General features: G+C 64.7%; 54 protein-coding genes, 1 tRNA gene and 3 pseudogenes. 33 read left to right on the top strand and 25 right to left on the bottom strand.

The annotated features are described in order from the left end of the window. Positions 1-109: 109 nt before the first annotated feature. Both HAP41_RS21740 and HAP41_RS21745 read right to left on the bottom strand, forming a co-directional pair. Positions 110-571: a zinc-binding metallopeptidase family protein gene (locus tag HAP41_RS21740; RefSeq protein WP_224580778.1), complete on the bottom strand. Its 462-nt coding sequence runs from the start codon at positions 569-571 to the stop codon at positions 110-112. Next, positions 568-1,446 carry an amidohydrolase gene (locus HAP41_RS21745; RefSeq protein WP_224580777.1) on the bottom strand — a complete coding sequence of 293 codons (879 nt, stop codon included), beginning with the start codon at positions 1,444-1,446 and terminating at the stop codon, positions 568-570. Before HAP41_RS21745 ends, HAP41_RS21740 begins: the two co-directional genes overlap by 4 nt. A 161-nt stretch (positions 1,447-1,607) precedes the next feature. Between HAP41_RS21745 and HAP41_RS21750 the strand changes: the two genes are divergently transcribed. Together HAP41_RS21750 and HAP41_RS21755 are read left to right on the top strand one after the other, a co-directional pair. Continuing rightward, positions 1,608-2,150 (top strand): hypothetical protein, encoded by a 543-nt coding sequence (locus HAP41_RS21750; protein WP_166097103.1) that lies wholly within the window; start codon positions 1,608-1,610, stop codon positions 2,148-2,150. A gap of 77 nt (positions 2,151-2,227) precedes the next feature. Then, positions 2,228-3,178 carry a metallophosphoesterase family protein gene (locus HAP41_RS21755; protein ID WP_224580776.1) on the top strand — a complete coding sequence of 317 codons (951 nt, stop codon included), beginning with the start codon at positions 2,228-2,230 and terminating at the stop codon, positions 3,176-3,178. A gap of 434 nt (positions 3,179-3,612) precedes the next feature. Here the strand turns inward: HAP41_RS21755 and HAP41_RS21760 are convergent, their stop codons facing one another. From HAP41_RS21760 to topA, 4 genes are read right to left on the bottom strand one after another with little or no spacing between them, the layout of a single operon-like run. Continuing rightward, positions 3,613-4,362 carry an NUDIX hydrolase gene (locus tag HAP41_RS21760; RefSeq protein ID WP_166097102.1) on the bottom strand — a complete coding sequence of 250 codons (750 nt, stop codon included), beginning with the start codon at positions 4,360-4,362 and terminating at the stop codon, positions 3,613-3,615. 32 nt (positions 4,363-4,394) lie between these two features. Next, complete coding sequence (locus tag HAP41_RS21765) at positions 4,395-4,835, bottom strand: DUF983 domain-containing protein (RefSeq protein ID WP_166097101.1); 441 nt, start codon at positions 4,833-4,835, stop codon at positions 4,395-4,397. Beyond that, entirely contained in the window at positions 4,829-7,177 is a 2,349-nt protein-coding gene (gene rnr, locus HAP41_RS21770) for a ribonuclease R (protein WP_166097100.1), read from the bottom strand. Before rnr ends, HAP41_RS21765 begins: the two co-directional genes overlap by 7 nt. A gap of 19 nt (positions 7,178-7,196) precedes the next feature. Beyond that, positions 7,197-9,944: a type I DNA topoisomerase gene (gene topA / locus HAP41_RS21775; RefSeq protein ID WP_166097099.1), complete on the bottom strand. Its 2,748-nt coding sequence runs from the start codon at positions 9,942-9,944 to the stop codon at positions 7,197-7,199. A 226-nt stretch (positions 9,945-10,170) separates the two neighbouring features. On the opposite strand from topA, the gene HAP41_RS21780 reads away from it, so the two are divergent. After that, positions 10,171-10,410, top strand: a complete 240-nt coding sequence (locus tag HAP41_RS21780) for a hypothetical protein (RefSeq protein ID WP_071913093.1) — start codon at positions 10,171-10,173, stop codon at positions 10,408-10,410. 263 nt (positions 10,411-10,673) lie between these two features. Here the strand turns inward: HAP41_RS21780 and HAP41_RS21785 are convergent, their stop codons facing one another. After that, positions 10,674-11,141 carry a winged helix-turn-helix transcriptional regulator gene (locus HAP41_RS21785; RefSeq protein WP_085398829.1) on the bottom strand — a complete coding sequence of 156 codons (468 nt, stop codon included), beginning with the start codon at positions 11,139-11,141 and terminating at the stop codon, positions 10,674-10,676. Positions 11,142-11,241: 100 nt separating this feature from the next. Here HAP41_RS21785 and HAP41_RS21790 point away from each other — a divergent pair, with 100 nt between their 5' ends. Continuing rightward, positions 11,242-12,036, top strand: coding sequence for an SDR family oxidoreductase (locus tag HAP41_RS21790; RefSeq protein WP_166097098.1), 795 nt, complete (start codon positions 11,242-11,244; stop codon positions 12,034-12,036). A 174-nt stretch (positions 12,037-12,210) separates the two neighbouring features. Further along, positions 12,211-12,392 (top strand): annotated as a pseudogene (locus HAP41_RS21795) (hypothetical protein). 58 nt (positions 12,393-12,450) lie between these two features. Here the strand turns inward: HAP41_RS21795 and HAP41_RS21800 are convergent. Then, positions 12,451-13,059, bottom strand: coding sequence for an FMN-dependent NADH-azoreductase (locus HAP41_RS21800; protein WP_014494708.1), 609 nt, complete (start codon positions 13,057-13,059; stop codon positions 12,451-12,453). An 84-nt stretch (positions 13,060-13,143) separates the two neighbouring features. Between HAP41_RS21800 and HAP41_RS21805 the strand changes: the two genes are divergently transcribed. Then, the gene (locus tag HAP41_RS21805) at positions 13,144-13,554 is read left to right on the top strand and encodes a winged helix-turn-helix transcriptional regulator (protein ID WP_028152772.1); all 411 of its coding nucleotides are present in this window, start codon (positions 13,144-13,146) and stop codon (positions 13,552-13,554) included. Here HAP41_RS21805 and dprA read toward each other — a convergent pair. The 6 genes and pseudogenes from dprA to HAP41_RS21830 all read right to left on the bottom strand — a co-directional run bounded on the left by dprA (position 13,551) and on the right by HAP41_RS21830 (position 17,569). After that, entirely contained in the window at positions 13,551-14,693 is a 1,143-nt protein-coding gene (gene dprA / locus HAP41_RS21810; RefSeq protein WP_166097097.1) for a DNA-processing protein DprA, read from the bottom strand. The genes HAP41_RS21805 and dprA overlap by 4 nt on opposite strands. 109 nt (positions 14,694-14,802) lie before the next feature. Further along, positions 14,803-15,459: an ABC transporter substrate-binding protein gene (locus HAP41_RS21815; protein ID WP_248577237.1), complete on the bottom strand. Its 657-nt coding sequence runs from the start codon at positions 15,457-15,459 to the stop codon at positions 14,803-14,805. Continuing rightward, a pseudogene (locus HAP41_RS21820) lies at positions 15,371-16,206 on the bottom strand (IS5 family transposase). Before HAP41_RS21820 ends, HAP41_RS21815 begins: the two are co-directional and overlap by 89 nt. Positions 16,207-16,266: 60 nt before the next feature. Next, on the bottom strand, positions 16,267-16,764 hold the full coding sequence (locus HAP41_RS21825) for an ABC transporter substrate binding protein (protein ID WP_224580775.1): 498 nt from the start codon (positions 16,762-16,764) through the stop codon (positions 16,267-16,269). 159 nt (positions 16,765-16,923) lie between these two features. Next, positions 16,924-17,037, bottom strand: a pseudogene (locus tag HAP41_RS50065) (DNA-processing protein DprA); the annotation flags it as partial. A gap of 106 nt (positions 17,038-17,143) precedes the next feature. After that, positions 17,144-17,569: a DoxX family protein gene (locus HAP41_RS21830; RefSeq protein ID WP_063982811.1), complete on the bottom strand. Its 426-nt coding sequence runs from the start codon at positions 17,567-17,569 to the stop codon at positions 17,144-17,146. 312 nt (positions 17,570-17,881) lie between these two features. Between HAP41_RS21830 and HAP41_RS21835 the strand changes: the two genes are divergently transcribed. Then, a complete protein-coding gene (locus HAP41_RS21835) occupies positions 17,882-19,126 on the top strand; it encodes an amidase (RefSeq protein ID WP_166097096.1) in 1,245 nt (414 codons plus the stop codon). On the opposite strand, the gene HAP41_RS21840 is transcribed toward HAP41_RS21835, so the two are convergent. The 4 genes from HAP41_RS21840 to HAP41_RS21855 form a co-directional block, all read right to left on the bottom strand. Continuing rightward, complete coding sequence (locus HAP41_RS21840; RefSeq protein ID WP_166097095.1) at positions 19,118-20,320, bottom strand: patatin-like phospholipase family protein; 1,203 nt, start codon at positions 20,318-20,320, stop codon at positions 19,118-19,120. The two genes, HAP41_RS21835 and HAP41_RS21840, sit on opposite strands and share 9 nt — an antisense overlap. A gap of 212 nt (positions 20,321-20,532) precedes the next feature. Further along, positions 20,533-21,129 (bottom strand): glycerol-3-phosphate 1-O-acyltransferase PlsY, encoded by a 597-nt coding sequence (plsY, locus tag HAP41_RS21845; RefSeq protein ID WP_063986317.1) that lies wholly within the window; start codon positions 21,127-21,129, stop codon positions 20,533-20,535. Positions 21,130-21,176: 47 nt separating this feature from the next. Further along, positions 21,177-22,478, bottom strand: coding sequence for a dihydroorotase (locus HAP41_RS21850; protein ID WP_166105861.1), 1,302 nt, complete (start codon positions 22,476-22,478; stop codon positions 21,177-21,179). Positions 22,479-22,483: 5 nt separating this feature from the next. Continuing rightward, entirely contained in the window at positions 22,484-23,431 is a 948-nt protein-coding gene (locus HAP41_RS21855; protein ID WP_014494716.1) for an aspartate carbamoyltransferase catalytic subunit, read from the bottom strand. 214 nt (positions 23,432-23,645) lie between these two features. Here HAP41_RS21855 and HAP41_RS21860 point away from each other — a divergent pair, with 214 nt between their 5' ends. After that, positions 23,646-24,404 carry a M15 family metallopeptidase gene (locus HAP41_RS21860; RefSeq protein ID WP_166105859.1) on the top strand — a complete coding sequence of 253 codons (759 nt, stop codon included), beginning with the start codon at positions 23,646-23,648 and terminating at the stop codon, positions 24,402-24,404. 54 nt (positions 24,405-24,458) lie between these two features. Continuing rightward, positions 24,459-25,223, top strand: a complete 765-nt coding sequence (locus HAP41_RS21865; protein WP_166097094.1) for a CPBP family intramembrane glutamic endopeptidase — start codon at positions 24,459-24,461, stop codon at positions 25,221-25,223. Between the two features lie 15 nt (positions 25,224-25,238). Here the strand turns inward: HAP41_RS21865 and HAP41_RS21870 are convergent, their stop codons facing one another. Together HAP41_RS21870 and ruvX are read right to left on the bottom strand one after the other, a co-directional pair. After that, the gene (locus HAP41_RS21870) at positions 25,239-26,162 is read right to left on the bottom strand and encodes an AEC family transporter (protein WP_166097093.1); all 924 of its coding nucleotides are present in this window, start codon (positions 26,160-26,162) and stop codon (positions 25,239-25,241) included. Positions 26,163-26,165: 3 nt separating this feature from the next. After that, positions 26,166-26,651: a Holliday junction resolvase RuvX gene (ruvX, locus tag HAP41_RS21875; RefSeq protein ID WP_166097092.1), complete on the bottom strand. Its 486-nt coding sequence runs from the start codon at positions 26,649-26,651 to the stop codon at positions 26,166-26,168. A 46-nt stretch (positions 26,652-26,697) separates the two neighbouring features. Here ruvX and HAP41_RS21880 point away from each other — a divergent pair, with 46 nt between their 5' ends. After that, the gene (locus HAP41_RS21880) at positions 26,698-26,913 is read left to right on the top strand and encodes a hypothetical protein (protein ID WP_038936344.1); all 216 of its coding nucleotides are present in this window, start codon (positions 26,698-26,700) and stop codon (positions 26,911-26,913) included. A gap of 67 nt (positions 26,914-26,980) precedes the next feature. Here HAP41_RS21880 and HAP41_RS21885 read toward each other — a convergent pair whose 3' ends face one another. Continuing rightward, a complete protein-coding gene (locus HAP41_RS21885) occupies positions 26,981-27,916 on the bottom strand; it encodes a cyclase family protein (protein WP_166097091.1) in 936 nt (311 codons plus the stop codon). Positions 27,917-28,103: 187 nt separating this feature from the next. Then, complete coding sequence (locus HAP41_RS21890) at positions 28,104-28,994, bottom strand: LysR family transcriptional regulator (protein ID WP_166097090.1); 891 nt, start codon at positions 28,992-28,994, stop codon at positions 28,104-28,106. Between the two features lie 97 nt (positions 28,995-29,091). Here HAP41_RS21890 and HAP41_RS21895 point away from each other — a divergent pair, with 97 nt between their 5' ends. From HAP41_RS21895 to HAP41_RS21940, 10 genes are all read left to right on the top strand, one after another. Next, positions 29,092-30,117, top strand: a complete 1,026-nt coding sequence (locus HAP41_RS21895) for an NAD(P)H-dependent flavin oxidoreductase (protein ID WP_166097089.1) — start codon at positions 29,092-29,094, stop codon at positions 30,115-30,117. Positions 30,118-30,222: 105 nt separating this feature from the next. Next, the gene (locus HAP41_RS21900; protein ID WP_166097088.1) at positions 30,223-31,299 is read left to right on the top strand and encodes an NAD(P)H-dependent flavin oxidoreductase; all 1,077 of its coding nucleotides are present in this window, start codon (positions 30,223-30,225) and stop codon (positions 31,297-31,299) included. 77 nt (positions 31,300-31,376) lie between these two features. Further along, complete coding sequence (gene gatC / locus HAP41_RS21905) at positions 31,377-31,664, top strand: Asp-tRNA(Asn)/Glu-tRNA(Gln) amidotransferase subunit GatC (RefSeq protein WP_166097087.1); 288 nt, start codon at positions 31,377-31,379, stop codon at positions 31,662-31,664. Positions 31,665-31,743: 79 nt separating this feature from the next. Beyond that, positions 31,744-31,959: a hypothetical protein gene (locus tag HAP41_RS21910; protein ID WP_014494728.1), complete on the top strand. Its 216-nt coding sequence runs from the start codon at positions 31,744-31,746 to the stop codon at positions 31,957-31,959. Further along, complete coding sequence (gene gatA / locus HAP41_RS21915) at positions 31,956-33,431, top strand: Asp-tRNA(Asn)/Glu-tRNA(Gln) amidotransferase subunit GatA (protein ID WP_063982825.1); 1,476 nt, start codon at positions 31,956-31,958, stop codon at positions 33,429-33,431. The genes HAP41_RS21910 and gatA overlap by 4 nt, the downstream gene beginning before the upstream one ends. Beyond that, a complete protein-coding gene (locus tag HAP41_RS21920; RefSeq protein ID WP_028150643.1) occupies positions 33,422-33,724 on the top strand; it encodes a hypothetical protein in 303 nt (100 codons plus the stop codon). The genes gatA and HAP41_RS21920 overlap by 10 nt, the downstream gene beginning before the upstream one ends. Then, complete coding sequence (gene gatB / locus HAP41_RS21925; RefSeq protein ID WP_166097086.1) at positions 33,721-35,199, top strand: Asp-tRNA(Asn)/Glu-tRNA(Gln) amidotransferase subunit GatB; 1,479 nt, start codon at positions 33,721-33,723, stop codon at positions 35,197-35,199. The genes HAP41_RS21920 and gatB overlap by 4 nt, the downstream gene beginning before the upstream one ends. A gap of 1,510 nt (positions 35,200-36,709) precedes the next feature. After that, positions 36,710-36,976, top strand: coding sequence for a hypothetical protein (locus HAP41_RS21930; RefSeq protein ID WP_014494734.1), 267 nt, complete (start codon positions 36,710-36,712; stop codon positions 36,974-36,976). Between the two features lie 443 nt (positions 36,977-37,419). After that, a tRNA-Ser gene (locus HAP41_RS21935) sits at positions 37,420-37,513 on the top strand. 576 nt (positions 37,514-38,089) lie between these two features. After that, positions 38,090-39,661: a porin gene (locus tag HAP41_RS21940; RefSeq protein ID WP_166097085.1), complete on the top strand. Its 1,572-nt coding sequence runs from the start codon at positions 38,090-38,092 to the stop codon at positions 39,659-39,661. Between the two features lie 477 nt (positions 39,662-40,138). Here HAP41_RS21940 and HAP41_RS21945 read toward each other — a convergent pair whose 3' ends face one another. Then, positions 40,139-42,535 (bottom strand): lytic transglycosylase domain-containing protein, encoded by a 2,397-nt coding sequence (locus tag HAP41_RS21945; RefSeq protein ID WP_166097084.1) that lies wholly within the window; start codon positions 42,533-42,535, stop codon positions 40,139-40,141. A 280-nt stretch (positions 42,536-42,815) separates the two neighbouring features. Here HAP41_RS21945 and dapA point away from each other — a divergent pair, with 280 nt between their 5' ends. The 4 genes from dapA to HAP41_RS21965 all read left to right on the top strand — a co-directional run bounded on the left by dapA (position 42,816) and on the right by HAP41_RS21965 (position 45,317). Continuing rightward, positions 42,816-43,706, top strand: coding sequence for a 4-hydroxy-tetrahydrodipicolinate synthase (gene dapA / locus HAP41_RS21950; RefSeq protein ID WP_038975901.1), 891 nt, complete (start codon positions 42,816-42,818; stop codon positions 43,704-43,706). 50 nt (positions 43,707-43,756) lie between these two features. Then, positions 43,757-44,170 carry a large conductance mechanosensitive channel protein MscL gene (gene mscL / locus HAP41_RS21955; protein ID WP_166105857.1) on the top strand — a complete coding sequence of 138 codons (414 nt, stop codon included), beginning with the start codon at positions 43,757-43,759 and terminating at the stop codon, positions 44,168-44,170. A 74-nt stretch (positions 44,171-44,244) separates the two neighbouring features. Beyond that, on the top strand, positions 44,245-44,718 hold the full coding sequence (smpB, locus tag HAP41_RS21960) for an SsrA-binding protein SmpB (RefSeq protein WP_008133025.1): 474 nt from the start codon (positions 44,245-44,247) through the stop codon (positions 44,716-44,718). Between the two features lie 17 nt (positions 44,719-44,735). Further along, complete coding sequence (locus tag HAP41_RS21965; protein ID WP_166097083.1) at positions 44,736-45,317, top strand: peroxiredoxin; 582 nt, start codon at positions 44,736-44,738, stop codon at positions 45,315-45,317. Here the strand turns inward: HAP41_RS21965 and HAP41_RS21970 are convergent. Both HAP41_RS21970 and HAP41_RS21975 read right to left on the bottom strand, forming a co-directional pair. Beyond that, the gene (locus HAP41_RS21970) at positions 45,314-45,988 is read right to left on the bottom strand and encodes a uracil-DNA glycosylase (RefSeq protein ID WP_166097082.1); all 675 of its coding nucleotides are present in this window, start codon (positions 45,986-45,988) and stop codon (positions 45,314-45,316) included. The genes HAP41_RS21965 and HAP41_RS21970 overlap by 4 nt on opposite strands. Further along, positions 45,969-46,616 carry a LabA-like NYN domain-containing protein gene (locus tag HAP41_RS21975; protein WP_014494741.1) on the bottom strand — a complete coding sequence of 216 codons (648 nt, stop codon included), beginning with the start codon at positions 46,614-46,616 and terminating at the stop codon, positions 45,969-45,971. Before HAP41_RS21975 ends, HAP41_RS21970 begins: the two co-directional genes overlap by 20 nt. 329 nt (positions 46,617-46,945) lie before the next feature. On the opposite strand from HAP41_RS21975, the gene rpoZ reads away from it, so the two are divergent. From rpoZ to recO, 9 genes are all read left to right on the top strand, one after another. Beyond that, entirely contained in the window at positions 46,946-47,338 is a 393-nt protein-coding gene (gene rpoZ / locus HAP41_RS21980) for a DNA-directed RNA polymerase subunit omega (protein WP_014494742.1), read from the top strand. 207 nt (positions 47,339-47,545) lie between these two features. Then, on the top strand, positions 47,546-49,831 hold the full coding sequence (locus HAP41_RS21985) for a RelA/SpoT family protein (protein ID WP_071913178.1): 2,286 nt from the start codon (positions 47,546-47,548) through the stop codon (positions 49,829-49,831). A gap of 45 nt (positions 49,832-49,876) precedes the next feature. After that, positions 49,877-50,629, top strand: a complete 753-nt coding sequence (locus HAP41_RS21990; protein WP_166097081.1) for a pyridoxine 5'-phosphate synthase — start codon at positions 49,877-49,879, stop codon at positions 50,627-50,629. Next, complete coding sequence (gene acpS / locus HAP41_RS21995) at positions 50,626-51,045, top strand: holo-ACP synthase (protein ID WP_014494745.1); 420 nt, start codon at positions 50,626-50,628, stop codon at positions 51,043-51,045. The genes HAP41_RS21990 and acpS overlap by 4 nt, the downstream gene beginning before the upstream one ends. 249 nt (positions 51,046-51,294) lie before the next feature. Further along, positions 51,295-52,059: a signal peptidase I gene (gene lepB / locus HAP41_RS22000; protein ID WP_014494746.1), complete on the top strand. Its 765-nt coding sequence runs from the start codon at positions 51,295-51,297 to the stop codon at positions 52,057-52,059. Then, a complete protein-coding gene (gene rnc / locus HAP41_RS22005; RefSeq protein ID WP_166097080.1) occupies positions 52,056-52,922 on the top strand; it encodes a ribonuclease III in 867 nt (288 codons plus the stop codon). The genes lepB and rnc overlap by 4 nt, the downstream gene beginning before the upstream one ends. Further along, positions 52,912-53,838 (top strand): GTPase Era, encoded by a 927-nt coding sequence (gene era / locus HAP41_RS22010; RefSeq protein ID WP_085399877.1) that lies wholly within the window; start codon positions 52,912-52,914, stop codon positions 53,836-53,838. The genes rnc and era overlap by 11 nt, the downstream gene beginning before the upstream one ends. A 21-nt stretch (positions 53,839-53,859) precedes the next feature. Further along, entirely contained in the window at positions 53,860-54,240 is a 381-nt protein-coding gene (locus HAP41_RS22015) for a hypothetical protein (protein ID WP_028150631.1), read from the top strand. Between the two features lie 140 nt (positions 54,241-54,380). Further along, complete coding sequence (gene recO / locus HAP41_RS22020) at positions 54,381-55,133, top strand: DNA repair protein RecO (protein WP_166097079.1); 753 nt, start codon at positions 54,381-54,383, stop codon at positions 55,131-55,133. The last annotated feature ends 35 nt before the right edge of the window (positions 55,134-55,168 follow it).

Genomic DNA, 55,168 nt, shown 5'->3' on the forward strand with positions numbered 1-55,168 from the left:
ACTCTCAGCATGTTCGCGTCATTCCGGGGCGCCGCGCGGAGCGGTGAGCTCAGATGCGCAATTGCGCATCTGAGAAGACGATCAAGCCGCAGACACTGATGCGAGGAAGCTACTGCCCCCGCGCCCTTTGATCGAAGGCGCTCAGCACGGCGAGCGTCATCGCGGTGACGCCGGTCCGGATGGTCGGTTTCGGCACCGGGGCGAATTGCGGCGAGTGGTTGCCGGGAAGCGGCGGGCCGCTGCCGTTACGCGCGGCGGCGACGCGGTCGGGCTCATAGACGCCGATGTTGAAGAACATCGAAGGCACGCCGGCGTTGACATATTCTGAATAGTCCTCGCTGGTCGTGTTTGCCGGGCTGACGTTGAACTTGTCGCCGAAGGCCACTTTCAGCACCCGCTCGGCCTGGCCGACGACAGCGGCATCGTTCATCACCGCCTTGGTCCCCTCGTCGAGATGGATTTCGGGCGCCGGCGCATCCGCCATCGCCGCCACCGCCTTCGCCGTCCGCTCGATCCCAGCCAGCATCCTGGCGCGCACCTGCGGCTTGAAGCTGCGGATCGTGCCGATCACCCTGGCCTCGTCGGGAATGATGTTGCCGGCGGTGCCGGCGTGGATCGCGCCGATAGTGACGAGGCCGAATTCGGTCGGGTCCTTTTGCGGCTGATCACGCTCTGCACATCGACGACGAAGCGGGATGCCATCATCACGGGATCGATGGTCGCCTGCGGTATCGCGCCATGGCCCCCGCGGCCAACGAATCTGATGAAGAGACCGTCAACGTTCGACGATCCGACCCCGACCCTATAGGTCACGGAGCCGTAGGCTCCACTGCCGTCGTGCAGGGCAAAACCCGCGTCGGGCTTCGGAAAGCGGGTGAACAGGCCATCGTCGATCATCGCCTTTGCGCCCGTGACCTCTTCCTCGGCGGGCTGCGCGATGAACATCAACGTACCGTGCCACTGGTCCTTTATGCCGACCAGGGTCTTCGCTGTGCCGACCCAGCTCGCCATGTGGATGTCATGGCCGCAGCTATGGGCGACGAATGTCTCGCGGCCCTGCCAGATCTGCTTGTCGCGGCTGGCATAGGGCAGGCCGGTCTTCTCCTCCATCGGCAGTGCGTCGAGCTCGGTGCGAACCATGATGGTGGGACCGTCGCCGTTCCTGTAGATGGCAACAAGGCCGGTCTTTCCGACGTGCTCGGTGACCTCAAAGCCAATCGCACGCATCTCGGCGGCGAGTTTCGCCGCGGTCTTCACTTCCTGGTAGGCAACCTCGGGATGGGCGTGGATGTCCTTGTAGAGCGCGTCGAGCTTCGGGTATTCGCTCTCGAAGGAGGCCTCGATCGTTTGCTTCAATCTGGCGACGTCGAGCTCCGCATGGGCGGGCGGCGAGAGCAGGCCGCACAACGCCACGGAAGCGAGCAGAGGCCTTACGAACCGCGTCATCCGATTCTCCAGTCGTTTAAGCGCCCATTCCCTCACCTAGCACATCTCGTCGCATCTTGCCGCGATAGAAATGGAAGAACGGCACCGGCGCATCGGGGCGTCTCTTCGAACCAATCCGCCTCTCGCTTCGACCAAGCCATGACCTCGTGAGGAGACCCGACATGGCAGGCGCAATGACCGTGGACGGCGGCACCGTTCGCATCGACCGGTCCATGCCCTGGGTCGGCCGGCTGCTGTCGCTGCCGCTGCTGGCCGCGAGCGGTTATCTCTTGTGGAATGTCGGCCTCGGCCTGCGCCAGGATTTTTCCGGCTTCGGCCGGCTCGCCGATGATCTCGTGCCGGTGCTGGTGTTCACGGGGTTGGGACTGCTCGTCGGCATCCCCGGAATGATCCTGCTGACGTACCGCACTTTCGTCGTGCTCAACGAGACGCTGCGCCAGATCGTCATCACCAGGCAGTTCGGCCCGCTCAATATCCGCAGCCAGCGCGATCTCGCCGACTATCACTTCGTCAGCATCACCGACGACTATGATGCGGATCTGACGACCTACGACGTCAATCTCTGCGGCAATAGAGGCACCGAGCCGATCACGCTTCAGAGCTTCACCAGGCGCGAGGAGGCGGACAAGCTCGCAAGCGAGATCGGCCGCGTCCTCAAGCTGCCGGCGCGCGACTATGTCGGCACCGAGCCTGATGCGGACTGATTGAGGTCCAGCCACGACCTGTTGCTACCCGTTGCGGAAATTGCCATCCTCGCGGCCGAACACCGCAATGGAAGGCCATGACCTCAACGAATAATTCCATTCCCGCGCTTCTACCGCGCGGCAAGGGCCACCAATTCCTGTTGTATGGCGACTCCTGTTCGGGCGTGCCGGGTGGATTGCACGAAAAGACCTTCGCCTCCGTCAATGCGGTCGTTCAACGCCTGAGGCCGCAGCCTGAATTCGTGCTCTTCCCGGGCGATGAAATCATCGGACTGACGCCGGATCCGGACGCGCTCCGCGCGCAGTGGCGCTATTGGCTGGATACGGAAATGGCATGGCTCGACCGTGCGGCCATTCCGATGTGGCACACAACCGGCAATCACACGACCTATGATTTGACGAGCGAGGCGGTGTTTCGTGCGGTGCTCGCGCTGCCGAAAAATGGGCCGCCGGGACAGGCGGGCCTCTCCTACTTCGTGCGGCGCGGCGACCTCCTGATGGTGTTCGTGAACACACTCTGGAGCGGCCTGGGAGGTGAGGGCCATGTCGAGCTCGGCTGGCTGGAAGCTACGCTCAGAGAACATGGCGACGCCCGACACAAGCTCGTCCTTGGCCATCACCCGGTGTTTCCCGTCAACGGCTTTACCGGGACGTATCAGCGCGAGATCGGCCACGAATATGCTCGCCCGTTCTGGGACATCCTGGTGAACGAAAACGTGCTTGCCTATCTGTGCAGCCACATCCTCGCCTTCGACGTGCAGGCGCATCGCGGTGTCATGCAGATCTGCACTGCGGGCGCGGGAACGGCTCACAGGATGCCGGAAGGCGTCGAGTATCTGCATTGCGTTCAAGCCGCGCTTGACGAGGAAGGCCTGCGTTATCAGGTGCTCATGTTCACGGTGCGGTCAGGGAGAAGATGGAATGGCCGCTCCGCGATCCTGATCCCGCTCAGTGGAGGGAGCTGCCGCTCGGGGAAACCGAAGCGCCGTTCAGCGGATGCGTGGAGAGCGGGCGGCGGATCGAGCTGAGGCTTGTGGGGCAAAGCGCTGCGACCGATATCGCATCAGCCCAGACGATTTTCACGGCCTTCGCGCCTGGTTCGATTGCGCCGTTCTGGCTTGGTCTCAGGGGACCGAAGCAAACCCTGACAGCCATCGTGGGGCGTGAGCCGGGACGAAGCCCAACCTATTGGTTCGGACCTGATCTTCCGGCGGGCGAGGGTTTCGATATTCACGTTACGCTCTATCCGGACATGGGCCCCGGCGGTCTCTTGTACCGCGATCACGGCTCCCCGCGTTGGTCGTCCTTCACCTCCGCGACGGCGCGAGGGTTGGAGCAGCTTGTGTGGCCGCAGCGCTGGGCGATCGGTCACGGACAAGGTGGCAGCGAAGACCGCGCCTTCAGAGGTGCCGCGCTGAGTTTGCTGATCGCGTGAACGAGCCTAGAGAGTTCGGTGGCTGGATCAGCTCAAAATATCCTTCTGCATCTTGCCGCCGTAGAAATGGAAGAACGGCACCGGCGCGTCGTGACGGAGCGGGCCTGTGGCAAGGCGCGTGTCGAGCTCGTTGAGCACGTTGCGTGTCATCGGGTGCAGATCGGCGAGCGGCTTTGAGCCGAGTTCGACCCAGACCAGCTCGACCAGTTCGGCATCCGCATGGATCACCCCCTCGACGCGGTGGGTGATCGCGGAAGCGTCCGCCGTGAAGAAGCGTGTGTCGAAGCGCTTGACGCGGCCGGGCGGAGTGATCGCACGCGCGATCAGGAACAGGCTGGAGGGATCGGGCAGCAGGCCCGCATCCGCGAACGGCTTCCAGGCGCCCTCGAGTTTTGCTTTCCCCTCGGTCTTGCGTCCGAGGCAGAGGCCGGTCTCTTCGCAGGCCTCGCGGATTGCGGCAATCGCCAGCGACTTTGCGCGCGAGGCCGGAGTCTTCGGGCTGCCCTTGGCGAGATTGGCTTCCAGCTCGGCGGTGATGGGGGCGGCGACCGGCACGCGGTAATCGTCCTTGTCGACGCGACCGCCGGGGAAGACGAACTTTCCGGGCATGAACACCACCTTGTCGTGGCGCTTGCCGACCAGGACTTTTGGAATGTTGCCGCTGCGATCGACCAGGATCAGCGTCGCAGCATCGCGGGGACGGAAATAGGGATGGTGGTCGGCTTCCTTGCCCTCGTGGATCTTGGCCTTCTCGGCTCCCTGCGACGTATCCGTCATGTCCTCACCCAAACCGCTTTTTGATTATTTGCTTAGACCGGCGGAATACCATCCGGAGGGTTGTCGTCAAAGCCGTGCATGCGCAGAGCCCATTGCAAGCCGACCACAGCTCCCTTGACCGGCTGGAGCAGCGCGAGCGAGGCGACGAAGGTGAAGGGCAGATAGGCCGCGAAGCTGAGCCAGACCGGCGTGGTGTAGTTGGTCTCGATCCAGAGGATCGTGGGCACCACGATGTGGCCGACGATGACGATCACGAGATAGGCCGGCAGATCGTCGGCGCGATGCGGCGTGAAGTCGAGGCCGCAGACCGCGCAATTGTCCGCGGTTTTGAGGAAAGCACGGAACAGCTTTCCCTCGCCGCAGCGCGGGCAGCGGCCGCGGAAGCCGCGCTTCATGGCCGTCCAGACGTCGCGCTTCTCGACGAGACCGGTTTCGCGCGTCCAGGTCTTTGGGGCCGTGCTCGTCGTCACCATGCCTTGCCCTTCTGGCCCTTGCCTTTCCCTTTGGCTTTCTTGCCCTTGCCGGGCTTCTTCTGTTTCGCCGCCTTATGTTTCTTCGCCGGACTGCGTCCGGGATGCGCCTTGAACGAGGGGCGGCGTTGCGGACCGGATGGCCTGCGGCCGCGCGGCGCGGTCTCGCCGGTCGACGACAGCAGCTCGAAGCGCAGCGCGCCTGCGATGGGAGCTGCTTCTATCAGACGGACGTCAACGACGTCACCCAGCTGATGCATGGTGCCGCTGCGCGTGCCGACGAGCGCGTGCCGGCTCTCGTCATAGTTGAAATATTCCGTGCCAAGGGATCGGATCGGGATCAGGCCGTCGGCGCCGGTCTCGGCGAGCTTGACGAACAGGCCGGCGCGGGTGACGCCGGAGACGCGGCCCTGGAAGCTCGCGCCGATGCGGTCGGCGAGGTGATGGGCGATCAGCCGGTCGACGGTTTCGCGCTCCGCCTTCATCGCGCGCCGCTCGGTCACCGAGATGTGGGCTGCGACCTCGCCAAGGCTTTCCGGCGTCTCGCTGTCGGGCAGGGCGCCTTCGCCGAGACCGAGCGCGCGGACCAGCGCGCGGTGCACGACGAGGTCGGCATAGCGTCGGATCGGCGAGGTGAAATGCGCGTAGCGGCGCAGGTTCAGGCCGAAATGACCGTAATTCTCGGCGGAGTATTCGGCCTGGGCCTGGGCGCGCAGCACGACCTCGCTCACCAGCGGGAAGTGGTCGTGGCCTTCGAGCTGCGCCAGCACGCGGTTGAACAAAGCGGGCCGCAGTGCGCCGCCTTTCGCGAACGGAACGTCCAGCGTCTCCAGAAACTCCGCGAGCGCGTGGACCTTCTCCAGCGTCGGCTCGTCATGCACGCGGTAGATCAGCGGGAGAGACTTCTTCTCGAGCATCTCCGCTGCCGCGACGTTGGCGAGGATCATGAACTCCTCGATCAGCTTGTGCGCGTCGAGACGTTCAGGCACGACGACGCGATCGACCGTGCCGTCGCTCTTCAAGAGGATCTTGCGCTCGGGCAGATCGAGATTGAGCGGATCGCGCTCGTCGCGGGCGCGCTTGGCGCAGGCATAGGCGGCATAGAGCGGCCTCAGGATCGGATCGAGCAGGGGGCCGGTGGTGTCGTCGGGCCGACCGTCGATCGCGGCTTGCGCCTGCGCATAGTTCAGCTTCGCCGCCGAGCGCATCAGGATGCGGTGGAAGCTGTGCGAGCGCTTGCGCCCGTCGGGGCCGAGCACCATGCGCACTGCGAGCGCGCCGCGCGGCTCGCCCGGCACCAGCGAGCAGAGATTGTTGGAGATGCGCTCGGGCAGCATCGGCACGACGCGGTCCGGGAAATACACCGAGTTGCCGCGATCGAGCGCGTCGCGGTCGAGCGCGGTGCCCGGCCGCACGTAGAAGCTCACATCGGCAATGGCGACATCGACGATGAAGCCGCCTCTGTTGTTCGGATCAGGATCGGGCTGCGCATGCACCGCGTCGTCGTGATCCTTCGCATCCGGGGGATCGATGGTGACGAGCGGCACGTCGCGCCAGTCTTCACGTCCCTTCAGATTGGCCGGCTCTGCCGCTTCGGCTTCACGCTCTGCCGCGGGCCGGAACTGCAGGGGGATGTCGTGCGCGTAGATCGCGATCAGGCTGATCGCCTTCTCCGACTTGACCGAGCCGAGCTTCTCCTTGACCCGGCCCGAGGCCAGCCCAAAGCTGCGGGTGCGGACGATATCGACACTGACGAGGTCGCCGTCCCGGGCGCCGTGCGTGTCGGCTGCGGCGATGTTCAGCTCGCGGTCGGCAGACTTCTTGTCGACCGGGACCAGCCGTCCGCCGCCTTCGGGAAGCTCGCGGAACACGCCGAGGATGCGGCTCTTCGTCTTGTCGAAAACCTTGATGATGTGGCCGCGATAGGCCGGGCCTTCGTTCTCGTCCGAGCGCTCGACGCGCAGCAGGGTGCGATCGCCGACACCGGCGGCGGTGCCGGGCTTCGGCCGGCGCGGCATGACGATGAGGATTTTGGGCGGCTCGCCGCTTTCGACCTCGTCCCATTCGGTGGGCGAGGCGATCAGCTCGCCGTCACTGTCACGGCCGGTGATGTCGGCGACCAGCGTCGACGGCAGGCTGTCCGGCTCGGAGACCTTGTGGCGTTTCTTCTTGATGGTGCCGTCGTCGGCGAGCTCGCGCAGCATGCGCTTGAGCTCGATGCGATCGGCGTTCTTCAGGCCGAACTCGCGCGCAATTTCGCGGGTCCCGACCTTTCCGGGATTTGCCTTGATGAAGGCGACGATGGCGCTCCGGTCGGGAAAGCCATGGTCATTCTTGCGTTTCACTTAACCTCTAATTCTTGATCTAGGTCTTGCCGGCACTCTTCTTGGCCGGAGCCTTGGGGGCGGCGGCCTTGGTCGGCGACGTTTTTGCGGTCGACGACACGGCGGCGCGCGCCTTGCTGGTGGATTCGGATTTGGGTTTGGCTGCCTTCTTCGCGGCCGGTTTCTTCGGCTTCGGCGCGGCGTCATCGCCGTCCGCGGACTTCGCCGCAGCCTTCTTGGCCTTGGCCGGCTTCGCGGCTTTCTTCGCCTTGGTCTTGCCGCCGCCCTTGGCCGCGCGCTCGTCGATCAGCGCGATCGCCTGCGGCAGCGTGACGGTGTCCTTTTCGAACTCGGCCGGGATCGTCGCGTTGACGCCGCCTGCCGTGACATAGGCGCCGTAACGGCCGCTCTTCACCGTGACGGTGCCCAGCGTCGGATGATCGCCGATCGCCTTGCCGGGGTCGGCGCCGAAGCGGCGGCTCGGGCCCTTCGCGACCTTTTCCGCGATCAGCGTCACCGCGCGGTTGAGGCCGATGTCGAAGACTTCGTCGCCGCTCTCCAGGCTGGCGTAGGTCTTCTCGTGCTTCACGAACGGCCCGAAACGGCCGAGTCCTGCCGTGATCGGCTGACCGGTCTCCGGATGCTTGCCGATCTCGCGCGGCAGCGACAACAGCTTCAGCGCAAGCTCGAGCTCGACATCGCCCGGCGAGGTGCCCTTCGGGATGCCCGCGCGCTTCGGCTTCTCGCCTTCCTCATAATCCTTGGGCTCGCCGAGCTGGATGTAGGGCCCAAAGCGGCCGGCCTTGACCCAGACATCGCGACCGGTGTCGGGGTCCTGGCCGAGCGAACGGTCGGCGGTGGTCTCGCTGTCGGCGGCGAGCTGGCGGGTGTAGCGGCATTCCGGATAGTTCGAGCAGCCGACGAAGGCGCCGAACTTGCCGGCCTTGAGATTGAGCCGGCCGTTGCCGCAGCTCGGGCACTGCCTGATGTCGCCACCGTCGGCGCGGGGCGGATAGATGTGCTGGCCCAGCATGTCGTCGAGCACGTCGAGCACCTGGGCGACGCGCAGATCCTTGATCTCGTCGACGGCGCCGATGAAGCCGGTCCAGAAGTCCTTCAGCACCTGCTGCCAGGAGATCTCGTTGTTGGAGATGCGGTCGAGCTGCTCCTCCAGATTGGCGGTGAAGTCATATTCGACGTAGCGGCTGAAGAAGCTTTCGAGGAAGGCGACCACGACGCGGCCCTTGTCCTCGCCGTGCAGGCGCTTCTTCTCGAGCTTGACGTAGCCGCGGTCCTTCAGGACCTGAAGGATCGAGGCATAGGTCGAGGGACGGCCGATGCCGAGCTCTTCCATGCGCTTGACCAGCGAGGCCTCCGAGAAGCGCGGCGGCGGCTCGGTGAAGTGCTGGGTGACGGCGAGCGACTGCCGCTTCAAGCCGTCGCCCGCACTCATGGCGGGCAGGCGGCGCGAATCGTCGTCTTCCTCGTCGTCGCGGCCTTCCTGGTAGAGCGCGAGGAAGCCGTCGAACTTGACGGCCTGACCCGTCGCTCGCAGCTCCAGCGTGCGGCCGCCGGCCTTCGCGGTGATGTCGACGGTGGTGCGCTCGAGCTCGGCCGATTCCATCTGGCTCGCGATGGTGCGCTTCCAGATCAGCTCGTAGAGTCGCGCCTGGTCGGCATCGAGCTTGCGGCTCATGCTGTCAGGGCGGCGCGACATGTCGGTCGGACGGATCGCTTCGTGCGCTTCCTGGGCGTTCTTGGCCTTGGCCTGATACTGGCGCGGGGCCTCCGGCACATAGGCGTTGCCGTAATCCTCGCCGATCACCTTGCGCGCCTGGGTGATCGCGGACGGATCGATCTGCACGCCGTCGGTACGCATATAAGTAATGAGTCCGGTGGTCTCGCCGCCGATGTCGATGCCTTCATAAAGGCGCTGGGCGATGCGCATCGTGTGCGCCGGCGCAAAGCCGTATTTGCGGCTGGCTTCCTGCTGCAGCGTCGAGGTGGTGAAGGGCGCCTGCGGATTGCGCCGGGCCGGCTTGGCATCGACCGCGGTCACGGCATAGGCGGCCGCTTCCAGCGCCCTCTTGAAGTCTTCGGCTTCCGCACCGGTGCCGATGTCGAGACGCTGGATCTTCTTGCCGTCGGCGCCGACGAGCCGCGCCTCGAATGCGTCGCCGCGCGGCGTCAGCAGGGTCGCGATCAACGACCAATATTCGCGCGCGACGAACTTCTCGATCTCCAGTTCGCGGTCGCAGACCAGCCGCAGCGCCACCGACTGCACGCGGCCTGCCGAGCGGGCGCCCGGCAGCTTGCGCCACAGCACGGGGGAGAGGGTGAAGCCGACCAGATAGTCCAGCGCGCGGCGCGCCATGTAGGCGTCGACCAGCGCACCGTCGATCTGGCGCGGATTCTTCATCGCATCCGTGACCGCCTGCTTGGTGATGGCGTTGAACACCACGCGCTCGATCTTCTGGTCCTTCAGCGCGCGCTTTTCCTTCAGCACCTCCAGAACGTGCCAGGAGATGGCCTCGCCCTCGCGATCAGGGTCGGTCGCGAGAATCAAGCGGTCGGCGTTCTTCAGGGACTTGGCGATATCGTTGAGCCGGCCGGCCGCCTTGGGGTCGACCTCCCAGATCATCTTGAAATTTGCGTCCGGATCGACGGAACCGTTCTTCGCCGGGAGGTCGCGGACATGGCCAAACGAGGCCAGAACCTCGTAGGACGAGCCCAGATACTTGTTGATCGTCTTGGCTTTCGCCGGCGACTCCACAATGACGATATTCATGTAGTTCCAGTAACTTACGGGGAAATTACGAGCCGCTTTCGATGAGATTCGGATCGGCCGTTTCGACCCGAACATGGGTGGTGAGGCCCTCGCTGTCAAATCGAGGGGTGTTGAAAGCACTCCAAATGGGAAAAGTTTCATATCGAGAAAGTTGCAAAATACCACCTTGGAGTTGCGGTCAATGTCGGCGTAGAGTCGCCCGGGGCATGGATTCGGGTGGGGTCTGGTGACTAAGCCAGGAAAGAAACGGGCGCGCGCCGCGTCAGGCGTGGCGGGAGGCTCGCGCGGTGAGGAACCAGGGGAGGGCGGCGTCGATGAGGCCGTCGCCTTCATCGCCGAGCAGGTCGGGGCTTTGCGCAAGCTCGCCGAGCGCCACAAGCTCGATGTGCTGCACTATCTCCTGGGCATGACCAAGCTGGAGGCGGACGAGCACTTGCGGCTACGGAGCAAGCGCAAGCTGTCGTAGCGGCGCTCACCATCCAATCCGTCATCCTGAGGTGCTCGCGTAGCGAGCCTCGAAGGATGAGCGGCCGAGATGCCGCAGCCGGGCCCTCGCCCTTCGAGGGCCGCTGAAGAAGTGGCCACCTCGGGGTGACGGCGATACATGGAGGCGCGCCGCATCGACGTCGTCATTGCGAGCGCAGCGAAGCAATCCAGAATCCCTCCGCGGTGAAACTCTGGATTGCCTCGCTGCGCTCGCAATGACGGTGTGGTGGCAGCGTGCCGCGATCAGGCTGACCGCCGTCGCGGCGCCGGCCGCGGCTTCACCATCGTGTCCGCGGGACTGAGCAGCCGCCCGTCCTCGGCGCGCATTTCGAGCTTCTTCACCGGTCGGCCTTTCTCGCGATCGAGCAGAATCGTTGCGATCTGCTCGGGGTGATCGTCGAACTCCTCGCTCCATTGCCGCAGCGCTACCAGGATCGGGAAGGTGCCGCGCCCTTTCGGCGTCAGCACATACTCTTGATAGGCGCTGCCGTCAGAGGCGGGGGCGGTTGCGAGAATGCCGTGGTCGACCAGCGCGCGCAGGCGCACCGCCAGAATGTTCTTGGCCATGCCGAGCTTGCTCTGAAACTCGCCGAAGCGGCGCAGGCCGAACAGCGCCTCGCGAATGATCAGCAGCGACCACCAATCGCCGATCGCTTCCAGCGACCGCGCGATCGGGCAGGAATCGCCCTCGAAGCTCGTTCGTCTCACCATCGTCCTGGTCCTGTCGCGTTCGCCCGATTTCGGCGTCGATCACGCGCTTGTGTGGTTGCATCATAAAACCATATGCCCTAGATGGCAACATGGTTTTATAATGCAACCACTGGAGACGATCGTAAGACTGAAGAACAAGACGGCATTGATTACGGGCGGCAACAGCGGCATTGGCCTGGCGACGGCAAAGCTGTTCGTGGCCGAGGGTGCGAAGGTGATCATCACCGGGCGCAACAAGGAGACGCTGGAGGCCGCGGCGAAGGAGCTTGGCCCGAACGGGTTCGCGGTCGCAGCCGACGCCACCGACATTGCCGCGACCGATGCGGCGATCAAGCAAGGCGCCGAAAAATTCGGCAAGCTCGACATCGTGTTTGCCAATGCCGGCATTCCCGGCGGCACGCCGCTCGGTTCGGCGACACTGGAGGTTTTCGAGAAGGTCATCCGCACCAACCTCACCGGCGTGTTCTTCACGGTGCAGTCGGCGCTGCCTTATCTCAACGACAATGCCTCGATCATCCTCAACGGCTCGGTGATCTCCGTGCTCGGCATTCCCGGCTATTCGGCCTATGGCGCCGCCAAGGCCGGCGTGCGCGCGATGGCGCGGATCATGGCGTCGGAACTGTCGCCGCGCGGGATTCGCGTCAACGTCGTCGCGCCCGGCGCGATCCGCACGCCGATCTGGGGCGCCGCGATCGCAACGCCCGAAGCGGAGAAGGAGTTCGAGAAGCGCATCGCGCTGTCGACCCCGTTGGGGCGCATTGGTGAACCAGATCACATCTCGAAGACGGTGCTGTTCCGCGCCTCGGATGATTCAGCGCACATCCAGGGCCAGGAGATCTTCGTCGACGGCGGCGCGGTGGCGTCTCCGAGCGGCGCACCGATCTATCGCGGCTGATCAACGTTTGCGAAAATTGAATCGGTCGGCGCGACGACATCGGTTGCGCCGGCCTGTTCCTACACCTCGGTGGCTGTATTCCTCTGAACCTTCCGTGAGGCGTTGAACCTTCGCTTGCGCTGCCAAGACCCTTTTGCGGGCAGGGTCATAAGACTCACTTTCAGGGAGCCCGCGATGTCAAAAGCAGCTCGTATTTCTTCGTCGATTTCAGAACCGCGATTTACACCGAACATTCCGCCATTCCAGCCAAGCACTCCGATAGGTCCGAGTTCATCGGGGTGGCACTTTTCTCAGGCATCGGGCTTTTCATTTCGCTCGTCGCCGTCATTCTTGGCGTTCAGGGCGCCTGGTTTTAGCGCTGTCGAATTCTCAGCCGCCGCCGGGCTCCGGCAGCGGCTGGTGTCGGCGTAAGTCTTACGCCGCCTGCAGGCTGGTGGCAGCCTGAAGCGCTCCGGCCAGCGCTTTCTCACGATGCTCAGGGCCAACCTGGATGCCGTCGGCGACGATGAATTCGGGGCTCGTGATGCCCATGAACGCGAACACGCCACGCAAATAGGTTTCGAGGTGCTCGAGCGAGGCGGCCGGCGTGCCCGGGCCGTAATAGCCGCCGCGCGAGATCGCCACGATCACGCGCTTGTTGCCGGCAAGGCCCTGCGGGCCGTTCGCGTCGTATTTGAACGTTTTCCCCGCCACCAGGACGCGGTCGATCCAGGCCTTGAGCTGGCTCGGGATCGTAAAATTGTACATGGGCGCGCCGATCACGACGATATCGGCATCGAGGAACTCGTTGAGCACGGCCGCGCTCGCGGCCAGGTCGGGACCGAGTTCCGCCGGCGCCGGCGCGCCTTGCGCGGCCGCAAGGTGCGAGCCGGAGAGGTGGGCGAGCGGAATCTGCGTCAAATCGCGGTAGACGAGGTCGAGCGACGGCGTCGCCTGCCTGAGACGGTCGACGATGGCGGCGGAAACCTGCCGTGAGACGGAGTGGGGGCCGAGCACGCTGGAGTCGATATGGAGGAGTTTCATTGGGGTTCACCTATGGTATAGATTTGTAACCCGCACTACATGAGTGACTGTCAAATTCCCCGCAAGAACGCACTTTTTTGAGCCATGGGCACATCTTTGAGACCTGCACACACCGATTTTCCTGCTCCCCAGATGCCGGATCGCGACCACGCGGACTGCCGCGGGGTCGCCTCGATCCTGGCGCGCGTCGGCGACAAATGGAGCGTGTTCGTCATCATGATGCTGAGCGACGGGCCCAAGCGCTTCAACGAGCTGAAGCGGATGATCAACGGCATCTCGCAGCGGATGCTGACCTTGACCCTGCGCGGGCTGGAGCGCGACGGCCTCGTCACGCGCACGATCTTCCCGACCATTCCGCCGCGCGTGGACTATGAGCTGACCGATCTTGGCCGCGGGCTCCAGCAGCCCGTGATGGCGCTTGGGCTATGGGCGAAGGAGCACCAGGCGCAGATCGCGGCGGCACGCACGCGGTTCGATGAGCGCAACGACACCTAGAGAAGAGAAACGAGACCGCCGCCGTGGCGTTCGAGGCGGCCCGCAAGCTCGAGCTCCAGCAGCACGGTGCGGACGATCGCGGGCGAGGCGCCGGACATCCGCACGAGATCGTCGATCGAGATGGGGGCAGGGCCGAGCAGGCCGGTGATCTGGTCGCGGTCGTGTGATTGCGGGTCGCTCTCGAACGGTTCGCTATCGGGCTCGCTCGCCGGATGCATCAGCGGCCGCTCCATGATCGGTGCGACAGCGTTGATGATGTCGGCGGCTTCGGTGACGAGCGTTGCGCCCTGCTTGATCAGATCGTTGGTGCCGGCGGCGCGCGGGTCGAGCGGCGAGCCGGGCACCGCGAATACCTCGCGGCCCTGTTCGGCCGCCATGCGCGCGGTGATCAGCGAGCCCGAGCGGTGCGCCGCCTCGACCACGACCACGCCAAGGGCTGCGCCCGAGATCAGCCGGTTGCGGCGGGGGAAGTCACGGGCGCGCGGCTCATGGCCGAGCGGCATCTCGGAAATCGCAGCGCCCGCGTGATCGAGGATCGAGGCGAGCAGGTCGCCATGCTCGGGCGGATAGATGCAATCATGTCCGCCGGCGAGCACCGCGATGGTGCCGCTCTCGACACTGGCGCGGTGCGCGGCCTGGTCGACGCCGCGGGCGAGCCCCGAGATGACGATGAAGCCAGCTTCGCCAAGCTCACGCGCGAGCTGGCCGGCGAATTTGAGGCCGGCGCCGGAGGCGTTGCGCGAACCGACGATCGCGATCATCGGCCGCATCAGGGTCGCGGTGTCGCCGCGCACGGCGAGCAGTGGCGGCGCATCGTCGAGTGTCGCGAGCCGCGCCGGATAGCCGTCCTCACCGGGCGCGAGCCAGGCGACGCCGAATTTTCGGCTCGCGGCGAGCTCGGCCTTCGCCTCGTCGGCACTACAGATGCGCCCGGAACGGGCCGCGCCGCCGCGGCGCGCCAGATCGGGCAGCCGCTCCAGCGCGGCGCGCGCCGTGCCGAAATGGTCGACCAGCGAACGGAAGGTGCGCGGCCCGACATTGTCGGAGCGGATCAACCGCAGGCGGTCGATCCTGTCAGGCTCAGTCAGCTCCACGCTCGGATTGATGGCGTCCACGGCGTCTCCTTGTGGGAGTAGCATGGAACAACCTGAGGGCGTGGGCAACAGCGACGTGTGGTCGTTTCTATCGCCCCAATCATGGGCGGAGGAGGAATGGAGCAACGCGCTGCCTCATTCCTCAAGGCCTTTGCTATTCGATGACCTCGTCCGCGCGCACCTGCAACGACTGCGGTATCTCGAGGCCGAGCGCCTTGGCGGTCTTCAAGTTGATGACCGTCTTAAACTGCGTCGGCTGCTCGATGGGGATGTCGGCCGGGTTCGCGCCCTTCAATATCTTGTCAACGAAAACAGTGGCGCGGCGAAACATGGAGGTGAAGTCTACCCCGTACCCTACCAGTGCGCCCCCCCGGGACGCGACGATGGGTGCGGCAATCGATGGCACGCGGCACTTGTCGACAATCGCCGAGACCAACGCCGAATTGGTGACAAACGCATTGGCGTCCGTGATGACGAGACCGTCCATGGCGGAGGAGCCGACGATTGATAGCGCGTTGTCGAGGTCGCCGGGGACGTCAAGCTCGATCGGTCGCAGCTCAACCTTCATTGCCCGCGCGGCGTTCGTCATGGCACTCATGGTGCCGTTGTTCAGGGGGTTGCCTCGCTGCATGAGCACCCCTGCGCGGGTCATCGAGGGAGCTATGCTCGCAAGAACCTCTAACCGCTTCGCAGCTAGTTCTGTAAGAGTCTGTCCGGAAAGATTACCTTGGATTGCATAGCTTTCGCAGCATGAGTCGGATGGAGGCCAGCTTGAGAAAGGCGAGCGCCCTGTGATTGAAGCATTCCCAATCTTTGGACAGTCTTCGGCATCGCCCGAGCCAGGCAAAGGTACGCTCGACGATCCAGCGTTTGGGCAAGACGACGAAACGGTGAGCCTGATCGGAGCGTTTGACGATTTCGAGGTTCACGCGCTTCAGAGCGCTACGCAGCCCCTTCTGGAAATGTGGCCCTTGATATCCGCCGTCGGCGTAGAGCTTCAGAAGAAAGGGATAGAGGCCGAACAACGTTGCCATCAGGAGCACGCCGCCGTCGCGATCCTGGATGTCCGCCGCATGCACGATGGCGTGCATCAAGAGGCCTTGCGTGTCGACGAGAATGTGCCGCTTCTTGCCCTTGATCTTCTTGCCCGCGTCGTAGCCATGGAGATCATGAGGCCCCCTTTTTCAGCGCTTTTCACGCTCTGGCTATCGATGATGGCGGCGGTGGGAGAAGCCTCGCGCTCGGCCCTTTCGCGACATTCGACATAGAGGGCGTGATGAATTTTATCGAGCGTGCCGTTCCAGCTCCACAGATCGAAGTAGCCATACAGCGTCGAGCGCGGCGGCAGGTCCTTGGGGATCGCGCGCCACTGGCAACCTGTGCTCAGGATGTACATCAGCCCGTTGGCAATCTCGCGCAGGTCCACCGTACGCTTGTTGCCGCCGCGCTTGGCCGGCGGGATGCGAGGCGCGATCAGCGCCCACTCCTCGTCGGTCAAGTCGCTCGGATAGCGCAGGCGGCTGCGGTCGTAGCGTGCACGGTTCTCGGTAGTCCACATTGGCGGCGCGTCCCCATCGAATCAGGCCGCTCACCTTGAATCACAACCGATTCATTCGACTCAACATGTTTTGGAACAGACACTAAGGAAAAAGGTCTGTCCCGTAATGTTGCCACCGGGATGAGCCATGCTGGCTGCAAGGCCCAAGGTCACCAGATCGGGACCCACGATCATCACGGTTGGAATTGTGGTCGTCGCACGGTGCGCGGCAAGAACCCCGGGAAATGTGGCTGTCACGAGAACGTCGACGCCGAGGGCGACCAGTTCAGCAGCCAGCGCCGGAAGCCGGTTATCGTCGCCGTCGGCGTCGCGATATTCAACGTGGACGTTCTCGCCCTCAACCCAACCGAGACCGCGAAGCGCAACGAGGAACGCGTCGACCTCCGAATTTCGCGGTGGGGGGAGGAAAAGGCCGATCCGCGAGACGCGCTTCACTTGCTGAGCGCGTGCGGCCGTTGCCCACGCCAACGCCCCGCCAGCCAAAGTGATGAATCCGCGTCGTTTCATAGCACCGCTAAATCGCTTATCCTCTGGCAGAGAGTAAGCATTTTTCGACATTGGTCCAGCCGCGTCAATGAACAGGTTGGGTCAGAAGGCGCACAGCCTAAGCCGAGACGGCGAGAGCGTCCAACAGTCCGGCAATTCGAATCTCATCGCCTTGATTGTCGGGGCAATTTAGAACTAACGCAAAGGTTGCGGCGTTTCCGCGTTAGTGCCACGCGGCCCGACATTGTCAGAGCGGATCAGCCGCAGGCGGTCGATCCGCTCAGCCTCGGTCAGCTCAACGCTCGGATTGATGGCGTCCACGGCGTCTCCTTGTGGAGGCAGCATGGAACAACCTGAGGGCGTGGGCAACAGTTGCGTGCGCTTGATCGGGCTTCAAAGGCGCTGCAGGAAGACCCGACGTGGTCGACGGGTCTTCCGCAAGGTCGTCGATTCAACGCGCGTGGGCCGCCTGAGCGACAGCGACGCCGCTCCGCGAGACGCGAGCGTCAAGGCTGAGCGCACCGGCACCGAAGGCAAAGATCTGGAGCAGGCCGCCTGCCATCATCACGTTCTTGAGGAAGTGGATCATCTGATTCTGGTCGGCAAAGTTGTTGTGGAACGAGACTGCCGCGGCCAGCGAGAATATGGCGAGCGCCAGCGCGACCGAGCGGGCTTGATAGCCCGCGATCAGCAGGAGACCGCCACCGAGCTCGACGAGAACTGCGATCGCATATGCCAACGGGGGCACCGGCAATCCCGCAGCGGCGATGTAAGCGGTCGTCGCACCATAAGCGGTGAGCTTGCTGAAGCCACTCATTGCAAACGGGAGGCCGATCAGCAGGCGGCCAACGAGGGAAGCATAACGGGTCGTATCCATGGTCATCGCTCCTGTGCTTGGTTGAGGTCCGACGGCGGTGACGCACCAGGCGTTTATGGTTCGTAAGAGAGTGCGCGCCGCAGGGCCCTGCGTTGTGACCTCACACTGGCTCGATTGAATCGCGATAAAAATAGAAATAATTGAAAGATACTGTTTCCATTTTTGATCTCATCCGCGCGGCGCCCGCGGACGCGGATGCTCTGGTCGAGCCGCTGGTCCCGGTCGACTGCACGCATGGATCGACCGCGTCCACGTGCGCTTGCGCGACCTCGTCCCGATGCTAAAAGCGATGGCAATAAGAAGGGTATTGCCATGATCTCACTCGCCGACCTCCAGCGCCGCATCGAAGCGGGCGAGCTTTCGCCCGATGACGCCATCGCCCAGTCGCACGCGGCGATCGAGGCCAGGGAGAAGGACGTCCACGCCTTCGTCCGTCACGACAAATCCGCGAAGGCGCAAGCCTCCGGCCCGCTGCGCGGCATCGCCGTCGGCATCAAGGACATCATCGACACCGCCAACATGCCGACCGAGATGGGCTCGGAGATCTATCGCGGCTGGCAGCCGCGCTCGGACGCGCCGGTCGTGATGATGCTGAAGCGGGCAGGCGCCACCATCATCGGCAAGACCACCACCACGGCGTTCGCCTCGCGCGATCCGACCCCGACGCTCAATCCGCACAATCTCGGCCATACGCCGGGCGGCTCGTCCTCGGGCTCGGCTGCGGCCGTCGGCGCCGGCATGATTCCGCTAGCGCTGGGCACCCAGACCGGCGGATCGGTGATCCGGCCCGCCGCCTATTGCGGGGCTGCCGCGATCAAGCCGTCGTTCCGGATGCTGCCGACCATCGGCGTGAAGTGCTACTCGTGGGCGCTCGATACTGTCGGCCTGTTCGGATCGCGCGCGGAAGATCTCGCGCGCGGGCTGCTGGCGATCACCGGCCGTACTGAATTCGATGGCATCGCCGCGGCCAAGGCGCCGCGCATCGGCGTGGTGAGGCAGGAGTTTGCCGAGGCCGTGGAGCCGGCGGCGGAAGAGGGCTTGCAGGCTGCGATCAAGGCGGCCGAGAAGGCCGGAGCCAGTGTCAAGACCATCAATCTGCCGGAGTCGGTGCAGGAAGCCTGGCGCATCCACCCGATCATCCAGGATTTCGAGGCGCATCGCGCGTTGGCCTGGGAGTTTTCGGAGCATCATGACGAGATCGCGCCGATGCTGCGTGCCAGCCTCGATGACACCGTCGGCTTGACGCCGAAGCAGTATGACGACGCGCGTCGGATCGCCCGCCGTGGCCGCCGCGAGCTCGGCGAGCTGTTCGAGGGTTTTGACGTGCTGCTGACCTATTCGGCGCCGGGCACCGCGCCGGCCAAGGAGCTCGCCTCGACCGGCTCGCCTCGCTACAACCGGCTCTGGACGCTGATGGGCAACCCGTGCGTCAACGTGCCGGTGATGAAAGTGGGTGGCCTGCCGATCGGCGTGCAGGTGATCGCGCGCTTCGGCAACGATCCGGGGGCGCTTGCGGCGGCATGGTTCCTGGAGGACGCGCTCGCGAAATCAGGCTAGCGCAGGCTCAGCGGCGGGCAGTGCGCGTTCGGCCCCGGCGCCTGTCGCGCCTTGTCCGAGCCAACGCTCGGCGGCCTCGCGGCCACTCCGGTGCAGCGTGCGAATGAAGCCGCGGCCGAGATCGGTGGATGAGCGCTGCGCCAGGCCCTCAATGGAGTCTTCGGCCGCGATCCTGGAGAGCCGCAGCGAAGGTGCGGCGGTGGCTCGCGCCCATTCCAGCGCCGCGATCTCGGCGTTGAGAGCGGCATTGGCCGCGATCTGGTCGAGCCTGCGGTCGATCGCGGCGAGCGTGATCGGCACGTAGCTGTCGCGCGTGGGCGTGACCTGGACGAGCAGCAGGTCGGAGGCTGTCGATTCCTGCGCCAGGCGCACCAGCGGCGGATTGCCGCCAATGCCGCCATCCCAATAGGCCTCGCCGTCGACCTCGACGGCGCAGTGAACCAAAGGCGGGCAGGTTGAGGCCAGCGCGACGTCGGCGGTAATGCAATCGTTGCGGAAGATCTGCTGCTGCCCATCGCGGATTCGCGTCGCGGCGATCAGCAGTTTTGGGCAGGCCGCGTCGCGCAAGGCGGCAAAATCGATGTCGCGCGATAGCGCCAGCCGCAGCGGATCGAGATCGAACGGATCGAACTGGCCGGAGCGCAACGTCGGACCGAATGCGACCGAGCTTCCCGCCGGCGAGAATCCGCCGACCAGCATCAAGGAGCGGAACGAGGCCTCGTGCATCAGGCGGGCCCAGAACCGGTTCAACCGCGAATGGGCGCCTTCGCGTCCGCCTTCGGCGAGGCCGGAGGCGAGCAGCAGCGCATTGATGGCGCCGGCACTGGCGCCGCTGATGGTGTCGATCTGGATGGTCGGGTGTTCCAGCAACCGCTCCAGCACGCCCCAGGTGAAGGCCGCAAAAGTGCCGCCGCCCTGAAGGGCCAGCGACACTCTTTGCGGCGGCCATTGGCTGGAGCGCGGCTGCACGGGCGCGACCGGCGCGGCAATGGTCACGATCTCGACTGGCGCGGCGGCTTGCGCGACGGGCGCAGGCCGGGTCACTGGCGGGGGTACGGGAGCAGGCTCGGGCGCGGGCAGCGGCGAGGGCGCATCGGACCAGACATTGGTCATCGAGAGCAGCCGGCTTGCTGCGGTGCTGGAAGCACCGTGCGAACCAGGCCCGTCATGCGCGCCGACAATCTTCTCGCTCATTCTGAGCTACCGCGTAACGCCATTTCCGCTGTCAGGATGACAGGCGTGGAACTCGTTCGCCACTCCGGCCGCGAGCAGCTTCCGAGTTGCGAACAGGAATTGGCACATAATGCGGAGGCGGTGCGGCGATATCCGTACTTTTTCCGGCCTTGGGATTTTGTTTTGACGCGTTTTCTTGACGCGAACCGGTATCCACTTCGCTCGAAAACGCTCTAGGCCTTCTCGCCGATCCGGCTTTCCTTGCCGGATTGCAGTCGCTTGATGTTCTCGCGATGCGCGTAGAACAAGAGCAGCGTCAGCGCGGCGAACAGCGATGCGAGCGCGAGATGCCCGAACCACCACAGGAAAATCGGGGTGATGAACGCCGCCACCAGCGCGGAGAGCGAGGAGTAGCGGGTGGTGAAGGCGGTGGCGAGCCAAAGCAGGCAGAACACGATCGCGCCGGGCCAGAACAGGCCGAGCAGGATGCCGATATAGACGGCGACGCCCTTGCCGCCTTTGAACTTCAGCCAGACCGGGAAGAGATGGCCGAGGAAGGCGCCGAGACCGGCAACCATGGCGGCGTTGGGCCCCGCGATGTAGCCGGCGATCACCACCGCGACCGTGCCCTTGAGCGCGTCGAGCAGCAGGGTGCCCGCGGCAAGGCTCTTGCGGCCCGTGCGCAGCACGTTGGTGGCGCCGATGCTGCCGGAGCCGATCGAGCGAATATCCTGCGTGCCGGCGAGTTTGGTCAGGACCAGCCCGAACGGAATCGAGCCGAGCAGGTAGCCGATGACGAAGGCCACCGGCAGGAAGGCTTCAAGCCCCATGGCCGCATCTCCATGCTGAACTGCGACGCCACGCATGAATTTGCCCGTCAGACATGCTCGTACACCGTCCGTCCGCCGACAATGGTGCGCACCACGCGGCCTGTAAAGCGGGCCTCGTCGAACGGCGTGTTCTTGCAGGGCGATTTGAGGTCGGCGGGATCGACGATCCAGGGCACATCGGGATCGATCACGATGACATCGGCCGGGCTGCCCGTGCGCAGGGTTCCACCCGGCAGGCCCAGGATCTCGGCCGGCCGCGTCGACATGGCCCGGATCAGAGTCTTCAGGTCGAGTTCCTCATTGTGCACGAGGCGAAGGCCCGCCGGCAGCATGGTCTCGAGCCCGATGGCGCCGGGTGCGGCTTCCGCGAACGGCAGGCGCTTGACCTCGACGTCCTGCGGATTGTGGTCGGACATGATGACGTCGACGAGGCCGGAGGCGACCGCTGCGACCAGCGCGCGCCGGTCGTCCTCGGTCCGCAGCGGCGGCGACAGCTTCAGGAACGATCGGTAGGGGCCGATATCGTTCTCGTTCAGCGCAAGATGATTGATCGAGACGGAGGCGGTCACGGCGAGGCCGGCGTCGCGGGCGCGCTTGAGGACGTCGAGCGAGTCGATACAGGACAGCGAGGCCGCGTGATAGCGCCCGCCGGTGAGCGCGACGAGACGCATGTCGCGTTCCAGCATCACGGCCTCCGCCGCGTTCGGGATGCCCATCAGGCCGAGCCGCGAGGCGAACTCGCCCTCGTTCATCACGCCTTCGCCGACGAGATCGGGATCCTCGGTGTAATGCACGATCAGCGCGTCGAAATCGCGCGCGTAGGTTAGCGCGCGGCGCATCACCTGCGCGTTGATCACGCTCTTGTCGCTGTCGCTGAAGGCGATCGCGCCGGCGGCCTTGAGCAGGCCGAACTCGGTCATCTCCTCGCCGTGCATGCCCTTGGTGAGCGCCGCCATCGGCAGGATGTTGACGATCGCGGTGTCGCGGGCGCGGCGCATCACGAAGTCGACGGTTGCCGAGTTATCGATCACCGGAGACGTGTCGGGCTGGCAGATGATGGTGGTGATGCCGCCGGTCGCGGCCGCCTGGCTCGCGGACGCAAAGGTCTCGCGGTGGCTGAAGCCGGGCTCGCCGACGAAGGCGCGCATGTCGACCAGGCCGGGGGCCACGATCTTGCCGGCGCAGTTGACGACGTCGGTGCCCTCGGGGACGCCGGCCGCTCCGATCCCGCGGCGGGTCTCGCGGATGATGCCATCGGCAATCAGGACATCGCCGGGGCCGTCGAAATCCCTGGAGGGATCGACGACGCGGGCGTTGGCAAGCAGGATGGGACGGCGGTCAGTCAGCATGAGCATCACGCGTTCGGCAAGTTGCGGGCGAGCGCTTCGAGCACGGCCATCCGTACCGCCACGCCCATCTCGACCTGTTCGCGGATCAGCGATTGCGCGCCGTCGGCGACCGCTGTGTCGATCTCGACGCCGCGGTTCATCGGGCCGGGATGCATGACGAGAGCATCCGGCTTGGCGTAAGCGAGCTTTTTCTGGTCCAGCCCGAAATAGTTGAAATATTCGGAGGTCGACGGCACGAAGGAGCCGTTCATGCGCTCGCGCTGGAGCCGCAGCATCATGACGATATCGGCGCCGTTGAGCCCTTCGCGCATGTCGCGCGCAACCTCGACCCCCATGCGCTCGATGCCTGGCGGCAGCAGCGTGGAAGGGCCGACGACGCGGACGCGGGCGCCCATGGTGTTGAGCAGGATGATGTTGGAACGGGCGACACGCGAATGCAGCACGTCGCCGCAGATCGCGACCACGAGGCCCTCGATCCGGCCCTTGTTGCGGCGAATGGTCAGCGCGTCGAGCAGCGCCTGCGTCGGATGCTCGTGCGCGCCGTCGCCGGCATTGATCACGGAACCGTCGACCTTGCGCGCCAGCAGTTCCACCGCGCCGGAGGCGTGATGGCGCACCACCAGGATATCCGGATGCATGGCGTTCAGCGTCATCGCGGTGTCGACCAGCGTCTCGCCCTTCTTGATGGACGAGGAGGAGACCGACATGTTCATGACGTCGGCGCCCAGCCGTTTGCCGGCGAGCTCGAACGAGGACTGGGTCCGGGTCGAGGCCTCGAAGAACAGATTTACCTGCGTCCGTCCACGCAGGACGGTGCGCTTCTTGTCAACCTGGCGGTTGAGCTCGACATATTCTTCGGACAGGTCGAGGAGGCCGGTGATGTCGGCCGCGGAAAGGCCCTCGATGCCCAGCAAATGCCGGTGGCCGAGGACGAAGGTCGATTTCGATGTCATTAAAACGAGAGCTATAGGCGGGGATGGCTGGGGGGGCAAGGGCCAATGCCGGGGCGGGGAGTTATCCCCTGATCTGTCAGGTTCGTCGCTCAGGCGTGGCCTGTCGCCAGTATCTCCGTCATGCCCGGGCTTGTCCCGGGCATCCACGATCTTCTATCGCATTTGAGGCAAAAGGACGTGGATGGCCGGGACGAGCCCGGCCATGACGATGGGGATGGATCACGTGAAGTTAATCCGAATTGTGATTGCGCTGACGATGATAACGGCCGAGGCCCATGCCCAATCGCTCCCCGGCGGCTTCGTCTATCTGCGCGACATCGATCCCGGCATCATCCAGGACATCCGCTACGCCACCTCGAACAATTTCGTCGGCCGTCCGCTGGCCGGCTACGGCGCCGGCGAATGCGTGGTGAAGCGGGAGGTGGGGCTGCGGCTGAAGGCGGTTCAGCAGGAGCTGGCGGCGCAAGGCCTGTCGCTGAAGATGTTCGACTGCTACCGGCCGGCGCGGGCCTCGCTCGACATGGTGAAGTGGTCGCAGAACGGCTACGAGACGGCGGCCGAGCGGCGCTACAATCCGAAGATCCCGAAGAGCGAGCTGTTCCGCCTCGGCTACATCGCGAGCCGCTCGCAGCATTCCACGGGCGCGGCGCTAGATCTCACGCTGGTCGATCTCAAGGCTGACAATTCCGCCAGATACGATCCGTCAAAAGCCTATGCCGATTGCACGGCGCCGGTCGAGGCGCGATTGCCGGAGGGCAGCGTCGACATGGGCACGGGCTACGACTGCACCGACACGAAGGGGCACACTGCGGCACCGTCGATCAATCCGGACCAGCGTGCCTGGCGCAAGCGGCTGGTGGCCGCGATGGCGAAGCAAGGCTTTGTGAACTATGCGAAGGAGTGGTGGCATTTTTCCCTGCCGGGGGCGGACGGGGCGGCCTATGATTTCCCGATTTCGCCGCGAACGAAGTAGATCGTCGTGCGAACGGCCCCGGAATGACGGTGCCGTCCCAACGAAAGCGCTTGAATGGACTCCCTCAATCCCGATCTCCCGCCGATGACCGTGACGCCAGCCGCACCGCGCGTCTGGAAATTCTGGGGCACGGCGGTGTGGGGCCTGCTCATCTTCGTCGCGATGTTTCTCGGCCAGGTCGGTGCCATCCTCTATCTGGTCTGGGACCGCGGCGACCCCCTCGACCTGATGTCGCTACAGCGCGTCGGTCGCGAGCCCGCGGCGCTCGCGCTGTCGGTGACCATGGGCCTGCCGGCGACGCTGGCCGCGGTGTGGCTCGCCATCCGCATCAAGAAGGCCTCGTTCGTCGACTATCTCGCGCTGCATTGGCCGTCCTGGAAGCAAATGCTGTTCGGCGCCATCGGGCTTGTCCTGATCGTGGTCGCCTGGGAGACGATGTCGCGGAGCCTGGGTCGCGAGGCGACGCCGGGCTTCATGACCGATCTGTTGAAATCGGGCCGCGACAAGGGCGCGGCTGTGATGTTGCTGTTCGCCTTCAGTGTTGCTGCGCCGATGTCGGAAGAGGTTTTGGCGCGCGGCTTCCTGTTTCGCGGCTGGTCGGCGAGCTTCCTGCGCGTGCCCGGCGCGATCATCCTGTCGTCACTGGTGTGGACGGTCGTGCACCTGCAGTACGACATGTACTTCCTCGCCGAGGTCTTCTCCATCGGCCTGTGGTTCGGCTACATGCGTTATCGCGCCAACTCGCTCTGGCTCACGATCCTGCTGCACGCGCTGAACAATCTGACTGCGGTGGTGCTGACGATGTGGCTGGGGAGCTGAGGCCTCGCACGAGGTCTAAGCCACCAGCGCGATCGCGATCGGCATTGTGACCGCCGCCAAGATCGTCTGCAACGTGATGATCTGCGCCAGCAGCGGCGCATCGCCGCCCATCTGGCGGGCCAGCACATAGGCGCTGGGCGAGGTCGGCACCGCCGCGCAGATTGCGACGATCGCCAGGCTGTCGCCCGAGAGACCGAACCAGGCGGCGAGCGCCAGCGCCAGCACGGGCATCAGCGCCAGTTTGAACGCCACGCCGATGGTTGCGCTCACGCTCGGGCGGAGCAGGCCCTTGAGCTGCAGGCCGGCGCCGGTGACGAGCAGGCCGATGGCGAGCGAGGACCGGCCAAGGGCATCCGCGACCTCGTGCCAGATCTTTGGCAGCGGCAGATGAATGACGTTGATGACGAGGCCGATCACGCAAGCCCAGATCAGGGGATTGCGGACCACCGTCATGACGATGGCGCGGGCGGACTGCTTCTCGGGTGAAGCATAGTGCGCGAGCACGGCAACGCTGAACACATTGACCAGCGGAATGATCGCGACCATCGCCACCGAGGCCAGCGCCAGTCCGACATCGCCGAACATGTTGGCCGACACCGAGAGCGCGACATAGGTCTGCCAGCGCGTCGCGCCCTGGAAGATCGAGGTGAAGGCGGGGCCGTCGATGTCGAACCGTGCGAGCGCCGGGCGGAGCGCGAGGCAGAGCAGTGACATCGCCAGCACCGACAGCAGCAGCGCGCCGCCGACGCCGGCGACCGGCACCCTGGAGAGGTCGGCCTTCACCAGCGTCTGGATCAGCAGCATCGGGAACAGCACGAAATAGGTCAGCCGCTCCAGCCCGTGCCATTGCGTGTCGAGCCGCATCAGGGTGCGCCTGAGCACCACGCCGAGCACGATGAGGATGAAGACCGGCAGCAGCGCCGCGATCACGACGGCCATGGATCAGCCCGATGCCGTGCGAAGATTGGCGAGGCGGTCGAGCGCGCCTTGCAGGATGAAGATCGCGGCGTGCTCGTCGATCACTTCGGCGCGCTTGGCGCGGCTGACGTCCATGCCGATCAGCTCGCGCTCGACCGCTGCGGTCGACAGACGCTCGTCCCAGAGGCCGATGGGGAGTGTGGTCAACCCGGCAAGGTTGCGGGCGAAGGCGCGGGTCGATTGCGCGCGCGGGCCCTCGCTGCCGTCCATGTTGATGGGCAGGCCGAGCACGAAGCCGACCGCCTTGCGCTCGGCCGCGATCGCGAGCAGCCGCGCCGCGTCCTGCTTGAACGCCTTGCGCTGGATGGTCTCGACGCCCGTAGCTAACCGCCGGTCCGGATTGGACACGGCAACACCAATGGTCTTGGTGCCGAGGTCAAGGCCGACCAACCCGCCGCGTTCGGGCCAGTGGGTTGCAGCATCGACGAGAGGCAGGATAAGAGCCGGCATGGTGTTAGCGCATATCACGCGTCGCGCCGCGGAGTGAACCCGGAACATGGATGCACTGACACTATTCGGCCTGTTTGCCGTGACGGCGATGCTGGTCTGCTATGCCCTGGAGGATCGCAGCCATTGGTTCGTGCTGCTGTTCGCGGCGTCCTGCGCGCTCGGCTCGGCTTACGGCTTCCTGCAAGGCGCCTGGCCGTTTGGCCTCGTCGAAGCCATCTGGGCCTTCGTTGCATTGCGGCGATGGCATCTGAGGCCGCGATGACGGACAGGTCGGGCGAGGGCGCCTGCCGGGCGGCAGGCCGATCCTCGCCCATTGAGTACGTCGCCGATCAGCGGATCGCAATCGGGTTGATCATGGCCTGCACGCCGCCGGTCCAGCGCGGCTGGCCGAGCACGAACAGGAATTCATAGCCCTTGTCCTTTGCGAGCGCCGCCGTGTCCATGTTCTCGAGGATGTAGGTCCCGTTCATGGCGAGCAGGATCTGATGCACCTCGAAAACGTTCTTGGACTCGAACGGCAGCACCTCGAGCGCCCAGGTGTCGGCACCGATGGCGACCACGCCCTTGCCGGTCAGGTACTTCGCGCCTTCGACGCCGAGACCGGGCTCGCCGGCCGAGTAGCGCTTGTCGTCCTTGCCGATCAGGCTGAGCCAGCCGGTGTGGAAGATGACGACGTCGCCCTGGAGGATCTCGACGTTCTGCTGCTTGGCGGCTTCCTCGATCTCCTTGACGTTGAAGGCGGTGCCTTCCTTCACGATGTCGGTCTTGAAATAGGCGGCCATGTCGAGCAGCACGCCGCGCGTGACCATCGGTGGGACCTTCTCGATGCCGAGCTTCTTCAAGCCATTCGGATCAGCGAAATCGGCGAGCTTGTTGCCGTTGTAATAGACGTGCTCGACGCCGAGATGGCCGAGACCGTCGAGCTGGCTGCCGATGCCGACCCAGGTGTCGAGGATGTCGTCGTTGTAGGTCGCCTTGTTCGGACCGAGACCCGGGCTGCCGGCCTGTCCGGGCTGAACGATCGTGAGCTTGAACGTGCGTGGCGGATAGGCGGGTGTCTGTGGCGTGACGGGAATGCCGAGGGCGTAGGTCTTGCCGGTCTTCACCAGCGAGGCGGCCTTCACCACCAGCTCCGGCGTCATGTAATTGGCGGCACCGATCTCGTCGTTCGGTCCCCATTTCGATTTGGTCCAGTCTTGTGCGCTTGCAGTTCCTGATATCGCCGACAACGCGGCGACACAGCACAACACGAGCGTATTGCGCATCGATAGTCCTCCCGATGTTTTGGCTTCGTTGTGTTTTTGCGCTGGCCAGTGACACATCCTAACGTAGAACGGATGCGTGCTTCAAAGCATTTCGCGGTGCCGCGCTGCGGCGGCTGAACGCAGCGCAGACTAATTCAAGCGCGATGGATTTGTGACGAATTTCGCCACGTGGAACGCTGCGCCGGTGTCATGCCGCGATGACGTCGTTGTCTTTCTTTAGGCAGGACATGAAACCTTGAAGCGCGCTAGATTGATGTCCGCCGCTGCGCTGGATGAAGAGCGTCTCGACGCGCGCATGTGACGGGCCCAGCGCGTGGATCGACACGCTGCCGGCCATCGCGCTGCGTTCGACCACGGCGCGCGGCAGCAGCGTGACGCCCATGCCGGCGGCGACACAGCCGATCATGCCGTCGAGCGTGCCGAGCTCGAAGCGTGCCGCCGACGGCCAGCCGAACTCGACAAAAATCTGTTCGAGACGCTGGCGGTAGGTGCAGCCGGTGCGGAACACCAACGCGGTCGGACCGGACTCCGGCGTGCCGGCGCGCAGCTCGGCAAGCGAGGCCCAGCGCCGCGCGCTGACCAGCACCAGCTCTTCACGAAACGCGCTCGTCGCAGTGAGGTCGGCATGTGCGATGGGACCCGCGACGAAGGCACCGTCGAGCGTGCCTTCGAGCACGCCCGCGACGAGGTCGGCGGTGGTCGCGGTGCGCAGGCTCAGCCGCACGGCAGGGAAGCTGCGGTGGAAATCGGCGAGGAGGGACGGCAAGCGCACGGCTGCGGTCGTCTCCATCGAGCCGATCGCGAGCGGTCCCTTCGGCTCGCCGTCGTCACGCGCGGCGAGCACGGCCTCCCGCGATAGCGCGGCCATCCGCTGTGCGTAGGGCAGGAGGCGTTTGCCGGCGCCGGTCAACGTCATGCCGCGGCTGTGGCGCTCGAACAGCGGTGTGCCGATCTCCGCTTCCAGCGCCTTCACGCGTTGGGTGACGTTGGATTGCACCGTGTTGAGCTCTTCCGCGGCGCGGGTGATGCCGCCGGTACGGGCGACCGCGGCAAAGGTCTGGATATCGCTGAGTTCCATGGCGTCGTTTCGCTTTTGTGATGGCAGCGTTCGCAACAATTCATTTTTCGAGAATGCTAGTCGCGCCTAGTCTTCCTGTCCAGATCAGGGAGGGGCTATGCCCATTGAGACGTCGCTGACTAGGCTGTTGGAGATTGAGCATCCCATCCTGCTGGCGCCGATGGACATCGTTGCCGGCAGCCGGCTTGTGACGGCTGTGAGCCGTGCCGGCGGTTTCGGCATTCTGGGCGGTGGCTATGGCGAGAAGGTGTGGCTGGAGCAGGAGACGGCGAAGCTTGCGGGCTTGTCGGCGCCATTCGGGATCGGCTTCATTACCTGGAGTCTCGCCAAGCGGCCCGAGCTGTTCGATGTCGCACTTGCCGCAAGACCGTCTGCGATCATGTTGTCGTTTGGCGATCCCGCGCCATTCGCGCCGAAGATCAAGTCCGCAGGCGCACGCCTGATCTGCCAGGTGCAGGATGAAGCCATGGCGCGGCAGGCGCTCGATGCCGGCGCCGACATTCTGATCGCGCAGGGCACGGAGGCGGGCGGTCACGGCGCCTCCCGCACCACCGTCGATCTCGTGCCTGCAATCGTCGATCTTGCCGCGGGCCACGTGCCTGTCGTCGCGGCCGGCGGCATCGCCGACGGGCGCGGTCTCGCCGCCATGATGATGCTGGGCGCGAGCGGCGTGCTGCTCGGCACGCGCTTCTATGCGAGCCAGGAGGCTGATGGCGCGGAGGAGGCCAAGCGGCGTATCTGCGCAGCGAACAGCGGCACGACCGTGCGCGGCATCATCTTCGATCTCTCGCGCAACAATGTCTGGCCGGCGCCGTTCACGGGAAGGTGCCTCATCAACGACCACGCCAGGCGCTGGATCGGCCGCGAGGTCGAGCTGATGCAGAATGTTGCCGCAGTCGCGGCGGACTATGCGGCCGCGAAAGCAGCCGGCAATTTCGATGTCGCGGCCGTGATTGCGGGCGAGGCGGTCGGATTGATTCATGATATTGCACCGGCGGCCGAGATCGTGGAGCGGATTGCGATTGAAGCGGAGCAATTGCTCGCCGGCCGGCGCAACTCGGTTTCTTCTTTTCCTTCTCCCCTTGTGGGAGAAGGTGGCGCGGATGCAATCCGCGCCGGATGAGGGGTCTGTCTCCGCGGATGCAAACCCCTCACCCGTCTCGCCGCTGCGCGGCGATCCACCCTCTCCCACAAGGGGAGAGGGAAGAGCGAACATGAGGCAAGAATTATGTGGCCTGACCGTCGACTGATCGATCTCTTCAAGACCGAATTCCCGATCGTGCTGGCGCCGATGGCCGGTGTGATGGATGCCGAACTGGTGATCGCCGTGGCAGAGGGCGGCGGGCTCGGCTCGCTGCCGAGCGCGATGCTGTCGCCGGAGAAGGCGCGCGAGCAGGTCAACATCATTCGCCAGCGCGTGAAGGCGCCGGTGAACATGAACTTCTTCTGCCACACGCCGGTTGACCTCACGGCCGAAGCCGAAGCGCGTTGGAAGCAGCGGCTCACGGGCTATTACACCGAGCACGGCCTCGATCCCGCAGAGCCCATCAACGCCGCGAACCGTGCGCCGTTCGACGCCGCCTTCTGCGAGGTCGTCGAGGAGCTGAAGCCGGAGATCGTCAGCTTTCATTTCGGCCTGCCGGATCAGGCGCTGCTCAAGCGCGTCAAGGCTGCCGGCTGCCTCGTCATCTCGTCCGCCACGACGGTGAAGGAAGCAGTCTGGCTGGAAGAGCGCGGCGTCGATGCCGTCATTGCGCAAGGCGCCGAGGCCGGCGGCCATCGCGGCATGTTCCTGACCGACAAGATCTCCGAGCAGCCCGGCACCTTTGCGCTGGTGCCGCAGGTCGCCGACGCCGTGAAGGTGCCTGTCATCGCGGCCGGCGGTATCGCCGACGGGCGCGGCATCGCCGCAGCCTTCGCGCTCGGCGCATCCGGCGTGCAGATCGGCAGCGCCTATCTGCGCTGCCCGGAATCCAAGGTCAGCGCGGGCGGGCGCAAGGCGCTGGCTGAAGCGCGGGACGATTCCACCGTCATCACCAATGTCATGACCGGGCGTCCGGCGCGCGGCGTCCAGAACCGCCTGATGCGCGAAGCCGGCCCGATCTCGCCCGAGGCGCCGCCGTTTCCCCATGCAGCGACCGCGCTGGGGCCGCTCAAGGCGGCTGCCGAAAAGCAGGGCAGGGTGGATTTCACCAATCTCTGGGCTGGCCAGGCCGTGGCCCTGGGCCGTGAGGTCCCCGCAGCCGAATTGACCCGGGATTTCGCCAAATCGGCCCTGGCCCGCATGAAGGGACTGGCTGGCTAAGGTCGCGCCGCCGGTTGCGGCGCAAAACCGGCCTCTGCTATACGGCAGTTAGATTTTGCCGTGAGAGGCCTTATATAATGTCCGTCGACGACGCTACCGTCCGCCGCATCGCGCATCTGGCGCGCGTTGCGGTTTCCGAGGGCGAGGTTCCGCATCTGCAGGGCGAGCTCAACGCCATGCTCGCCTTTGTCGAGCAGCTCTCGGAGGTCAACGTCGAGGGCGTGGAGCCGATGACCTCGGTCACCCCGATGCAGATGAAGAAGCGACAGGACGTGGTCAATGACGGCGAGATCGCCGACGATATCGTTGCCAACGCGCCCGCGACCGAAGGTCACTTCTTTCTTGTGCCCAAGGTGGTCGAGTGACGTTGCGTTTTCGAGCGAAGTGGAAGCCGGTTCGCGTAAAGAAAACGCGTCAAACTAAAGAGCCTTAGGACCAAGTCCGATGTGCATGCTTTGCGACGATGAGAAGGCCTATCAGGCCTACATGAACTATCTCGACAAGATGGAGCGGCAGGGCAAGGCTGCCGATCCCAACGTCGCCGTCAATGCCGTGCTCGACGAGATCGAGGCCGCCGCGAACGCCGCCGCCAAGAAAAAAGACGACCCGGCCAACGACAAAACCCTGTCTCCGTTCTTCTGCAGCCCGATCAATAAATGACCGATTTGACATCGCTGACGCTCGCCGAGGCCCGCAAGGGTCTCGCGGCCAAGACTTTCACGTCCCTCGAGCTGACCGACGCGCATCTGAACGCGATCGAAGCCGCACGCGTGCTCAATGCCTTCGTGATGGAGACGCCCGATCGCGCGCGCGACATGGCGAAGGCCGTGGACGAGAAGATCGCCAAGGGTGAGGGCGGCCCGCTCGCCGGCATTCCGCTCGGCATCAAGGACCTGTTCGCGACCAAGGGCGTGCGCACCACGGCGTGCTCGAAGATCCTCGGCAATTTCGTACCGACCTACGAGTCCACCGTGACCTCGCAGCTGTGGCGCGACGGCGCCGTGATGCTCGGCAAGCTCAACAATGACGAGTTCGCGATGGGCTCGGCCAACGAGACCTCGTGCTTCGGCCCCGTCGGCAATCCCTGGCGGCGTGAGGGAAGCAACACGACGCTGGTGCCGGGCGGCTCGTCCGGCGGCTCGGCCTCGGCCGTGGCGGCGTTACTGTGCATGGGCGCGACCGCGACCGACACCGGCGGCTCGATCCGCCAGCCGGCGGCGTTCACCGCGACGGTCGGCATCAAGCCGACCTACGGCCGCTGCTCGCGCTGGGGCATCGTCGCCTTCGCCTCCTCGCTCGACCAGGCCGGTCCGATCGCGCGCAGCGTGCGCGATAGCGCGATGCTGCTGCGCTCGATGGCCGGGCACGATCCGAAGGACACGACGTCGGTCGACATTGCCGTGCCGGACTATGAGGCCGCGATCGGCAAGTCCGTGAAGGGCATCAGGATCGGCATCCCCAAGGAATATCGCCTCGACGGCATGCCGGCCGAGATCGAAAAGCTCTGGAGCGAGGGCGCGGCCTGGCTGAAGGCGGCCGGTGCCGAACTCGTCGAAGTGTCGCTGCCGCACACCAAATACGCGCTGCCGGCCTATTACATCGTGGCGCCGGCGGAGGCGTCCTCCAACCTCGCGCGCTATGACGGCGTACGCTACGGACTGCGCGAGCAGGGCAAGAACATCATCGAGCTCTACGAGAACAGCCGCGCCGAGGGTTTTGGCGCGGAGGTGAAGCGCCGCGTCATGATCGGTACCTATGTGCTCTCGGCCGGCTATTACGACGCCTATTATCTGCGCGCGCAGAAGGTGCGGACGCTGATCAAGAAGGATTTTGAGGACTGCTTCGCCAAGGGCGTCGACGCGATCCTGACGCCGGCGACGCCGTCGGCGGCCTTCGGCATCGGCGAGAAGGGCGGGGCGGATCCCGTCGAGATGTACCTCAACGATATCTTCACGGTGACCGTGAACATGGCGGGCCTGCCGGGCATCGCCGTGCCTGCCGGCAAGGATGCGCAAGGCCTGCCGCTCGGCCTGCAGCTGATCGGCCGTCCGTTCGACGAGGAGACGCTGTTCTCGCTCGGCGAGGTGATCGAGCAGGCCGCCGGCCGCTTCACGCCCGCGAGGTGGTGGTGAATGTCGCCGCGTTCATCGCAAGCCTCGACGGCGCGGCGCCCGCGCCGGATCTGAACGCGCCGCTCGCCGGCCTCTGGTGGGCCGCGAAGGGCGATTGGGATCAGGCGCACAAGATCGTTCAGGACGAGAGCAGCCGCGACGCCGCCTGGGTGCACGCCTATCTGCACCGGGTCGAAGGCGATCTCGGCAATGCCGGCTACTGGTATCGCCAGGCCGGCCAACCCGCGGCAAAGGATTCATTGGAGGCGGAGTGGGAGCGGATCGCTGCCACGCTGCTCGGGAGCAGGACATGAGCACGGCCACGCACAAGCTTCTCAAGGGCGCCACCGGTGACTGGGAGATGGTCATCGGCATGGAGATCCATGCCCAGGTGACCTCGAACTCGAAACTGTTCTCGGGCGCCTCGACCACGTTCGGTGGCGAGCCGAACAGCCACGTGTCGCTGGTCGATGCCGCGATGCCGGGCATGCTGCCCGTCATCAACGAGGAATGCGTCAGACAGGCTGTCCGGACCGGGCTCGGGCTGAACGCGCAGATCAATCTGCGTTCGGTGTTCGACCGCAAGAACTATTTCTATCCGGACTCGCCGCAGGGCTACCAGATCAGTCAGTACAAGTCGCCGATCGTCGGCGAAGGTGAGGTCGTGGTTGAACTGGATGGCGGCAAGACCGCAACCATCGGCATCGAGCGCCTGCATCTTGAGCAGGACGCCGGCAAGTTGCTGCACGATCAGTCGCCGGCCATGTCCCATGTCGATCTCAATCGTTGCGGCGTGGCGCTGATGGAGATCGTCTCCAAGCCCGACATCCGCGACGCCGAGCAGGCCAAGGCCTATGTGACCAAGCTGCGCTCGATCCTGCGCTATCTCGGCACCTGCGACGGCGACATGGAGAAGGGATCTTTGCGCGCCGACGTCAACGTCTCCGTGCGCAAGCCGGGTGCACCGCTCGGCACCCGCTGCGAGATCAAGAACATGAACTCGATCACCTTCATCGGCCAGGCGATCGAGTACGAGGCGCGGCGCCAGATCGAGATCCTCGAGGACGGCGGCCAGATCGACCAGGAAACGCGGCTCTACGACCCCAACAAGGGCGAGACGCGATCGATGCGGTCCAAGGAAGAGGCGCATGACTACCGCTACTTCCCCGATCCCGACCTGCTGCCGCTGGAATTCTCGCAAAGCTTCGTCGACGAGCTGAAGACAGAGCTGCCGGAGCTGCCGGACCAGAAGAAGGCGCGCTTCGTCGCTGATTTCGGCCTGTCGGCTTACGATGCGAGCGTGCTCGTCGCCGAGCGCGAGAGCGCGGTGTTCTACGAGACGGTGCTGGACACGCTCGGCAACCGCGCCCGCGACGGCAAGATGGCGGCGAACTGGGTGATCAACGAGCTGTTCGGCCGTCTCAACAAGGAAGGCCGGGATATTACGGCCTCTCCCGTCAACGCCGAGCAGTTGGCTGCGATCATCGACCTGATCGGCGAGGGCACGATCTCCGGCAAGATCGCCAAGGATCTGTTCGAGATCGTCTGGCAGGAGGGCGGCGATCCGCGCGCGCTGGTCGAAAGCCGCGGCATGAAGCAGGTCACCGACCTCTCGGCGATCGAGAAGGTGGTCGACGACATCATCGCGGCCAATCCCGACAAGGCCGCGCAGGTCAAGGACAAGCCGCAGTCGCTCGGCTGGTTCGTCGGTCAGGTGATGAAGGCGTCCGGCGGCAAGGCCAACCCGCAGAGCGTCAACGACCTCTTGAAGTCGAAGCTCGGCATCTGACGTCACACATTCGAACGAGGTGACGGATACGCTTCGTCACCTCGCTTCCGGTTCGCGCTGCGACGCTCGCGCGCACCCTCGGCGGCAAACTCCATCCCGACCGACGGCGATGTGGCGGCCGAATCGCCGCCACGCGATTCGCGCAAAACGGCGGCTTCCACACGCGCTGACGAGCGCTTGCGCCGTTAAGCATGAAAATATTTTCGTTGCCAAAACTCGCGACTCAGAGTCCGCGAAGCGTCCTTGCGCGGCGATCGCGGGATCGACGATGCACATCATCGCATCGCGCATGCGCAATGCGCGCGTGCAGAAAAATACTTGCCGTGTAGTGTTTTTCTGCAATCGCATCTCGCGCAAACGTCGACGATGCGGGCACTCCCCGCGATCGCAAGCACGCGTCATGCAGTGCGCCCGCATCGCGCTCGCCAAGCGCAGGCGCGTTGTGCCGTCAACACTTCTTTAAGCGAGAAGCTGTTTTTTTCGTCGTGTTGGTGTATTCGGGATGAGTGTGCATTCGATCCCCGACTGCATGCAGCGATTACAGCCATCTCACACATCGGAGGGCAACATGGCCAAGAAAGCGAAGAAGGCGAAGAAGGCGAAGAAGGCGAAGAGCGCAGTGAAGAAGACTGCGAAGAAGACCCGCAAGGTCGCGAAGAAGAAGTAACATCGCTTCTGAAGTTGCCGGCTCCTAGAGAGCCGGCACGTCATCAGCGCCTTCTAACAGGTTCTGGTCGGCGATAGAGGGTGTCGGCGAGACATCAGGCCAACGGTCGGATCGTTCTCTTTCGCGGGTTCGCTCGCCAAAGTACGGTCCGGCAGAAGAAACAAGTTTTCTTCGTTCGGTGCGGTTCTCCTTCTCAAGGGCTCCGCAATTTCACAAGCGGCCTTCGGGCCAACGTGGAATCTGGTCCTGACGTGTTCGCCGACGCCCTCGTTCTCTTGAGGCCGGGGTATTGCCGGCATTCCCTTTTCCCACATTGCTGATCTGACCGTGACGTGGCCGCGCTGCCTTGGGGCAGGCGAGGGCTGCGGCGAACTGTCGTTTGCCGCGACGGCGCGCCGCGCAGGCGCGATGCGAGGCCGTCGCTCCGATTGCTAAAGTCGCGCGCTTCGCGCTGCGCGGCCTTGTCGGCCACGGGGCGGCCACGCGAGGCGCCCGTGTGGCCTTGCCGGCGCGCCCCTCCCACAACGCGCTCCTCCCACGAATTGTAACCGCAGGGCGCGCGTCACCGCGCGCGATGGTTATCGTTTTCCCAAAATCCCAGGGTAAACCGAATCTGACGAATCGCAGAAGTGCCTGCAAAGCGGGGACTTTTTGCATTCGTCGCGCGCGCGCCGTGCGGGTGCGCTTACGTCTGCTTCATCGCGATACTTAAACTGCCATTCAAATTTGCCCGCCATCATCGCCTTCAACAAGCCGGCAAACGGCATGGGGATGAGTTGAACAGTTCTTTGGACGGGAGCCGCGCTCGGGGGAACGAGGCGGCAGAAAAAAAGGGGATGCGTTATGTTTCAGGGTACTTTCGATCTGGAGACGGCGACGCCGATCGACGCGAGCGCGCTGTCGGACGTGCTGTTCGAGCGCGGGATCTATTGGGCGAGCGGCCGCTCCGGCCTCGTCGACCTCGTCGCCGCACATAAATGGTTCAACCTCGCCGCGCTGAAGGGCCGCAAGGACGCCGTGGCGCTGCGCCAGGAAGTCGCCGGGCAGATGTCGGACGCCGAGATCTCGGCCGCGCAGCGCGAGGCGAGGGCGTGGGTCTCGGCTCACTGAGCCGAGAATCGCATCCACACCCTTGTCTTCACGGGGACGGATTGCGCTCAATCAAGTTCCTTCGTCGTGTCGCCACATCGACCCGCGCGGCATGACCGAGCCGCCGCCCGACGATTCCGCTCTGGAACCCGGACGGCCGCACAAGACGGGCCTCTTGCCGGGGATATAGAGGTCTTGGGCCTTCCGTCCCGGCGCAGCTCCGGCGTCTGGTTCAATATCTGAGCCGGCGAGGTGGTGCTGAATGCGCCCTGGCAGCGGCGGATCCGGCAATCTAGTGGATGGATGCACACATATATAGAGAGCGCGAATCGGCTGCGCGTGCCGCGCTGATCCATGCGCCAGGCTTTCGCGGTCGTCCGGCGGTCGCTTTCAGGTGAAAGAACGCACAGACCTTGATTCTGCCGCTTGCGGCTCGCCGCCGTGTCGGGCATACCCGACATATTGGAGACGTGGCCGAGTGGCTGAAGGCGGCGGTTTGCTAAACCGTTATAGGCTTGTAAAGGCCTATCGAGGGTTCGAATCCCTCCGTCTCCGCCAGCCGAGCTGTCCGCTCCGGTCTCAATCATCCCCACCATTGATAAAGAGCCTTCGCAGCGCGCCTTGAGCGTTGCCGCGACCATGTCTGCGCCTGGTGGAGAGTCGCGGGAAGACCTGTGTGCCTTCTCCTTGAGTCTCCTTCTGATTCCACGATTCGTGCGCGTCAAAGCCTGTTCAGGCCGGAGTTCCGTCCACAATGCCTCAGGTGGGGAATTTTGACGGCAAACGGAACCGTCCTAGAAAAATAAGCAAAAACAATATGTTGCGAGCGCGCTTCGATCACATCTGCGTGTTATTTGTGCAACACCCTTCGGAAAACAAACGTCATGGGCTCGCTACGGAGCGTTCTCTTGTTGTGTGTGCAAAGACGTTCGGTAATTGTGACTGAGCGACGGAGGGGGGCATCCCGAGGTCGTCCCGTTTTAGGTGGTTCGCTTAAGTCCCTCGCGTTCAGCGGGTGTGTCCGAAGGCACGAAGCGACTAAGCGGTGAGTTAAGGGACAAGGGAACCAACCTTAGGGTGTCGTCACCCAGCGGATCCGGAACCTTCCCTATAGAGCAAACTTGGAGGTTTAACATGAAGTTGGTTAAGAGCCTTTTGCTCGGTTCAGCGGCAGGTCTGATTGCCGTTGGCGGAGCACAGGCAGCCGATCTCCCCGTGAAGGCCAAAGCGGTCGAATACGTGAAGATCTGCTCCCTGTACGGTGCCGGATTCTACTACATCCCGGGCACTGACACCTGCATCAAGCTGGGTGGTTACCTGCGTGCTGAAGTCGCGATCAACGCTACCGATTTCAACGGTAACTTCAGCAGTGTTAACGGTTCTGCGAACCGTCTGACGAACTACTACGTCACTCGCGCCCGTGAAGACTTCAACGTCGACACGCGCACCGCGACCGAATACGGCGTGGTTCGTACCTTCGCCGACGTGGTGTTCTCGTGGACGACGGATAACTACTCGGGCAACGGCACCGGCAACGGCTCCACCGTTTACTCGCAGCTCGGCAGCACGGGCGTTGGCGGACCCAACAATGCCACCTCAGGCGCAATCGCCGGCGGTACGCTCGGCGTGTACTACGCCTTCATCCAGTTCGCGGGCTTCACGATGGGTAAAGCTGTTGCCCAGTTCGACGCTCCCTGGACCAACTATCCGGGTAACAACTTCGACGGTCTGACTGGCGGCGGCGGCACGGTCACTGGTGTGAACCAGTTCACCTATACTGCCGACTTCGGTCAGGGCATCACTGCCGCGATTTCGGCGGTGGATCCGACGGCCTACTATCAGAGCAACCTGTACAACACCAGCGCCGGCGTTTCGGTCGCGAACTTTGGTACCGGCGGCTACGGCATCAATGCCTTCGGCGGCACGCGGGCTCCTGACATCCAGGGTATGGTCCGTATTGACCAGGCTTGGGGTCTGTTCCAGTTGTCTGCCGCGGCGCATAACAACCACGTAGCGTACTACGCGACTCCGGGGCTTGTCGGAACCGAAGCGGCCGGTCATCCGGGCGACAAGTGGGGCTGGGCTGTCCAGGCGGCGTTGTCCATCAAGAACATTCCGACTGGTGCGGGCGACGTGATCAACGTCCAGGCGGTCTACACCGATGGTGCGACCCGCTACAACTTCCAGAGCTTGGCTTCGCAGAACTATGCAATGTTCGGCGGTACCAACCTGGCTGGTGCCTATCAGAGCATTGGCCTTGCCGGTGCGGCTGACGGTGTGTTCGCCAACGGAACCGGTATCAACACGGTTACGAGCTGGGGTATGCGCGGCGCCTACACCCACAACTGGGATCCGTACTGGAACACCGCGATCTACGGTTCGTACGCTCAGCTGACGTACAGCAACGGTGGTGCGACTCTCATTTGCAACCAACTCGCTACGTTGGGTGCCGCCACTGCGGGTATCACCTCTTGCAACCCGAACTTCAACCTCGGCACGATCGGTCTGATCACCCGCTGGACGCCGGTGAAGAACCTGACCTTCTCGGCGGACGTGGCTTACACCATGCTCGACCAGAAGTTCGCGGGCACGATCAGCACGCTCGCTGCTGGCCCTGCGGCAGTTGTCGCAAAGCCGGGTGCTGTGTACGAGCTGAAGGATCAGAACACGGTCAGCTTGCTGCTCCGCGCTCAGCGCAACTGGTAAGTTTGGTCTAACGACCTGACAGAGAGCCCCGGCGGGAAACCGCCGGGGCTTTTCTTTTGGCGGCATGGCTGTTCTAACGCCGCGGAGTGCTGGCGGAGGGCTGGCGTTGCTCCCGTGCTCCATCGTCCGTGACGATCTGGACGAGGCTGTTACGGAGGAGGGGCCTCTGCGCTGCGGGCATCTGCGCGCAATGTATGCAACGGGCCGCCTGCCGTTGACCGGCATGGCCCTGCAAGCGCCCCACCGTCCTGACGCTGCAGCAGGCGGCGATCGACGCCTTCATGTTCGAGGACGTGGAACGGCGAGCTTGCCGATCGGACTACGACCAGGGAGCGCTCAGGGCTCAGCGTCGAGCAAGGCTCGCCTGAAGATCACGCGCGAGCTTCAGCTCTTCTTCAGCAGCTCACGTCCGGACGCGCTGCGGCGCTCGCCGCCGACGCTCTCGGCGGTCAATCGGGAGCGCACAGGAGGATGGCTCTATTCCACGCTGCCGGTGCCGCGGCGCAGGTCAGCCTCGATCTGCAACCGTGTGCCGCCGCCGAAGCGAGCGCGGTAGACCTGAAGATTCTCCATGATCCGCTGCACGTAGTTGCGCGTCTCGGAGAACGGAATCAGCTCGACCCAGTCGACCGCGTCGACCTTGGGATCGCGCGGGTCGCCGTAGCGATCGACCCATTTCTTCACGCTGCCGCGGCCGGCGTTGTAGGCGGCAAAGGTCATGATGTAGGAGCCGCGGTAGTCCTCGAGCAGTCCGCCGAGCTCGGCCGAGCCGAGCGTGGCGTTGTAGACCGAATCGTTCTTCAGCCGCCCCAGATCGTAGGTCGCGCCGTGCCGCTTGCAGACGTAACGCGCGGCGTCCGGCGTCACCTGCATCAGGCCGTAAGCCTGCGCCGGCGAGACCACGGAGGGGTTGAACGCGCTTTCCTGCCGCGCGATCGCATAGACGATACTGCGCTCGACCTCGGGGCCGATCGGCGTGAACTGCGGAATGCCGTTGACGGGATAGGCGTAGAAGTCGAAGGGGAGGCCGCGGTTGAGCGCAGCCTTGCCGAGCAGCAGCATGCCGCGCGCGTCGCTGTAGCGCTGGGTGAGCTCGCCAAGGCCGGCAAGCGCCTCGGGATCGCCGTTCTCGCCCATGTCGGCGAGAACAGGTATCGCCATCTCCCGCTCGTCGAGCTCGTAGAGCAGGTGCGCGGCGCGCACGATCTCCAGCCGTTCGGCGCCGCGGCCGCGCGGCTGGCTGTTGAGCTCGATCTGCGGCAGGCCGAGTTTTGCGCGCGCGAGCTGGCCGTAATAGCTGGTGGATTGCTCGGCCGCCCGCGCGTAGGCGTTGCGCGCCTCCTGCTGGCGGCCCGCCGCTTCCGCCGCGCGGCCCTGCCAATAGCCGGCGCGCGCCAGCGTGGTCGGATTAACGCTGCCGACGCCGATGCGGGCGAAATGCTGGGTGGCGGCGGCGGGGTCGTTGAGGAAGCGCAGCGCGATCCAGCCGGCGGTGAACTCCTGCTCGGTCTTGTAGATGTCGCGCGAGGGCAGGGCCGCGTCGCGTGCGATCAGATAGGCGCTGCGGAATTCCTCGGTGTCGATCATCTTGCGCGCCAGCAGGCGCCGCTCGATCCACCATTCGTCGAGATTGTAGAGACGGTTCGGATCCTTCGGCGCCGACAGCATCAGCTGGGCGGCTTCGGCGAACTTCTCCTCGCGGCGCAGGAGCTGGATCTTGCTGAAGATGACGCCGGGATCGTTGTGCAGCTCGCGCGGCACGGCGTCGAGCAGCGCGCGCGCGTTCGGCGCCTTCTTGACGGAGGCGATGCGGGCCTTGGCGAGCGCGAGATAGCCGGCGCCGAGGCGCTTTGCGGCGCGGAGCGCGGCTTCGTTCTCGCTGCCGTAGAGCAAGGTGTCCATCCGCGCCTTCTGGTCGCCCGGCGTCAGCAGGGCGCCGAACTGGTCGAGCGCGTTGTTCTCGGTCTCCTCCGACATCGGATCACTGCGCCAGGCCTCGCGCACCAGCCGCTCGGCATTGGCGCGGTCGCCGCGCGCCAGCATCGCCTTGGCGAGCGTGAAGCGGCCCTTGGCGGACACAGGCGATTCATTCTCGAACCACGACCAAGCGACCGAATCGTCGCGCCTGTCGTCCCACATCGCGGCCTCCAGGCGCCGGCGCAGGAAGGTCTGCGACGGCCAGCTCGGATTGGCGGAGAGGAAGGCGCGATAGCGTTCCACGGTCGCGCCATTGTCCTCGCTGCGCAGGATGATCCATTCGGCGAGCTTTCGTGCGACGGGATCCGAGATCGAGGCAGTGTAGTTGGTGGCGTCGGCCGCCTTGCGCTTGCGCACGAGTTCGATGACGTTCTCGAGCGTGTCCTTGTCGGCCTGCGACGTCGAGGAGGTCGCAGCGACCGCGGCCGGCGTGACTGGCTTGCGCGGCGTGGCGTGCTGGCGGGTCGCCGGCGCAAGCAGAGGAGCCGCGGCGGGTTTGGCGACGGGCGCCGGGGCGGCAGGCCTGACGGTAGCCGTCACGGCCGGCGCGGGGGCGGTCTTGGGGGGCGAGCCGTTGGCGGCCGGCTGTGATTTTGGCGCGGCGGCTGCGGGCTTGGGCTTGTCATTGGCGGGTTCCTTGCCGGCGCTCTTGCCTGCATCCTTGGCGGCGTCCTTGCCAGCATCCTTGCCGGGTTTCTTCGCGGCATCCTTGGCCGGGGCGCCAGCCGCTCCCTTGCTCGCGCCCTTCGGTGTTTCCTTGCCGGTTCCCTTCGTTGTTTCTTTGGCTGATCCCTTCGCGGCGTCCTTGGCCGCCGGCTTCGCGGTGTCCTTGGCCCCGTCCGCGGTCGTCTCATTGGACTTGGCCAGGGCGGCGCAGCCGACCGACAGCCCGGCCATGAGGCACACGGCCAGACCGGTGGATCGCCATGCGGAACGAGGAAAGGAGGTCACGGCGTTTGGTCGCCCCGAATCAGTCAGTTGGCTCAAGACCTAGCTGTATTCGCTTGAATATGCGGACAAAATACCAACAGCTGCTTACCTTTGCCCAGTTTGCACCACCACCGCGGCAAAATCGCGGCCTAAACGGTGCGTCACACGGAAGCGGGTCTTTTACCGGCGGGATAGACCCGATATGAATGCAGCTTGCTCAAGAGATAGCCGCGTACGGAGGAAGTCCATGGCAGCCAAGACGAAATTCCGGGGATCGTTCACCGCCTTGGTCACGCCGTTCAAGAACGGCTCGCTGGACGAGGCGGCGTTCCGCTCGCTGGTCAACTGGCAGATCTCGGAAGGCACCAACGGCCTGGTCCCGGTCGGCACCACCGGCGAGAGCCCGACGCTCAGCCATGACGAGCACAAGAAGGTCGTCGAATGGTGCATCGCTGAAGCCAAGGGGCGCGTACCCGTGGTCGCGGGTGCCGGCTCCAATTCGACGAAGGAGGCGATCGAGCTCGCGCAGCACGCCGAGAAGGCCGGCGCGGACGCCGTGCTGGTCGTGACGCCCTATTACAACAAGCCGACCCAGGAAGGGATGTACCAGCACTTCAAGGCAATCAATGATGCGATCGGCATCCCGATCATCATCTACAACATTCCGCCGCGCTCGGTGATCGACATGTCGGTCGACACCATGAAGCGGCTGTGGGAGCTGAAGAACATCGCCGGCGTCAAGGACGCCACCGCCAGCATGGTCCGCGTCTCGCAGCAGCGCGCGGCGATGGGCGAGGATTTCAACCAGCTCTCCGGCGAGGACGCGACCATCCTCGGCTACATGGCGCATGGCGGCCATGGCTGCATCTCGGTGACCTCGAACGTCGCGCCGCGCCTGTGCTCGGAATTCCAGGCCGCCTGGGCGAAGGGCGACACCAAGGCGGCGCTCGCAATCCACGACAAGCTGATGCCGCTGCACAACAACCTCTTCATCGAGAGCAATCCGGCGCCGATCAAGTACGCGATGTCGCTGCTCGGCAAGCTGGACGAGACGCTGCGCCTGCCGATGGTTCCGGTCACCGAGCCGACGCGCGTTGCCGTGCGCAGTGCGATGGTTCATGCTGGGCTGATCAACTGATTTAGCCAACCGGGGAGCCGTTCATGAGCGTCGACGAGAAGGGCAGGAAGATGCTCACGGAGTTCCGCGAGTTCGCCATGAAAGGCAACGTCGTCGACCTCGCCGTCGGCGTCATCATCGGTGCGGCCTTCGGCGCCATCGTCACGTCGCTGGTCGGTGACGTTATCATGCCGATCATCGGCGCCGCGACCGGCGGCCTCGACTTCTCGAACTACTTCGCCCCCTTGTCGAAGGCGGTGACCGCCACCAACTTAGCGGATGCGAAAAAGCAAGGTGCAGTGCTTGCTTACGGCAGCTTCCTGACGCTGACGATCAACTTCATCATCGTCGCCTTCGTGTTGTTCCTGGTGATCCGCGCCATGAACACGCTGAAGCGCAAGGAGGAGGCGGCGCCTGCGGCTCCGGCAAAACCGTCGGCCGAGGTCGATCTGCTGACTGAGATCCGCGATCTCCTCAAGAAGTGACGCGCGCGCTTCATCCGAGCTGTTAGCTTACGCGCGTGTCTCGATCAGGTTTGTTGTCCAGGTTTTTTTAGGTCATGGCCGATAAGAACGAACGTCCTATCAAGGTCATGGCGGAAAATCGCAAGGCCCGCTTCAATTATGCGATCGAAGACACGATCGAGGCGGGCATTGCGCTCACCGGCACCGAGGTCAAATCGATCCGCAACGGCAAGAGCACGATCGCGGAGTCCTACGCCGATTCCAAGGACGGCGAGATCTGGCTGATCAACGCCACCATTCCCGAATATCTCCAGGGCAACCGCTTCAATCACGAGCCCAAGCGGCCGCGAAAGCTGCTTCTGCACCGTAAGCAGATCAACAAGCTGATGGGCGCGGTCGACCGCGAAGGCATGACGCTGATCCCGCTCAAGCTCTATTTCAACGAGCGCGGGCGGGCCAAGTTGCAGCTGGCAGTTGCAAAGGGCAAGAAGCTGCACGACAAACGCGAGTCCGAGAAGAAGCGCGATTGGAGCCGAGAGAAGGGCCGGCTGTTGCGGGCGAGGGGATAGCGGCAAGAGGTTGGCGGATGACTCAGAAGAACCTGCTCGAGGTCGATTGGAGCCAGATTCCCGCACCCGCCGACGACGGCGGCGCCGCGCATCTCAAGGGCATGACCTTGCCTCCGGTCAGCCTGCTCGCGACCGACGATACGTCGGTGAATCTGGCAGCACTCTCCGGCCGGACCGTGGTGTTCGCCTATCCGCGCACCGGCGAGCCCGGCAAGATCGGACTGGTCGACGATTGGGACATGATCCCGGGCGCGCGCGGTTGCACGCCGCAGACTTGCGCGTTTCGTGATCTGTTTGCCGAGCTGAAAGCTGCCGGCGCCGCCCAGGTGTACGGCCTCTCGACCCAGAGCAACGCGTACCAGACCGAGATGGCATCGCGGCTGCACCTGCCGTTCCCCGTGCTGTCGGACGAGAAGCTGGCGCTGACGCGCGCCGTCAATCTGCCGACCATGGAGGTCGCTGGCCTGACCTTGATCAAGCGGCTTGCGCTGATCATCGACGACGCCAAAGTCACGCATGTGTTCTATCCGGTGTTTCCGCCCGGCCGGAACGCCGGCGATGTCCTGGACTGGCTGAAGGCCAATCCAGCCGAGCCCTAGTCCAGGTCGGCCTTCACCTTCGCGAACACGCTGCGGAACATGTCCGTCGTCAGCACGCCGGTGTTCGTGTTGTAGCGCGAGCAATGATAGCTGTCGTAGAGCCTGAATGCGCCGGCCTGATGCACGGCGCCGTGGCCGAAGGGAGCTTGCGAGGCCTTCAGGTTCAGCGGCTTGAGCACCGTGTCGTGCGCAATCCGTCCGAGCGCGACGATCGCGCGCAGCTTCGGCATCGTCGCGAGGGTAGCCCCGAGGAACTGGCGGCAGGTGTTGATCTCGACCGGCAGCGGCTTGTTCTGTGGCGGAACGCAATGCACGGCATTGGCGATCCGGCAGTCGACCAGCTTCAGGCCGTCGTCGGGCCGCGCCTGATAGATGCCCTTGGCGAAGCCGTATTCGAGCAGCGTGGCGTAGAGCAGGTCGCCGGCATAGTCGCCGGTGAAGGGGCGGCCGGTGCGGTTGGCGCCCTGCATGCCCGGCGCCAGGCCGACGATCAGCAGGCGTGCCTTGATGTCACCGAAGGGGGGGACCGGCGCGTTGTGCCACAACGGCTCGCGCGCGCGGTTCGCCTCGCGAAAGGCGACCAGGCGCGGACAAAGCGGACAGTCACGGTCGGGGACGAGGGTGAGAGGCTGGCGGCTTGACCGGGCCGCCTCACTCCTCGAAGTCGTCATCGCCCCTCGGCGCCATCGTGGTCGCGCGCTGGAGGAACTGCGGGGCGTGATGGCGTCCCTCGCCACGCTCGCCGCGATCACGCGGGGCGGGGCGCTCGGACGGGTCGCGGCCGAGCTTGGATTGCAGCTCGACGAGGTCGGTGAAGACGTCGGCCTGTCGGCGCAGCTCGTCGGCGATCATCGGCGGCTGGCTCGCGATGGTGGAGATCACGGTGACCCGGACGCCGCGGCGCTGGACGGCTTCGACCAGGGAGCGGAAGTCGCCGTCACCCGAGAACAGCACCATCTGGTCGATGTGCTCGGCGAGCTCCATGGCGTCCACGGCGAGCTCGATGTCCATGTTGCCCTTGACCTTGCGGCGGCCGGAGGCGTCGATGAACTCCTTGGTCGCCTTGGTGACGACCGTGTAGCCGTTGTAGTCGAGCCAGTCGATCAGCGGGCGGATCGAGGAGTACTCCTGATCCTCGATGATCGCGGTGTAGTAGAACGCCCGCAACAGCGTCCCGCGGCTCTGAAACTCCTTCAGCAGGCGCTTGTAGTCGATGTCGAAGCCGAGAGTTTTCGCCGTCGCGTAGAGATTGGCCCCATCGATGAAGAGCGCGATCTTGTTAGTGGCAGAAGGTGACATTCAGTTTGCTCGCGTAGCGTTCGTGATTGATCGTTTATTGTTGGCGCGGCGACAGCAAGCCGCGCAGGTCTATGGTGCCGCCGAAGCCCGTCGAAACCGTAAATCCGGAGAAGTCGTGGCAATCAAGGTATAGTTATGGCGGACCTGCATACGCCCGGTGCCACCCTCAATAGCAGCCCGGCAAACCACCCATCCCAGCCCCAATGTGGGGGTAGCAGAGCCGTTTGGCGAGGCCAAATCACAAATTGGCCTTGCGAAATCGCCCTGTCCCCTATAACTAGCCCCAGTCATCCACATATTTCGTCCCACCCACAACGGAGCGACAGTCCATGGCTCGCGTCACCGTAGAAGATTGTATCGACAAGGTCGACAACCGGTTTGACCTGGTCCTGCTGGCCGCCCACCGCGCCCGCATGATTTCGTCCGGTTCACAACTAACGGTTGACCGCGATAACGACAAGAACCCTGTTGTGTCTTTGCGCGAAATTGCCGACGAGACCATCTCGCCGGAGGACCTCCGCGAGGAGCTGGTCCACTCGCTCCAGAAATTCGTCGAGGTCGACGAGCCCGAGCCCGATACGGTCCCGCTGATCGGTTCCGCCGGTGCCAGCGTCGATGCCGATGATACCGAAGTTGCCGTTGAGCGCATGACCGAAGAGGAGCTCCTGAAGGGCCTCGAGGGCCTCGCGCCGCCGGAAGAACAGCCCGAGGAGGACGAGTAATCGTCCCGTCGCGATCGTCGAATTCTTGTGATCATATCAAAGGCCCGAACCCGTGTTCGGGCCTTTGCTTTTGTTGGCGTTTTCGTGGTTACCATAGCGTTGCCGTATCGCGTTGCGCGCCTGTCACCGAATTGATCGGACGCACGCGCGATCGGGGCTAAGATGTATGCAACGGGCAGCTCATGGTCCGTTTGAAGGCAGGATGGCATGGTGTATCGGCGCCGGAGACAAACGCAGATGCTGGCCGCAACCGAATCGGTTGCCGTGGCCCCGACTGCGCCGGTGGGGCGCCCGGCCAAGCCTCGCGCGCGCATGATGCGTCAATATGACCTCGTCGAGCGCGTCAGGTCCTACAATCCCAATACCAACGAAGACCTGCTGAACCGCGCCTATGTCTATGCCATGAAGGCACACGGCTCGCAGACCCGTGCCTCGGGCGATCCGTATTTCTCGCACCCGCTCGAAGTGGCGGCGATTCTCACTGATCTGAAGCTCGACGACGCCACCATCGTGGCCGCCCTGCTGCACGACACGATCGAGGACACCGAGGCGACGCGTGCCGAGATCGACCAGATCTTCGGGCCCGAGATCGGCGCGCTGGTCGAGGGCCTGACCAAGCTGAAGCGGCTGGAGCTGGTGTCGCGCGAGGCCAAGCAGGCCGAGAACCTGCGCAAATTGTTGCTGGCCATTGCCGACGATGTCCGCGTTCTGCTGGTCAAGCTCGCCGACCGCCTGCACAACATGCGTACGCTGGACTTCGTGCCGCCGGAGTCGCGACGGCGCATTGCCGAGGAGACGCTCGACATCTATGCGCCGCTGGCCGGCCGCATGGGCATGCAGGAAATGCGCGAGGAGCTGGAGGATTTGTCCTTCCGTACCCTCGATCCCGAAGCCTATTCGGTGGTGATGCAGCGGCTCGACGCGCTCGCCGAGCGCAACCGCAACCTGATCGGCGAGATCGAGGACCAGCTCTCCAACAATCTGCGCCACCGGGGGCTGGGCGCGCGGGTCTATGGCCGCCGCAAGAAACCGTTCTCGATCTGGACCAAGATGGAACGCAAGTCGGTCGGCTTCGAGCAATTGTCCGACATCTTCGGCTTCCGCCTCGTCGTCAACGACATCGAGGCCTGCTATCGCGCGCTCGGCATCGTCCACACCAATTGGCCGGTCGTGCCCGGGCGTTTCAAGGACTACATCTCGACGCCGAAGCAGAACGACTACCGCTCGATCCACACCACGGTGATCGGCCCCGGCAACCAGCGCGTCGAGCTGCAGATCCGTACCGAGGCGATGGACCAGATCGCCGAGCGCGGCATCGCCGCACACGTGTTCTACAAGGAAGACGTGGGCTCGCCGACCGAGTTTCTCAAGCGCGAGTCCAATGCGTTCGCCTGGTTGCGCCATACCATCGGCATCCTCTCGGAGAGCGCCAACCCCGAGGAATTTCTCGAGCACACCAAGCTCGAGCTGTTCCACGACCAGGTGTTCTGCTTCACCCCGAAGGGCAAGCTGATCGCGCTGCCGCGCCATGCCAATGTGATCGACTTCGCCTATGCCGTGCACACCGACGTCGGCAACAGCGCCGTCGGCTGCAAGATCAATGGCCAGTTCGCGCCGCTGTCCTCGGAGCTCCAGAACGGCGACGAGGTCGAGGTGCTGACCTCGGAGGCGCAAGCGGCGCCGCCCTCGGCCTGGGAAACGCTCGCGGTCACCGGCAAGGCGCGCGCCGCGATCCGCCGCGCCACCAGGACGGCGGTGCGCGACCAATATGTCGGTCTCGGCCGGCGCATCGTCGAACGCCTGTTCGAGCGCGCCAAGATCGAATACGCCGACGACAAGCTCAAGGGCGCGCTGCCGCGCCTGGCGCGCACCTCGATCGAGGACGTCATGGCGGCGGTCGGCCGCGGCGAGATCAAGGCCTCCCACGTCGCGCGTGCGATGTATCCCGACTACAAGGAGGAGCGCATCGCGCGCTACGGCGTCAAGAAGGGGCTCGCCGCCAAGCTCAGGGAGAAGTCGTCGGAGCCGCCGCGCAGCCCGGTCGCGATCCCGATCCGCGGCATCAATTCCGACCTGCCGGTGAAGTTCGCGCCGAACGGCGGCGCCGTGCCCGGGGACCGCATCGTCGGCATCGTCACGCCGGGCGAGGGGATCACGATCTACCCGATCCAGGCGCCGGCCCTGAAGGATTTCGAGGAGGAGCCGGAGCGCTGGCTCGACGTGCGCTGGGACATCGAGGATTCCGCGCCGCAGCGCTTCCCGGCCCGTATCAAGGTCGAGAACGTCAACGAGCCCGGCGCGCTGGCACAGATCGCGACCGTGATCGCCGAGCACGACGGCAACATCGACAACATCAGCATGCAGCGCCGCTCGCCCGATTTCACGGAGACGACGATCGACCTCGAGGTCTACGATCTCAAGCATCTGAGCGCGATCCTCGCCCAGTTGCGCGCCAAGGCGGTCGTGGCCCGTGTCGAACGTGTTAATGGATAGACGCCTCTCGCATGCGTCCATCTCCCTGATTTCGTGAGTCCTGAAATGTCCGCTTCTCCGCTCCGCCTCGGCGTCAATATCGACCACGTCGCAACCGTGCGTAACGCGCGCGGCGGCCGCCATCCCGATCCGGTGCGCGCCGCGCTGCTGGCGATCGAGGCCGGCGCCGACGGCATCACCGCGCATCTGCGCGAGGATCGCCGCCACATCCGCGACGAGGACATGGCGCGGCTGAAGGCCGAGATCTCCAGGCCGCTCAATTTCGAGATGGCGGCGACCGACGACATGATGCGGATCTCGCTCGCGACCAAGCCACACGCGGTGTGCCTCGTGCCGGAGCGCCGCCAGGAGGTGACGACCGAAGGCGGCCTTGACGTCGTCGGCCAGCACAATGCGCTCGCGCCCTACATCGCGCGGCTGAACGATGCGGGCATCCGGGTCTCGCTGTTCATCGCCGCCGATCCCGCGCAGATCGAGATGGCGGCGCGGCTGAAGGCGCCCGTGATCGAGATCCACACCGGCGCCTGGTGCGACGCCGTCGTCGACGGTCATACCGACAAGGCCGAGGCGGAGTGGAAGCGGATCGTGGCGGGGGTGAAGCTGGCGAAGCAAGCCGGGCTCGAAATCCATGCCGGCCACGGGCTCGACTACGCGACAGCGGAGACGATCGCGGCGCTGCCGGAGATCATGGAGCTCAACATCGGCTACTACATGATCGGCGAGGCGCTGTTCGTCGGGCTCGCCGAGACGGTGCGCAGCATGCGCGCGGCGATGGACCGTGGCCGGAGCCGGGCATGATCATCGGCATCGGCTCCGACCTGATCGACATCACCCGCGTCGGCAAGGTGATCGAGCGCCATGGCGAACGGTTCCTCGACCGCATCTTCACCGCGGCCGAGCGGGCCAAGGCGGAGCGGCGCGCCAAGAGCGAGAAGATGGTGGTTGCAACCTACGCCAAGCGCTTCGCGGCCAAGGAGGCCTGCTCGAAGGCGCTCGGCACCGGCATCCGGAACGGTGTCTGGTGGCGCGACATGGGGGTGGTCAACCTGCCGGGAGGGCGGCCGACCATGCAGTTGACGGGCGGGGCGCTGGCCCGGCTCCAGGCCCTGACGCCCGAGGGGTTCGAGGCGAAAATCGACCTGTCGATCACCGACGACTGGCCGCTGGCGCAGGCCTTCGTAATCATTTCCGCGGTGCCGCTGGCCAAGCCCTGACCGTCGGCGGGCTGTTTTTATAATTCACATTAAAAATCAATGTCTTATGCAGTTTTGATGCGATCCTTGATTGCGTGGCCCCCGACAACCGTCTAAAAGTCCGCGAACGCAAATCAGGCTGGGCGAATTCGGCTTTACGCCGGAATTAGCCCTCATTATCAGAATCAGGACAACCTCCTTGGGCCGCGAAGCGATGGGCTGTTCGCGGAGGAGGGCGCTCTGTGATCGCCGGCCGGAATTGAGAGAGCAATGAGCGTGACCTCGGGAACGAAAACTGAAAGCGGCGTCGGCGAAACGATCCGCGTCGTGATCCATGCTCTCCTGATCGCGCTCGTGATCCGCACGTTCCTGTTCCAGCCGTTCAACATCCCGTCCGGTTCGATGAAGGCGACGCTGCTGGTCGGCGACTATCTGTTCGTCTCGAAATATTCCTACGGTTATAGCCACTACTCGATCCCGTTCTCGCCGCCGCTGTTCTCGGGGCGGATCTGGGGCTCGGACCCGAACCGCGGCGACATCGTCGTGTTCCGCCTGCCGAAGGACGACTCCACCGACTACATCAAGCGCGTCATCGGCCTTCCCGGCGACCGCATCCAGATGAAGGATGGGCTGCTCTACATCAACGACACTCCGGTCGAGCGGCAGCGGATGAGCGAATTTGTCGGCGAGGATCCCTGCGGCTCCGAAGGCGGGGGCATCTCGCGGGTGAAGCGCTGGAAGGAAACGCTGCCGAACGGCGTGTCCTATGAGACGCTGGACTGCGCCGACAACGGCTACATGGACAACACCAACGTCTACAACGTGCCGCCGGGCCATTTCTTCATGATGGGCGACAACCGTGACAACTCCACCGACAGCCGCTTCCTCGGCCAGGTCGGCTACGTGCCGCAGGAGAATTTGATCGGCCGCGCCCAGATGATCTTCTTCTCCATCGCCGAAGGCGAGCATGCCTGGATGTTCTGGCGCTGGCCTTGGGCGGTGCGCTGGAACCGTTTCTTCAAAATCGTCCGATGAAAGACGAAGCCAAGGACATCCCGATCCAATCGACCGAGCCCGCGGCGGGCGCCGACGGCGAAGCTGCGACCAAGACGCTTGCGACCAAGACGCCTGAAACCAAGACACCTGAAACCAAGACGCCTGCAAAGAAGAAGCGGGTGCGCAGCAGCAAGGCCAAGGCCTCGGATGCGAACGCGGCGCTCGAGGCGCGCATCGGCCACAGCTTTGCCGATCCGAATCTGCTGATGCAGGCGATCACGCATGTCTCGGCGCTGAAGTCCGGGCGCAAGCGCGGCGACAGCTATCAGCGGCTGGAATTCCTGGGCGACCACGTGCTGGGGCTCGTCGTCTCCGACATGCTCTATCACGCCTTCCCGAATGCCGACGAGGGCGAGCTGTCCAAGCGACTTGCCGAACTGGTGCGCAAGGAGAGCTGCGCCGACGTTGCCAAGTCGCTCGGTCTGCTCGACGACGTCAAGCTCGGTTCGGTCGGGCCGAGCGCCGATGCCCGCCTGCGCAAGAGCGTGCTCGGCGACATCTGCGAGGCCGTGATCGGCGCCGTCTTCCTCGACGGTGGCTACGCGGCGGCGGCGGAATTCGTCAGGCGCAACTGGACCGAACGCATGCACAAGCCGCGGCGTCCCTTGCGCGATCCCAAGACCGTGCTGCAGGAATGGGCGCAGGGGAAGGGGCTGCCGACGCCTGTCTACCGCGAGGTCGAGCGCACCGGCCCGCATCACGATCCGCAGTTCCGCGTCGCGGTGGATCTGCCGGGATTGGCGTCGGCCGAAGGCATCGGTGGCAGCAAGCGTGCAGCGGAGAAGGTGGCGGCCTCAGTGATGATTGAACGTGAAGGTGTTGGCGGCGGCAATGACGGCTGAAGCAAGCGGCGAAGCGCCCTCCGCAACGCGCTGCGGCTTCGTTGCGCTGATCGGCGCGCCAAATGTCGGAAAATCCACACTGGTCAATGCGCTGGTCGGGGCCAAGGTCACGATCGTCTCGCGCAAGGTGCAGACCACGCGCGCGCTGATCCGCGGCATCGTCATCGAGGACAACGCGCAGATCATCCTGGTCGACACGCCCGGCATCTTCCTGCCCAAGCGCAGGCTCGACCGCGCCATGGTCTCGACGGCCTGGAGCGGGGCGCACGACGCCGACCTCGTCTGCGTGCTGCTCGACGCCAAGGCCGGGATTGATGAAGAGGCCGAGGCGATCCTCACCAAGGTCGCCAGCGTCAAGCACGAGAAGATCCTGGTCATCAACAAGGTCGATCTGGTCCAGCGCGAGAAGCTGCTGGCGCTGGCGCAGGCCGCCAACGAGCGCATGGCCTTTGCAAAGACCTTCATGATCGCGGCGATCTCGGGCGACGGCGTCGACGACCTCAGGCATACGCTGGCCGAAATCGTGCCGCCGGGCCCGTTCCTCTACCCCGAAGACCAGATGTCGGACGCGCCGATGCGGCAGCTTGCGGCCGAGATCACGCGCGAGAAGATCTATCGCAAGCTGCACCAGGAATTGCCCTACCAATCCACGGTCGAGACCGACAAGTGGGAGGAGCGCAAGGACAAGTCGGTGCGCATCGAGCAGACGATCTTCGTCGAGCGCGAGAGCCAGCGCAAGATCGTGCTCGGCGCAGGCGGCGCCACCATCAAGTCGATCGGCGCGGACTCGCGCAAGGAGATCGGCGAGATCCTGGGCGTGCCGGTGCACCTGTTCCTGTTCGTCAAGGTGCGCGAGAACTGGGGCGACGATCCCGATCGCTATCGCGAGATGGGCCTGGAATTTCCCAAAGAATAACCAAGAAAAGATCGGTCTCCGATGAGCGTACCCAGCAACGTCCGGCGCTTCGAAGCGCTGCTCTATGCGTCATTGATGCTGGATGCCCTGTCGGTCGCGGTGCAGGACCGCACGCCCAATGCCGAGATGACCGAGCAGATGATCATGATGGCGACCATGCTCGCCGGCGGCATGATCCTGCTGCTCGTCTATTTCGTCTGGTTGGCTGCGCGTTGGCGCAAGAACTGGCCGCGCTGGGTGCTGGCGGCGGCCCTCGTGCTGTCCGTGATCTCGCTCGGCCAGATCATCGGCGAGAAGGGCCTGGAGCTCGACAGCGTCATCGAGATCGTCTCCTGCGTGCTGACCGCGATGGGGCTGTATTTCTCGTTCAGCGGCGACGCCCAGGGCTGGTTCAACGCCTAACGTCTTGCGCGATGCCGTAGGGTGGGCAAAGGCGCGCCCTTGCGCGCCGTGCCCACCATAATCGCGCTGCGGATCAAATTGGTGGGCACGCTTCGCTTTGCCCGTCCTACACTCACCTGAAATGCGATAAGCTCCGTTCCATGGAATGGACCGACGAAGGCATCGTGCTGGGCGTGCGACAGCATGGCGAGAGCAGCGCCATCGTCGAGCTGCTGACGCGTGCGCACGGCCGGCATCTCGGCCTCGTGCGCGGTGGCGCCGGTTCGCGGATGCGGCCGCTCTTGCAGCCCGGCAACAGCGTCAGTGTGGTGTGGCGGGCGCGGCTCGACGAGCATCTCGGCACCTATGCGGTTGAGGGCCTCAAGCTGCGCGCGGCGACGCTGCTGGGATCCGCCCACGGCGTCTATGGCGTCACCCATCTCGCCTCGATTGCGCGGCTGCTGCCGGAGCGCGATCCGCACGAAGACATCTTTGCGATGCTCGAACACTCGCTCGAAGATTTCGACGATATCGGCAGTGCCGCCGTGCACCTCATCCATTTCGAGCTGGCGATGCTCGCCGAGCTCGGCTTCGGGCTCGCGCTGGAAAACTGCGCGGTGACCGGCGAGACCGCGGACCTGATCTATGTCTCGCCGAAATCCGGCGGCGCGGTGTCGCGCGGGGCCGGCGAACCGTGGCGCGACCGGCTGTTGCGCCTGCCGCCGTTCCTGCGTCGTGGCGAGGCCGCGAGCGACCTCACCGACCAGGATCTCCAGGATGGCTTCCGGCTCACCGGCCTGTTCCTGCTGCGCCATGTGCTGGAGCCCCGCGGCCAGGGCCATTCCGACGCGCGCGCCGGCTTCATCAATGCGCTGACGCGGCAGCAGGCGAAGGCGGCTATTCCGGCGCCATGACCTGAGGGCGCCTCTGCCTTGCCCGCGGGCATGAT

Source organism: Bradyrhizobium barranii subsp. apii, from assembly GCF_011516635.5.
In the GTDB taxonomy this organism is placed as follows: domain Bacteria; phylum Pseudomonadota; class Alphaproteobacteria; order Rhizobiales; family Xanthobacteraceae; genus Bradyrhizobium; species Bradyrhizobium barranii.

Excerpts from the sequence above, each read along its gene's own strand:
- HAP41_RS21745 (WP_224580777.1), bottom strand. The coding sequence starts at position 1,446 with ATGACGCGGTTCGTAAGGCCTCTGCTCGCTTCCGTGGCGTTGTGCGGC.
- HAP41_RS21750 (WP_166097103.1), top strand. The coding sequence starts at position 1,608 with ATGGCAGGCGCAATGACCGTGGACGGCGGCACCGTTCGCATCGACCGG.
- HAP41_RS21755 (WP_224580776.1), top strand. The coding sequence starts at position 2,228 with ATGACCTCAACGAATAATTCCATTCCCGCGCTTCTACCGCGCGGCAAG.
- HAP41_RS21760 (WP_166097102.1), bottom strand. The coding sequence starts at position 4,362 with ATGACGGATACGTCGCAGGGAGCCGAGAAGGCCAAGATCCACGAGGGC.
- HAP41_RS21765 (WP_166097101.1), bottom strand. The coding sequence starts at position 4,835 with ATGGTGACGACGAGCACGGCCCCAAAGACCTGGACGCGCGAAACCGGT.
- topA (WP_166097099.1), bottom strand. The coding sequence starts at position 9,944 with ATGAATATCGTCATTGTGGAGTCGCCGGCGAAAGCCAAGACGATCAAC.
- HAP41_RS21785 (WP_085398829.1), bottom strand. The coding sequence starts at position 11,141 with ATGGTGAGACGAACGAGCTTCGAGGGCGATTCCTGCCCGATCGCGCGG.
- HAP41_RS21790 (WP_166097098.1), top strand. The coding sequence starts at position 11,242 with ATGCAACCACTGGAGACGATCGTAAGACTGAAGAACAAGACGGCATTG.
- HAP41_RS21800 (WP_014494708.1), bottom strand. The coding sequence starts at position 13,059 with ATGAAACTCCTCCATATCGACTCCAGCGTGCTCGGCCCCCACTCCGTC.
- HAP41_RS21805 (WP_028152772.1), top strand. The coding sequence starts at position 13,144 with ATGGGCACATCTTTGAGACCTGCACACACCGATTTTCCTGCTCCCCAG.
- dprA (WP_166097097.1), bottom strand. The coding sequence starts at position 14,693 with ATGCTACTCCCACAAGGAGACGCCGTGGACGCCATCAATCCGAGCGTG.
- HAP41_RS21825 (WP_224580775.1), bottom strand. The coding sequence starts at position 16,764 with ATGTCGAAAAATGCTTACTCTCTGCCAGAGGATAAGCGATTTAGCGGT.
- HAP41_RS21830 (WP_063982811.1), bottom strand. The coding sequence starts at position 17,569 with ATGGATACGACCCGTTATGCTTCCCTCGTTGGCCGCCTGCTGATCGGC.
- HAP41_RS21835 (WP_166097096.1), top strand. The coding sequence starts at position 17,882 with ATGATCTCACTCGCCGACCTCCAGCGCCGCATCGAAGCGGGCGAGCTT.
- HAP41_RS21840 (WP_166097095.1), bottom strand. The coding sequence starts at position 20,320 with ATGAGCGAGAAGATTGTCGGCGCGCATGACGGGCCTGGTTCGCACGGT.
- plsY (WP_063986317.1), bottom strand. The coding sequence starts at position 21,129 with ATGGGGCTTGAAGCCTTCCTGCCGGTGGCCTTCGTCATCGGCTACCTG.
- HAP41_RS21850 (WP_166105861.1), bottom strand. The coding sequence starts at position 22,478 with ATGCTGACTGACCGCCGTCCCATCCTGCTTGCCAACGCCCGCGTCGTC.
- HAP41_RS21855 (WP_014494716.1), bottom strand. The coding sequence starts at position 23,431 with ATGACATCGAAATCGACCTTCGTCCTCGGCCACCGGCATTTGCTGGGC.
- HAP41_RS21860 (WP_166105859.1), top strand. The coding sequence starts at position 23,646 with ATGGATCACGTGAAGTTAATCCGAATTGTGATTGCGCTGACGATGATA.
- HAP41_RS21865 (WP_166097094.1), top strand. The coding sequence starts at position 24,459 with ATGGACTCCCTCAATCCCGATCTCCCGCCGATGACCGTGACGCCAGCC.
- HAP41_RS21870 (WP_166097093.1), bottom strand. The coding sequence starts at position 26,162 with ATGGCCGTCGTGATCGCGGCGCTGCTGCCGGTCTTCATCCTCATCGTG.
- ruvX (WP_166097092.1), bottom strand. The coding sequence starts at position 26,651 with ATGCCGGCTCTTATCCTGCCTCTCGTCGATGCTGCAACCCACTGGCCC.
- HAP41_RS21880 (WP_038936344.1), top strand. The coding sequence starts at position 26,698 with ATGGATGCACTGACACTATTCGGCCTGTTTGCCGTGACGGCGATGCTG.
- HAP41_RS21885 (WP_166097091.1), bottom strand. The coding sequence starts at position 27,916 with ATGCGCAATACGCTCGTGTTGTGCTGTGTCGCCGCGTTGTCGGCGATA.
- HAP41_RS21890 (WP_166097090.1), bottom strand. The coding sequence starts at position 28,994 with ATGGAACTCAGCGATATCCAGACCTTTGCCGCGGTCGCCCGTACCGGC.
- HAP41_RS21895 (WP_166097089.1), top strand. The coding sequence starts at position 29,092 with ATGCCCATTGAGACGTCGCTGACTAGGCTGTTGGAGATTGAGCATCCC.
- HAP41_RS21900 (WP_166097088.1), top strand. The coding sequence starts at position 30,223 with ATGTGGCCTGACCGTCGACTGATCGATCTCTTCAAGACCGAATTCCCG.
- gatC (WP_166097087.1), top strand. The coding sequence starts at position 31,377 with ATGTCCGTCGACGACGCTACCGTCCGCCGCATCGCGCATCTGGCGCGC.
- HAP41_RS21910 (WP_014494728.1), top strand. The coding sequence starts at position 31,744 with ATGTGCATGCTTTGCGACGATGAGAAGGCCTATCAGGCCTACATGAAC.
- gatA (WP_063982825.1), top strand. The coding sequence starts at position 31,956 with ATGACCGATTTGACATCGCTGACGCTCGCCGAGGCCCGCAAGGGTCTC.
- gatB (WP_166097086.1), top strand. The coding sequence starts at position 33,721 with ATGAGCACGGCCACGCACAAGCTTCTCAAGGGCGCCACCGGTGACTGG.
- HAP41_RS21930 (WP_014494734.1), top strand. The coding sequence starts at position 36,710 with ATGTTTCAGGGTACTTTCGATCTGGAGACGGCGACGCCGATCGACGCG.
- HAP41_RS21940 (WP_166097085.1), top strand. The coding sequence starts at position 38,090 with ATGAAGTTGGTTAAGAGCCTTTTGCTCGGTTCAGCGGCAGGTCTGATT.
- HAP41_RS21945 (WP_166097084.1), bottom strand. The coding sequence starts at position 42,535 with ATGGCCGGGCTGTCGGTCGGCTGCGCCGCCCTGGCCAAGTCCAATGAG.
- dapA (WP_038975901.1), top strand. The coding sequence starts at position 42,816 with ATGGCAGCCAAGACGAAATTCCGGGGATCGTTCACCGCCTTGGTCACG.
- mscL (WP_166105857.1), top strand. The coding sequence starts at position 43,757 with ATGCTCACGGAGTTCCGCGAGTTCGCCATGAAAGGCAACGTCGTCGAC.
- smpB (WP_008133025.1), top strand. The coding sequence starts at position 44,245 with ATGGCCGATAAGAACGAACGTCCTATCAAGGTCATGGCGGAAAATCGC.
- HAP41_RS21965 (WP_166097083.1), top strand. The coding sequence starts at position 44,736 with ATGACTCAGAAGAACCTGCTCGAGGTCGATTGGAGCCAGATTCCCGCA.
- HAP41_RS21970 (WP_166097082.1), bottom strand. The coding sequence starts at position 45,988 with ATGACGACTTCGAGGAGTGAGGCGGCCCGGTCAAGCCGCCAGCCTCTC.
- HAP41_RS21975 (WP_014494741.1), bottom strand. The coding sequence starts at position 46,616 with ATGTCACCTTCTGCCACTAACAAGATCGCGCTCTTCATCGATGGGGCC.
- rpoZ (WP_014494742.1), top strand. The coding sequence starts at position 46,946 with ATGGCTCGCGTCACCGTAGAAGATTGTATCGACAAGGTCGACAACCGG.
- HAP41_RS21985 (WP_071913178.1), top strand. The coding sequence starts at position 47,546 with ATGGTGTATCGGCGCCGGAGACAAACGCAGATGCTGGCCGCAACCGAA.
- HAP41_RS21990 (WP_166097081.1), top strand. The coding sequence starts at position 49,877 with ATGTCCGCTTCTCCGCTCCGCCTCGGCGTCAATATCGACCACGTCGCA.
- acpS (WP_014494745.1), top strand. The coding sequence starts at position 50,626 with ATGATCATCGGCATCGGCTCCGACCTGATCGACATCACCCGCGTCGGC.
- lepB (WP_014494746.1), top strand. The coding sequence starts at position 51,295 with ATGAGCGTGACCTCGGGAACGAAAACTGAAAGCGGCGTCGGCGAAACG.
- rnc (WP_166097080.1), top strand. The coding sequence starts at position 52,056 with ATGAAAGACGAAGCCAAGGACATCCCGATCCAATCGACCGAGCCCGCG.
- era (WP_085399877.1), top strand. The coding sequence starts at position 52,912 with ATGACGGCTGAAGCAAGCGGCGAAGCGCCCTCCGCAACGCGCTGCGGC.
- HAP41_RS22015 (WP_028150631.1), top strand. The coding sequence starts at position 53,860 with ATGAGCGTACCCAGCAACGTCCGGCGCTTCGAAGCGCTGCTCTATGCG.
- recO (WP_166097079.1), top strand. The coding sequence starts at position 54,381 with ATGGAATGGACCGACGAAGGCATCGTGCTGGGCGTGCGACAGCATGGC.